The 47,111-nt window shown below is 38.1% G+C and carries 44 protein-coding genes and 1 pseudogene; 26 read left to right on the forward strand and 19 right to left on the reverse strand.

The window, feature by feature from the left end:
- Window positions 1-377 precede the first annotated feature (377 nt).
- Both AC1M89_RS13815 and AC1M89_RS13820 read left to right on the forward strand, forming a co-directional pair.
- Window positions 378-1,295 (forward strand): matrixin family metalloprotease, encoded by a 918-nt coding sequence (locus AC1M89_RS13815; protein WP_481614325.1) that lies wholly within the window; start codon window positions 378-380, stop codon window positions 1,293-1,295.
- Window positions 1,296-1,395: 100 nt separating this feature from the next.
- Window positions 1,396-1,770: a hypothetical protein gene (locus AC1M89_RS13820; RefSeq protein WP_035270344.1), complete on the forward strand. Its 375-nt coding sequence runs from the start codon at window positions 1,396-1,398 to the stop codon at window positions 1,768-1,770.
- 57 nt (window positions 1,771-1,827) lie between these two features.
- On the opposite strand, the gene AC1M89_RS13825 is transcribed toward AC1M89_RS13820, so the two are convergent.
- The 3 genes from AC1M89_RS13825 to purE all read right to left on the reverse strand — a co-directional run bounded on the left by AC1M89_RS13825 (window position 1,828) and on the right by purE (window position 5,387).
- On the reverse strand, window positions 1,828-3,108 hold the full coding sequence (locus AC1M89_RS13825; RefSeq protein ID WP_481614326.1) for a lytic murein transglycosylase: 1,281 nt from the start codon (window positions 3,106-3,108) through the stop codon (window positions 1,828-1,830).
- A 629-nt stretch (window positions 3,109-3,737) separates the two neighbouring features.
- Window positions 3,738-4,859 (reverse strand): 5-(carboxyamino)imidazole ribonucleotide synthase, encoded by a 1,122-nt coding sequence (locus AC1M89_RS13830; protein ID WP_481588067.1) that lies wholly within the window; start codon window positions 4,857-4,859, stop codon window positions 3,738-3,740.
- A gap of 15 nt (window positions 4,860-4,874) precedes the next feature.
- On the reverse strand, window positions 4,875-5,387 hold the full coding sequence (purE, locus tag AC1M89_RS13835; protein ID WP_035270333.1) for a 5-(carboxyamino)imidazole ribonucleotide mutase: 513 nt from the start codon (window positions 5,385-5,387) through the stop codon (window positions 4,875-4,877).
- Between the two features lie 286 nt (window positions 5,388-5,673).
- Between purE and AC1M89_RS13840 the strand changes: the two genes are divergently transcribed.
- Entirely contained in the window at window positions 5,674-6,936 is a 1,263-nt protein-coding gene (locus AC1M89_RS13840; protein WP_481592393.1) for a DUF2254 domain-containing protein, read from the forward strand.
- A 16-nt stretch (window positions 6,937-6,952) separates the two neighbouring features.
- Here the strand turns inward: AC1M89_RS13840 and AC1M89_RS13845 are convergent, their stop codons facing one another.
- Window positions 6,953-7,297: a DMT family protein gene (locus tag AC1M89_RS13845; RefSeq protein WP_035270328.1), complete on the reverse strand. Its 345-nt coding sequence runs from the start codon at window positions 7,295-7,297 to the stop codon at window positions 6,953-6,955.
- Window positions 7,298-7,549: 252 nt separating this feature from the next.
- On the opposite strand from AC1M89_RS13845, the gene mpl reads away from it, so the two are divergent.
- The gene (gene mpl / locus AC1M89_RS13850; RefSeq protein ID WP_481592394.1) at window positions 7,550-8,920 is read left to right on the forward strand and encodes a UDP-N-acetylmuramate:L-alanyl-gamma-D-glutamyl-meso-diaminopimelate ligase; all 1,371 of its coding nucleotides are present in this window, start codon (window positions 7,550-7,552) and stop codon (window positions 8,918-8,920) included.
- A gap of 27 nt (window positions 8,921-8,947) precedes the next feature.
- On the opposite strand, the gene AC1M89_RS13855 is transcribed toward mpl, so the two are convergent.
- Window positions 8,948-9,241, reverse strand: coding sequence for a GNAT family N-acetyltransferase (locus tag AC1M89_RS13855; RefSeq protein WP_481592395.1), 294 nt, complete (start codon window positions 9,239-9,241; stop codon window positions 8,948-8,950).
- A gap of 21 nt (window positions 9,242-9,262) precedes the next feature.
- Window positions 9,263-9,550: a GNAT family N-acetyltransferase gene (locus AC1M89_RS13860; RefSeq protein ID WP_035268578.1), complete on the reverse strand. Its 288-nt coding sequence runs from the start codon at window positions 9,548-9,550 to the stop codon at window positions 9,263-9,265.
- 638 nt (window positions 9,551-10,188) lie between these two features.
- Between AC1M89_RS13860 and AC1M89_RS13865 the strand changes: the two genes are divergently transcribed.
- Window positions 10,189-11,151 (forward strand): TerC family protein, encoded by a 963-nt coding sequence (locus tag AC1M89_RS13865; RefSeq protein ID WP_481588063.1) that lies wholly within the window; start codon window positions 10,189-10,191, stop codon window positions 11,149-11,151.
- A 68-nt stretch (window positions 11,152-11,219) separates the two neighbouring features.
- On the opposite strand, the gene AC1M89_RS13870 is transcribed toward AC1M89_RS13865, so the two are convergent.
- Window positions 11,220-11,783, reverse strand: a complete 564-nt coding sequence (locus tag AC1M89_RS13870) for a nucleotidyltransferase family protein (RefSeq protein ID WP_180028803.1) — start codon at window positions 11,781-11,783, stop codon at window positions 11,220-11,222.
- A 164-nt stretch (window positions 11,784-11,947) separates the two neighbouring features.
- Between AC1M89_RS13870 and AC1M89_RS13875 the strand changes: the two genes are divergently transcribed.
- The 5 genes from AC1M89_RS13875 (at window position 11,948) to AC1M89_RS13895 (ending at window position 15,549) form a co-directional block, all read left to right on the forward strand.
- Entirely contained in the window at window positions 11,948-13,003 is a 1,056-nt protein-coding gene (locus tag AC1M89_RS13875; protein ID WP_481592396.1) for a Rieske 2Fe-2S domain-containing protein, read from the forward strand.
- Between the two features lie 52 nt (window positions 13,004-13,055).
- Complete coding sequence (guaD, locus tag AC1M89_RS13880; RefSeq protein ID WP_481592397.1) at window positions 13,056-14,387, forward strand: guanine deaminase; 1,332 nt, start codon at window positions 13,056-13,058, stop codon at window positions 14,385-14,387.
- Window positions 14,353-14,484, forward strand: a complete 132-nt coding sequence (locus tag AC1M89_RS13885; protein ID WP_257219949.1) for a hypothetical protein — start codon at window positions 14,353-14,355, stop codon at window positions 14,482-14,484. The genes guaD and AC1M89_RS13885 overlap by 35 nt, the downstream gene beginning before the upstream one ends.
- A gap of 136 nt (window positions 14,485-14,620) precedes the next feature.
- Entirely contained in the window at window positions 14,621-15,148 is a 528-nt protein-coding gene (gene hpt, locus AC1M89_RS13890; protein ID WP_035268589.1) for a hypoxanthine phosphoribosyltransferase, read from the forward strand.
- Between the two features lie 149 nt (window positions 15,149-15,297).
- Window positions 15,298-15,549, forward strand: coding sequence for a GlsB/YeaQ/YmgE family stress response membrane protein (locus tag AC1M89_RS13895; protein WP_035268591.1), 252 nt, complete (start codon window positions 15,298-15,300; stop codon window positions 15,547-15,549).
- Between the two features lie 51 nt (window positions 15,550-15,600).
- On the opposite strand, the gene AC1M89_RS13900 is transcribed toward AC1M89_RS13895, so the two are convergent.
- Window positions 15,601-16,302 carry a DsbC family protein gene (locus tag AC1M89_RS13900; RefSeq protein ID WP_481592399.1) on the reverse strand — a complete coding sequence of 234 codons (702 nt, stop codon included), beginning with the start codon at window positions 16,300-16,302 and terminating at the stop codon, window positions 15,601-15,603.
- A gap of 217 nt (window positions 16,303-16,519) precedes the next feature.
- Between AC1M89_RS13900 and AC1M89_RS13905 the strand changes: the two genes are divergently transcribed.
- Complete coding sequence (locus AC1M89_RS13905) at window positions 16,520-17,713, forward strand: MFS transporter (protein WP_092768718.1); 1,194 nt, start codon at window positions 16,520-16,522, stop codon at window positions 17,711-17,713.
- A 47-nt stretch (window positions 17,714-17,760) separates the two neighbouring features.
- Here AC1M89_RS13905 and mnmE read toward each other — a convergent pair whose 3' ends face one another.
- The 5 genes and pseudogenes from mnmE to rpmH form a co-directional block, all read right to left on the reverse strand.
- Entirely contained in the window at window positions 17,761-19,125 is a 1,365-nt protein-coding gene (mnmE, locus tag AC1M89_RS13910; protein WP_092768715.1) for a tRNA uridine-5-carboxymethylaminomethyl(34) synthesis GTPase MnmE, read from the reverse strand.
- 80 nt (window positions 19,126-19,205) lie between these two features.
- Complete coding sequence (gene yidC, locus AC1M89_RS13915; protein ID WP_035268599.1) at window positions 19,206-20,960, reverse strand: membrane protein insertase YidC; 1,755 nt, start codon at window positions 20,958-20,960, stop codon at window positions 19,206-19,208.
- Window positions 20,961-20,965: 5 nt separating this feature from the next.
- Window positions 20,966-21,287, reverse strand: a pseudogene (yidD, locus tag AC1M89_RS13920) (membrane protein insertion efficiency factor YidD).
- A gap of 9 nt (window positions 21,288-21,296) precedes the next feature.
- Window positions 21,297-21,689 carry a ribonuclease P protein component gene (rnpA, locus tag AC1M89_RS13925; RefSeq protein WP_035268604.1) on the reverse strand — a complete coding sequence of 131 codons (393 nt, stop codon included), beginning with the start codon at window positions 21,687-21,689 and terminating at the stop codon, window positions 21,297-21,299.
- A 32-nt stretch (window positions 21,690-21,721) separates the two neighbouring features.
- Entirely contained in the window at window positions 21,722-21,856 is a 135-nt protein-coding gene (gene rpmH / locus AC1M89_RS13930) for a 50S ribosomal protein L34 (protein WP_000831329.1), read from the reverse strand.
- Between the two features lie 644 nt (window positions 21,857-22,500).
- Between rpmH and dnaA the strand changes: the two genes are divergently transcribed.
- The 7 genes from dnaA (at window position 22,501) to erpA (ending at window position 31,863) form a co-directional block, all read left to right on the forward strand.
- Entirely contained in the window at window positions 22,501-23,886 is a 1,386-nt protein-coding gene (dnaA, locus tag AC1M89_RS13935; protein WP_035268607.1) for a chromosomal replication initiator protein DnaA, read from the forward strand.
- 106 nt (window positions 23,887-23,992) lie between these two features.
- The gene (gene dnaN, locus AC1M89_RS13940) at window positions 23,993-25,141 is read left to right on the forward strand and encodes a DNA polymerase III subunit beta (RefSeq protein ID WP_180028822.1); all 1,149 of its coding nucleotides are present in this window, start codon (window positions 23,993-23,995) and stop codon (window positions 25,139-25,141) included.
- Window positions 25,142-25,170: 29 nt separating this feature from the next.
- Window positions 25,171-26,253, forward strand: a complete 1,083-nt coding sequence (recF, locus tag AC1M89_RS13945) for a DNA replication/repair protein RecF (protein ID WP_481589591.1) — start codon at window positions 25,171-25,173, stop codon at window positions 26,251-26,253.
- 55 nt (window positions 26,254-26,308) lie between these two features.
- Window positions 26,309-28,777, forward strand: coding sequence for a DNA topoisomerase (ATP-hydrolyzing) subunit B (gene gyrB, locus AC1M89_RS13950; protein WP_035268615.1), 2,469 nt, complete (start codon window positions 26,309-26,311; stop codon window positions 28,775-28,777).
- A gap of 307 nt (window positions 28,778-29,084) precedes the next feature.
- On the forward strand, window positions 29,085-30,092 hold the full coding sequence (locus tag AC1M89_RS13955; protein WP_481589590.1) for a putative solute-binding protein: 1,008 nt from the start codon (window positions 29,085-29,087) through the stop codon (window positions 30,090-30,092).
- Between the two features lie 287 nt (window positions 30,093-30,379).
- Complete coding sequence (locus AC1M89_RS13960) at window positions 30,380-31,384, forward strand: putative solute-binding protein (RefSeq protein ID WP_035268621.1); 1,005 nt, start codon at window positions 30,380-30,382, stop codon at window positions 31,382-31,384.
- A 143-nt stretch (window positions 31,385-31,527) separates the two neighbouring features.
- Window positions 31,528-31,863, forward strand: coding sequence for an iron-sulfur cluster insertion protein ErpA (gene erpA / locus AC1M89_RS13965; protein ID WP_035268624.1), 336 nt, complete (start codon window positions 31,528-31,530; stop codon window positions 31,861-31,863).
- A 35-nt stretch (window positions 31,864-31,898) separates the two neighbouring features.
- Here erpA and AC1M89_RS13970 read toward each other — a convergent pair whose 3' ends face one another.
- Together AC1M89_RS13970 and AC1M89_RS13975 are read right to left on the reverse strand one after the other, a co-directional pair.
- The gene (locus AC1M89_RS13970) at window positions 31,899-32,744 is read right to left on the reverse strand and encodes an alpha/beta fold hydrolase (protein WP_481592400.1); all 846 of its coding nucleotides are present in this window, start codon (window positions 32,742-32,744) and stop codon (window positions 31,899-31,901) included.
- A gap of 107 nt (window positions 32,745-32,851) precedes the next feature.
- The gene (locus tag AC1M89_RS13975; RefSeq protein ID WP_481592401.1) at window positions 32,852-33,766 is read right to left on the reverse strand and encodes a LysR family transcriptional regulator; all 915 of its coding nucleotides are present in this window, start codon (window positions 33,764-33,766) and stop codon (window positions 32,852-32,854) included.
- A gap of 117 nt (window positions 33,767-33,883) precedes the next feature.
- Between AC1M89_RS13975 and AC1M89_RS13980 the strand changes: the two genes are divergently transcribed.
- A complete protein-coding gene (locus AC1M89_RS13980) occupies window positions 33,884-34,618 on the forward strand; it encodes a DsbA family protein (RefSeq protein ID WP_481614327.1) in 735 nt (244 codons plus the stop codon).
- A gap of 11 nt (window positions 34,619-34,629) precedes the next feature.
- Window positions 34,630-34,932 (forward strand): monooxygenase, encoded by a 303-nt coding sequence (locus AC1M89_RS13985; RefSeq protein WP_481614328.1) that lies wholly within the window; start codon window positions 34,630-34,632, stop codon window positions 34,930-34,932.
- Window positions 34,933-34,979: 47 nt separating this feature from the next.
- On the opposite strand, the gene AC1M89_RS13990 is transcribed toward AC1M89_RS13985, so the two are convergent.
- A complete protein-coding gene (locus AC1M89_RS13990) occupies window positions 34,980-36,107 on the reverse strand; it encodes an anhydro-N-acetylmuramic acid kinase (RefSeq protein ID WP_481614329.1) in 1,128 nt (375 codons plus the stop codon).
- A gap of 63 nt (window positions 36,108-36,170) precedes the next feature.
- On the opposite strand from AC1M89_RS13990, the gene tyrS reads away from it, so the two are divergent.
- The 3 genes from tyrS (at window position 36,171) to AC1M89_RS14005 (ending at window position 40,526) form a co-directional block, all read left to right on the forward strand.
- Entirely contained in the window at window positions 36,171-37,403 is a 1,233-nt protein-coding gene (gene tyrS / locus AC1M89_RS13995; RefSeq protein ID WP_171076798.1) for a tyrosine--tRNA ligase, read from the forward strand.
- 151 nt (window positions 37,404-37,554) lie between these two features.
- On the forward strand, window positions 37,555-39,492 hold the full coding sequence (locus AC1M89_RS14000; protein ID WP_481614330.1) for an ATP-binding cassette domain-containing protein: 1,938 nt from the start codon (window positions 37,555-37,557) through the stop codon (window positions 39,490-39,492).
- A gap of 122 nt (window positions 39,493-39,614) precedes the next feature.
- Complete coding sequence (locus tag AC1M89_RS14005; protein WP_481614331.1) at window positions 39,615-40,526, forward strand: DUF6236 family protein; 912 nt, start codon at window positions 39,615-39,617, stop codon at window positions 40,524-40,526.
- Window positions 40,527-40,567: 41 nt separating this feature from the next.
- On the opposite strand, the gene dnaK is transcribed toward AC1M89_RS14005, so the two are convergent.
- On the reverse strand, window positions 40,568-42,514 hold the full coding sequence (gene dnaK, locus AC1M89_RS14010; RefSeq protein ID WP_092768678.1) for a molecular chaperone DnaK: 1,947 nt from the start codon (window positions 42,512-42,514) through the stop codon (window positions 40,568-40,570).
- 118 nt (window positions 42,515-42,632) lie between these two features.
- Window positions 42,633-43,205 (reverse strand): nucleotide exchange factor GrpE, encoded by a 573-nt coding sequence (gene grpE / locus AC1M89_RS14015; protein ID WP_257219952.1) that lies wholly within the window; start codon window positions 43,203-43,205, stop codon window positions 42,633-42,635.
- Window positions 43,206-43,912: 707 nt separating this feature from the next.
- Here grpE and AC1M89_RS14020 point away from each other — a divergent pair.
- On the forward strand, window positions 43,913-44,173 hold the full coding sequence (locus tag AC1M89_RS14020) for a molybdenum ABC transporter substrate-binding protein (protein WP_481610437.1): 261 nt from the start codon (window positions 43,913-43,915) through the stop codon (window positions 44,171-44,173).
- 194 nt (window positions 44,174-44,367) lie between these two features.
- Here the strand turns inward: AC1M89_RS14020 and AC1M89_RS14025 are convergent, their stop codons facing one another.
- Complete coding sequence (locus AC1M89_RS14025; RefSeq protein WP_092768671.1) at window positions 44,368-44,820, reverse strand: cell envelope integrity TolA family protein; 453 nt, start codon at window positions 44,818-44,820, stop codon at window positions 44,368-44,370.
- Window positions 44,821-45,019: 199 nt separating this feature from the next.
- Between AC1M89_RS14025 and AC1M89_RS14030 the strand changes: the two genes are divergently transcribed.
- Window positions 45,020-46,090, forward strand: a complete 1,071-nt coding sequence (locus AC1M89_RS14030) for an alpha/beta hydrolase (RefSeq protein ID WP_481592406.1) — start codon at window positions 45,020-45,022, stop codon at window positions 46,088-46,090.
- Window positions 46,091-46,255: 165 nt separating this feature from the next.
- Entirely contained in the window at window positions 46,256-46,822 is a 567-nt protein-coding gene (locus tag AC1M89_RS14035; protein WP_481589581.1) for a peptidylprolyl isomerase, read from the forward strand.
- Window positions 46,823-47,111: the final 289 nt, after the last annotated feature.

Consider the following 47,111-nt stretch of genomic DNA (forward strand, 5'->3'; position numbering starts at 1 on the left):
TTCATAATCTCTTAATGATCTTTCTAACATCTCGTCAATGCTAGAAGCTGGACTCGAAACACTTAACAACTCAGCAACCTGCTTCGTTCGTTTCCGTGTATCTCGTCGGTATGGGGTGCATTCTATAGATTTTTTCTTCCCTTGCAACCCCTTATTTCACTTATTTTCAACGGGTGTTGCTTTTTTCGACTAAAAAGATGAAAAACATGAATTTTCACTCGTTTTTTAATCATTATTCATATTTATTTTCATCATTCATTTAAATTTTACGAATAATTTTCATTTTTATACACACTGGAGCTCATATATTTTGATGTTTTATTTTCCAAAATGTTTTTTTAGGCTACATTGAATAAAAATTAAGTTGAATTGCTCGCATGATGCGCTCCATTATTCTGATCTTTTCCTTTTTATGCGTTGCATATTTTGCTGTACAACGTTTTATTCATCCTCAATTAAATCACAATTCAACTTTAGATCGGCTTCAACACCCCATTGATCAACGCCTAAGATATCGTATTGGGTTTATTGACCCAAGATTTCAACTTGATACAGAGGCATTACGCCAAATAACTCAAGAGGCAGCGAATATCTGGGAAAATCAAACTCAACAAAAGTATTTCGTTTACGACCCCAATGCTCGTCTTACAATTAATCTCATTTTTGATGAACGTCAAAATGAATCCAATTATAGAAAGCATACGCTAAAGCAATTTGAAAATAGCAAATCATTAGCCGACCAAATGAGATTACAGCTAGAGCAAGAATCACAACAACTTGAATTTTTAAAACAGCAAATTGAACAGCAGCAACATAACTATAGTAGTGATCTAGATCAACATAATAATTTTGTCCACCATATTAATGGCTTAAACACATCTATTACAGATTCACAATTTCAGCAGATCAATACCTCTAAGACACGACTCACACAACAAAAGCTTGAGATTGAAAGCAATATTGAACGATTTAACATCTTACGAACAGAACTCAACGATAAAGTTGAAAAATTCAATCAATCCCAACACCAACAACGTAAAGCCATTGATGAATTTAACCAAGTTTTTCAAGCCAAAATGTTCCATAAAGGCGAGTTTAATGGTCGTGAAATCAATATTTATGAATTTCAATCTATAGATGAACTTCGAATCACATTGGCTCACGAATTAGGTCATGCATTAGGTCTCCAGCATACTAACGACCCTAATGCCTTAATGTATCCAATTCTAGAAAAGCAGAATTTCTCCAATTTTAAATTGACTGCTGCCGACCTCGAACTGCTAAAAAGTCGATAAAATCAGTACCACAGCTCAATCCCATAATTAAATTAAGGATTTAATTGAATAGTTTTGAATTCGTGTTAAGGTATTTTAAAATTAATCAGAGGAGAGAGACGTGAGTTATTATCATATTATTCTTGAGGTAAATGATCATATCAGCACGATCGAGGAAACTCGTGATATTGAAATATTTGATATTGTCGAGCTTCAACCTTATCTCTACTCAATTTTACTGCCATATTTCAATAAACAACTCATCGAACTGGATGATGAGAACATTAAATTCGAAGATGTCTTACATATTCAAATTAAGCAAACATTATTACCTATTCAAGATTTAATTGAAGAAGAACAACGCCAACTTCCAAGCGATACAGATGTCACCATTACAGCTTATGAAATTTTTAATGATCGAGAATTAAGTCAAGATGTAACCTTAGTCATTTTTGACTTACTCGATGCTGTTAAAATCGATCGTTCTATTATCTAGAAACCTCATCAGAAAAAAGGTCAACCCATGTTGACCTTTTTTAATCCAAGAACCTATTTATTGCATCATCAGCTGAGCCTGCTCATTTCTAAATGCACTCAATATCTGCTGTCCCGCTCGACCTGTAGGATTTAAGCCCAATCGGGTTTGCTCTTGACGAATTGCCTGTCGAGTTTTATCCCCAATTAAACCATCAATCGCACCAATATCGTAACCGCGCTGGATTAAATAGCGTTGAATTTCTCGGCGTTCTACTCTTGATGTACCAGGATCATCAGTCGGCCAAGCTTTTGCAATTTTAGGTTTTCCTTGCAATCGATCTGATAAATGTGCGATTGCCAATGCATAACTTTCTGCTGCGTTATAACTATATATAGCATCAAAATTTTTAAATACTAGAAAGACTGGCCCAGCACTGCCAGCAGGCGCAAGCAACCCAGCTTGAGAAGAGGCAGAAAGATTACCCTGAATTAAAGGGGAGCCATCCACTCTATTCAATCCTTGATTGACCCAATAAGACAATGCTTTCTTATTACGTCGCCCCTCACCTACAACTGACATTCCTGCAGGAATCTGCACTTCAAATCCCCAAGGTTGACCAGTTTGCCATCCTCTTTTCTTCAAAAAATTTGCTGTTGAAGCCAAAGCATCTGGAATACTCGAGACTAGATCACGTCGTCCATCACCATCAAAATCTACAGCAAGCTCATCATAGGTTGAAGGCATAAACTGAGTATGACCAAAAGCCCCTGCCCACGATCCTCTCAATTGTTCTTCCCGAACATCACCACGCTGTAAAAGTTTCATGGTGGTAAAAAATTCACCTCTAAAATACGATTGACGGCGCCCCTCACAGCTTAAAGTTCCCAAAGCTTGAAGCAATGGATAGCGTCCAGAAATATCACCATAATTACTCTCAACTCCCCAAACTGCAACCACCATTTCAGCTGGAATGCCATAAGCCACACTTACACGGTCAAGTGTTTCTCGATGCTGTTGAAGTTTCTGTTGCCCCAATTGAACACGTTCATCATCAACTAAACCTGACAAATAATCCCAAATTGGCGTCGAAAATTCAGGCTGATAATTTAAACGTTCAATCACAGAATAGTCAGGAGTTAAATTCTGCGTGTAACGATCATACGTCGCCGAGCTAACCCCTTTAGTAATCGCTTGTGATTTTAAATTCGAGATGCATTGCTGAAAATTAGGAGCGGATGACACAGTTGCCGTCATGGATGGCGAGGCTGTCACAGACTGACCATTAATAATCAACTCAGCATGAGTTTGAGACATCGCTAAAAAAAATGAACCTATCGTGAGTGCAAGCCGTTGCATAAGACCCTGTAATTCTAAAATGTTGGAATTATGTCTTTACCTTAACAGCTCACTCTAAAAATTAAAGCATCGAATCGTAAATTTAAATTCATACTTTCTACTTTTTAAATTTATTTTGAAAATTTAAATTTAAAAACTTATCCACAACCTAGTTTTAAATTCATTTGTTATTGAATTTAAATTTAAACCGCCACACAACATTTAAATTCAAAAACTTATCCACAGTCATCCAATACTACAAATTAACCTAAATCATTGAAAATTATAAATATTAAAATAATTTAATTTACTCAACAGATAAGAATTTAGATATAAATCTTTAAATACATTTTTGAATTCAAACCTCAATAGTAACTTTGAATTCAAAATATCCTGCAAGCCTATTATTTTGAATTTAAACCCACTTTGAATTCAAAGTTAAGATGGCTCACATAAGCCATAATCAAACTTATACACAGTTCAAGATATGTATTCTAATCAGAACTAATAGTATAATTATTATGCAATTTTTTTAAAATTTCATCCGACCAATGGCAAGTGATTTTTAAAGAGGCGCAATCATGCCTTAAACAAGATAAATAAAAAAGCGACCACTCGTGTGATCGCTTTTTTTATCAGCAACTTAAAGTCTAGATGGTCATATCTTCACTTAATGCTAATGGGTTTGGTAAAATTTTCGACAATTGGCGACAGAGTGTAGTCAATTCTGAGCTATCGATTGGCATTAAGGTAATATGACCAATTTTACGACCTTCACGTTCTGACTTGTTATAAAGGTGCAAATGTGCACCCTCTAAAGCCAACACATCTTCAGTCTTTGGATGCTGACCAATAATGTTCACCAATACCGTTGGACGAATCATCTCAGTTGAACCCAAAGGTAAGCCTGCAACAGCACGGATATGGTTTTCAAACTGAGAGCACACAGCACCTTCAATCGACCAATGACCTGAGTTATGTACACGTGGCGCCATCTCATTAGCATATAAGCCTTTGTCCGTCACAAATAGCTCAAGCGTCAGCACACCGACATAGTTCAAATGGTTAAGCAAGCGAGTGATGTAATCTTGTGCTACAGGTTGTAGATCTACACTGTTCGGTGCAGGGACAATCGAGTGCGATAAGATACCATTGTGATGGTGGTTCTCAGCCAATGGCCATGTTTTCACATCACCATTCTGACCACGTACTGCAATGATTGACACTTCACGCGAGAAAGTCACAAAACTTTCAGCAATCAATTCACCCGCAGGACCAAGTTCCGCCCATGCTTGATCAATTTGATCCGCAGTGCGTAAGACAAACTGACCTTTACCATCATAACCACCACGTGAAGTTTTTAGTACGATTGGAAGACCAAGTTCAGCGACCGCGTTTTGTAAACTTTCTAGTGATGTCACCGCTTTGTAAGGTGCTACTGGAATATCTAACTCATCAAATAACGCTTTTTCAGACAAGCGATGCTGAGCAATCGCTAAAGCCTGACGCGGGGGATGCAGTTGCTTGGTTTCAGTTAATACATCTACATCTGACAATGGCGTATTTTCAAATTCTAAAGAAAAGACTTCTGCACTATTAATGAAATCCTGTAAGCCATTTTTAGCTTGAGTTGAGATCACTGGACCCAAAGCAGCAGAAGGGCAGTCTGTACTTGCTTCAAAAAAAGTACATTGAATATTTAATGGAAGTGCCGCCTGCGCCATCATTCGACCCAATTGACCGCCACCAAAAATACCGATGGTTTTATCCATAAGATTTCTCTCGAATTAAGCTTGACCAGGAATATTTTTACTCGCAACTTTCTCAGTTTGCGCTAAACGAAAATCGGCTACATTCTTTGCAATATCTGGGCGAGTTAAACCTAAAATTTGTGCCGCCATAATCGCAGCATTGGTCGCACCTGCAGGACCAATTGCCAATGTACCGACAGCAATACCTGCTGGCATTTGTACAATGGAAAGCAATGAATCAACACCATTCAAGATCGAAGATTTAACCGGCACACCTAGAACAGGAAGATCAGTCTTCGCTGCGCACATACCCGGTAAATGCGCTGCACCACCAGCACCCGCAATAATCACTTGGATACCACGATCACGAGCTTGCTCAGCATATTCAAACAAACGATCTGGCGTACGGTGTGCTGAAACAACTTCCGCTTCAAAGGGTACACCAAGCTGATTCAACATATTGGCAGTGTGTTCGAGTGTCGCCCAGTCTGACTGAGAGCCCATGATAATTCCAACGAGAGGAGTGTCTTGTGAAGCGGCCGCATTCATTGCAATGTTTCCAGAGATTAAAGTAAGAGAGATAAATCTCGACGAGAGCCAAGCTTTAATAAGAACTCACTATTATAGACTGAAAATGAATAGGTCTAAAGTTAAGCTGATAAAATAAGGATTAAAAATATATACTTGTTAATAGACATAAAAATGAATTTTATGATTGGTCATTGTTCTGCCTCATCCACCTTAAACATCTGGCTCATTTAAGATAAATTGAAATTGAATTTGGATTAAACTGAACTAAGCCATTCAAATTAAAAAATAAAAAGGAGAATATAGCATGTGGTTTAAACTGAAATTATGGTGGAATAACCCTGCAGAAAATTTATGGTTTACACCAGCACTTGGAGCTTTATTAGCGATTTTTTTCTCTTTATTTGCAACTGCAAGTCGTTATTTTATTCCATCACACGCGGTTCCAAATATCAGTATTGAAACACTAAGTAGCCTACTGGATATCATTGCTTCGAGTATGCTGGCGGTCACTACATTTTCACTTTCGATTATGGTCGCCGCATTTGCTTCAGCTTCATCGAGTGGTACGCCACGTGCTTATAAGCTGATGATGAATGATGATAATACTCGTCTCGCAATTACCAGTTTTATTTCCGCATTTATCTATGCCGTCATCGCAAAAATCGCTTTAGGTTTACAATATTATGGAGTTTCGGGTCGATTTGTCTTATTCGTAAGTACCATTTTGGTTCTTATTTATTTGATTGTGACATTAATTCGCTGGGTACAAACATTGTCTCAGCTTGGCACACTAACCAATGCTATTTCTAAAATTGAAACAGCAGCATCTCAAGCTTTAAGTACATTCCGTACACACCCCAACTTTGGCGCTTCAGGACAAAAACCATTTGGCGAAAGCCAACTCAAAATACACCCAAAACAGACAGGTTATTTTACTCATTTTGATATTGAGTCCTTAAATCTTCTTGCTCAAACTCACAATGCACATATTCATCTTGCTTTTCTTCCTGGGAAATTCGTAGACCCATCACTGGTTCTGATTGAAGTCTTTACGGAAAATCCAATAGATGACGAAGAATTAAAAAATTTAGAACATCAAATTCATGAATTCGTGATTATCGAAACGAACCGAAGCTTTTTACAAGACCCAAGATTTGGTTTATTGGTCATGAGCGAGGTTGGACAAAAAGCGATGTCAGCTGCAATTAATGATGTGGGTTCAGCAATTAGTGCGATCAATGCCTTAACGCGGATTATTATTGATAGTCAGCCAGATCCAGAACAGAAAACTTTTAATTTCTCGAATATCAGTGTCGATATGTTTGATATTCGTGAGTTTATTAGCAGTAGCTTTGCACCGATGGCACGGGACTGTATAAGTAATATCGAATTAAATCAAAGAATAATTAAATGCTTATCCATGATTGAAAAAAATGTATCTGAACCGGAACTACGGGAAGCTGCTCATGAAATGGCACATGAAATCTTGGCACGCTGCTTAAAACATTTTGATTTTGAACCTGATCGTCAAAGATTAGTTCGGGAATATGAAAATAACTTTAGTTAATCTTCATCCTTTTGAATCATGGTGTTCTAAATACAAAATAGACACAACCACATAAGCAAAGTGCAGCCCATACATAATCTAATTTGAAAGGCTGTTTAAACATGAAAATCATGAAAGGAACAAATACCAATAGCGTAACGACTTCCTGAGTGATTTTCATTTGTCCCACAGCCCAGCCATTTTGAGCCAGCATCTTGGTTGCAGGAATCATTAAGCTGTATTCGAATAATGCAATGATCCAACTAAATAGAATGGCTTGCCATAAAGGGGCATCATGCGGCAAAAATTTTAAATGACCATACCACGCCAAAGTCATAAAGCAATTTGCTAAAATCAGAAGCAATAAAGGTAAATAAATCATTTAAATCTCAAGTTAAATCGTCCGCGTTATTCTACGATTAAATCATTTCGTTTCATCATACTAGATTAAAAATATTCATATATTTTAGCTCATAAGTTTAAAAATTTATTTCTGCAAAATTTTACGGAATGCCTTCTAATAATCACTATCTTTTCACCAAGACCCTTGTTATCGTTGACATCAAATCAAATAACACATGACAACAGCACCAAAAAGATGTTTGTGTCGAAAAGAGTAGTGGAGTAAATCATCATGCATCTGCATATTTTGGGAATCTGTGGCACCTTTATGGGATCGTTAGCACTGTTAGCTCGAGACCTAGGGCACACAGTGACAGGCTCGGACCAAAATGTGTATCCACCTATGTCGACACAACTTGAAAATGCGGGTATTACCTTAATGCAAGGTTATGACCGTAGTCATTTGCAACCACACCCAGATTTAGTGATCGTTGGTAATGCCATGAAACGTGGAATTGACGCCGTTGAATACATGCTAAATCAGGGTTTACCCTATATCTCTGGACCACAGTTCCTTGCCGACCATGTGCTACAAGGTAAACATGTATTAGGGGTTGCTGGTACACACGGAAAAACAACTACTACCACGATGTTAGCTTGGGTATTAGATCAAGCGGGCTTGGAACCGGGTTTTTTAATTGGTGGTGTACCACTTGGATTTAAAGAAAGTGCTCGTCTAGGCGGAGGTCAATATTTCTGTGTAGAAGCAGATGAATACGACTCTGCCTTCTTTGATAAACGATCTAAATTTGTTCATTACCATCCAAAGACAGCTATTCTGAATAATCTTGAATTTGATCATGCAGATATCTTTGATGATCTCGCTGCCATTCAAAAACAATTTCATCATTTGGTTCGTACTATTCCAAGTGAAGGCCGTATCATCGCACCAATCACTGAAACGAATATTGATGAAGTTTTGGCACAAGGCTGTTGGACACCGATCGTCCGCACATCCCTCGAATCTCATGATCAAGCAACTATCTCTGCAAACCAACTTTCTGCAGATGGTACTCATTTCCAAGTCTTAAAAGACGGCGAAGTAAAAGGTACAGTCCAATGGTCGATGACAGGTCAACACTCCGTTGCAAATGCTTTAGCAACCATTGCAGCTGCAGAGCATGTAGGTGTTTCCATTGAAACTGCATGCGAAGCATTATCGAATTTTGGTGGTGTAAAACGCCGTATGGAGCTCCTCGATACCATTCGAGGTATTGAAGTTTTCGATGATTTTGCTCATCACCCAACAGCAATTGACACAACACTGGATGGTGCTCGTAAACGATTAGGCGAACGTAAACTATGGGCGATTATTGAGCCGCGCTCAAATACGATGCGAATGGGAAGCCACAAAGATGGTTTAGCATATTCTGCTCGATTGGCAGATGAAGTGATTTGGTATCAACCTGAGGGTTTAGATTGGGATCTACAACCTGTTGTTGAAGCTGCTCCGAATAAAGCTGTGGTAGCGCGTACTTTAGAAGAGATCATCCGAAATGTCGTGAATGAAGCAGGCGAGGGGGATGCCGTTGTGATCATGTCAAACGGTGGATTTGGTGGTTTGCATCAAAAACTCATTCAAGCACTCAAAGCAAAAGAATAAATAAAAAAGCCCGCTCTGCGGGCTTTTTTATTTATAAGCGATAACGTCATGATATTCATTATGAAAACGCTTAAACATGACAACCACATAAGAGCAAGTTGGAACAATTTTTAATTTTTCTGTACGAGCAAATTCTACAAGTCGATCTAACAATAACTTTGCAGTTCCTTGTCCACGTAAACGATCATCGACCCAAGTATGATCCGCTATAATGATCTGTGGAGTTTGGTAACGATAGCTGATTTCTGCAATTCTTGATTGATCTGCGTCCGTGAGATAAAACTCACCGCCTTTCACACTATCGATATGTTCAAACTGCATATGACTGCTCACTGTATGATTTTATTTAAACAGAACATCGTGGATTGCTTCATCTTTGTTGAAAACAGATTTAGCAAATGGACAAAGCGGTAAGATTTTAACATTCTTTTGACGTGCTAATTCCACCGCACGGTCAACAAGTTGACGTCCCACGTTTTGCCCTCTTAATGAATCATCAACCCAAGTATGATCAATAATAAATTTATCTTCACCTGCCCATGAATAAGTCATTTCAGCTAAATGATGGCCATCTTCACCAATAAAAAACTCACCTTTTGATCCATTTTCTTGATGTTTAATTTCTAACATTATCATTATCCTATCATTCGTTATTAAATATAGATTAGAACGACATATTTACATAACACTATGAAAAAATGGGACAAACTTGTCTATCAATTACAAATTCAAAACTTTAATTTATTTTAAAAAAAGAAATATTATAAAAAACAAAAATATATATTGTCAGTCATAATCATTAAATGTTATTTTTTTAACATATAAATGTATTATTATTGTTAAAAAATTAATGAGTAAATGAAATGGATATCTATTTAATATCAATTGTAGTATTGATCATCATTGCAATAATCTTATTAATTTCAATTTTTAAAGACAAATTTAATAACCCATTTAAATAATTTGCACACAACTTATAAGTGTGTCATCCTTTGTGCACTCGAAATCAAATGAAACGATTTCAACGTAATTTATTATCAAATTTGAACAAGGGGAGTAGCCTCCTCCAACAGTACTTAAATACTGTGTCAGAATATCGTCATTACACTTTGAAAGAAGTCGGTATCTGAGCATCATTTCGATTATCTAAAAAATGCTTAATCAAAATGGTGTAGGCAAGACCTTGATCATGTTGTTTCAGAATTATTATCTGGCAACTGGTCGAGGTTTTTTTATGCCAAAATCAATTGCCAGTATTGGAGATCACTATGGAAACCATAGGCAATATTTGGCTTTATGTCATTTTTTTTGGCATCGTCACGATTATGCTCTTAATTGACTTTCTAGGTTTTAAACAAAAAGAAGGTCAAGAAGTTAAAGTTAAAACTGCTGCTTATTGGAGTATTGCATGGGTCACTGTCGCAACACTTTTTGGTGGTGGACTATGGCTATATCTAGAAAATACCGCTGGTATAAACGTAGCCAATACGAAAGTTATGGAATATTTTGCCGGCTATTTACTGGAAAAGTCACTCGCAATTGATAACGTCTTTGTGTGGCTAATGATTTTTGCTGCATTCGCTATACCTCCTGCACTTCAACGTCAATTACTCCTTTATGGTGTTTTGGGCGCTATTATTCTCAGAACAATTTTTATTTTTATCGGTGCGTGGTTCGTTCAGGAATTTTCGTGGATCCTCTATATCTTCGGTGCTTTCCTTGTATACACTGGATTTAAATTCCTTAAAGGACAAGAGGATGATCCAAATATTGAAGATATGGCCATTCTGAAATGGCTACGCAAACACATGCGAATTACTCCACAGTTGGAAGGAAATAAGTTTTTCGTAAGGCAAAATGGCGTTCTATGGGCAACCCCATTATTTTTAGTGCTAATTTTAGTCGAGGCATCTGATGTTATTTTTGCAGTCGATTCTATTCCAGCGATTTTTGCGGTCACCACTGATCCTTTTATCGTCCTTACAGCTAACTTGATGGCTATCCTCGGTCTACGGGCTATGTTTTTCTTACTGTCTGGAGCCGCTTCAAAAATGCATTATTTGCCTTATGGACTTGGGGCTATTTTAATTTTTATCGGTTTCAAAATGCTTATGCTTGACGTATTCCATATGCCAATTTGGATCTCATTAAGTTTTATCGTGATTGCCCTTTCAATTACAGCATGGCTTTCAATTCGTTATAGTAAAAAACATCATCAAACGACCTTATAAGGTCAAACTTTGTTGGATTCAATAAAGCCTTCATCTGAAGGCTTTATTTATATCATTAGATGAGCCATCTAATTCACAATGCTTAACTTAGGCCATCGTTCCAAAAAACATTTTGACTTAACCCTATGTTCAAAGACTCCACGTGAAACCAAACGATTATTCCACCTTAATTTTAAAGTAAATAAATCTTCAAGCCCCAAAGGGGCGAGGATTTCAATATGATTATTCTCCATTAATTTGATAGCGATTGCGGTTGCCGTTTCTGGCCAAAAACTCATAGCATGATGTACTGAAGTATATGGATCAATTTGAGCACCTTCATCAGTTCTGTACCAATGATGTACCAGAGCTTGATTTGTAATGTCCCAATGAATATTAGGATATCTATGTTGAAGTGCACCCTTTAAATAATTTCGTCTCTCATCCATTTTTTCTGAAGGATCAAAATAAATGACATCGATTTCAGTTTCAAAAATGGAATAATTTTGATTATGTAAATAAGACCAGATCCAATTTCGAATCAAGCCCGCACTAAAATAGGCCGCACTATCAATCTGCCGTAAACACTGTAAAAGTTCATAGATATCTGCATTAGACCGTATTAAATGGCTTAACTTCTCATATAAGTCCATGGGTAAATTCACTTTATATATTTTGATTAGAATTTAATATTTCCACTCAGCTCTCCAATTTTAAATGTTAAGAGACGGTTGGCAAAGATCTTGCATCATCTCCAAAGAAAAAAGCTCAGTAAATTTAGCGCAGCTCTTCGGAGCTCTTTTTTTAGGAAATGACGATGAATATGATTCCCGCATTAAATCCACTCAGTGCACCTTGCCAATGTAGTTTCGACTTACAAGATTGGGAAATTCTCGCGCAATATTGGTATCCAGTGGCTCGTATTCAAGATGTTTCAACCACACCACATCAGGTCACTTTACTTGATGTAAAAATGGCGATTTACCAAACTGACAATGGGGAAATTCGATTAGTGCGTGATATCTGCCCTCATCGTGGTGTACCTCTAAGTAAAGGATGGGTAGAGGGTGAAGAAATTATTTGCCGATATCACGGTCTAAGATTCGACCTTGCAGGGAAGTGTACAAAAATTCCTGCTCAACCTGATTTAACTAAGATATCTGACCGTTTTAGTTTAACTCAATTTCCAGTAATTTTGAGATATGGACTGGTCTGGACTAGCTTGCATGGACGTGATTTTCAACACAATAATATTCCCCAACTTGACACTTGGGATCATCCTGATCATCAGTCTATTTTACCTCCATATGTTGATATTGCAGGCTCAGCAGGTCGTCAACTCGAAGGATTCATTGATGTAGCTCACTTTGCATGGGTGCATCACGAAGCTTTTGCAGATCGAAACAACCCAGTTGTACCGAAATACCATACTGAGAGAACAGACTATGGTTTAAAAACAATTTATATTAGTGGTGTCAGTAATTACCCGCATGCTTTGAAACACCTAGAGCCAGAAGGTTTTGAGTGGAAAAGAACTTTTGATATTTACCCACCATTTTCAGCGATATTAACTGTAGATTTTCCAGACAATGGGATTTTAAAAATCTTGAATGCGTGTTGTCCTGTATCGGTCAATCAAACCAGATTATTTGTTCCTTTGACGCGTAATTTTGATCAGACTGGAGATTTACAAGCAGTCTATGATTTTAATGCCCAAATTTTTGCCGAAGACCAAGATATCGTAGAATCGCAAAAACCTGAAGAATTACCACTTGATTTAATGATGGAAGCGCATTTTGAGGCTGATCGATCTTCGACTACTTATCGTCGTATTCTCGCAGAGTGGGGGCTCAGCAAACGATATACAGTTTAATTAAGATAGATCAGTTACAATCAATCGAAAAAATTAAAAGTGTAGGTTTTAAATGTCTTCTGTAGTTGCATCGACGGCGATTCGCGGTCGCTTCCTAGATATTCAGAATACGGTTGCCCAAGCGCGTGAAATTCACGACCAAGTGCGTTACGTAGAAGATGGTTTATTGATTACTCAAGCGGGTAAAATTCAATGGTTTGGTCGTTGGGAAGATGGGCAACAACAGCTCCGTCAGCTTGAATCCTCTATCCAAGTTGAGCATTACCCAGATCAACTGATTGTTCCTGGTTTTATCGATACGCATATTCACTTTCCTCAAACTGAAATGGTAGGTGCGTATGGCGAACAATTACTCGAATGGCTGAACACTTATACCTTTCCTACAGAAATCCAATTTCAAGACAAAGCTTATGCAGACCAAATTGCACACTTTTTTGTCAATGAGCTGGTGAAAAATGGCACAACGACTGCATTGGTTTTTTGTACAGTTCATAAAGAATCTGTTGATGCACTATTTGAAGCGGCAGAACAATACCAGATGCGTTTGATTGCAGGCAAAGTATTGATGGATCGTCATGCACCTGAAGCACTGACAGACACCGCTGAAAATGCTTATACAGATAGCAAAGAATTGATTGAGAAATGGCATGGTAAAGGTCGAAACCTTTATGCCATTACGCCTCGCTTTGCGCCTACCTCTACACCAGAACAATTAAAAAGAGCAGGGCAGTTAAAAACTGAATATCCTGATGTATATATTCATACTCATTTGAGTGAAAACACCAATGAAATCGCTTGGGTGAAAGAGCTTTTTCCTGAGCAAAATGGCTATTTAGATGTGTATCACCACTATGGATTAACAGGCAATAAATCTGTTTTCGCTCACTGTGTTCATTTAGAAGAGCATGAATGGGATTGTATGCATCAAACAAACTCTGCAATCGCCTTCTGCCCGACTTCAAACCTCTTTCTAGGAAGTGGATTGTTTCCATTGAAAAAAACCTGGGATAAACAAGTTAAAGTCGGTCTTGGCACAGACATCGGTGCGGGGACTTCATTTAATCAGCTTCAGACGTTGAATGAAGCCTATAAAGTTCAACAACTCCAAGGCGACAAATTATCTGCATTTGAATCGCTTTATCATGCGACCCTAGGTGGAGCAAAAGCATTAGCGCTCGAGGATAAACTTGGTAACTTTAATATTGGAAAAGAAGCGGATTTTGTTGTATTAAATTTGAATGCCACTGCATTACAAACATTAAGACAACAACGCGCTAAAAATATTGAAGATGCACTTTTCGCATTGTTTACCATGGGTGATGATCGAAATATTGAGGCGACTTATATTTATGGACAAAAAGCATATCAACAATCAGCATCCTAATGCTCAGACTCAACCACAACACCCAATTAAAAAATATGTGTTAATTGGTGCTGTATTCTTAGTTTGTGCTGTCGTACTAAAACGCGATGCGCATTAATAAACCATTAGTTTACATTTCGTTTTTTTAAAAAGGGTGCAACATTCTGGGATATGTTTTAAAATCGAAGCATATTTCAGGTGTTGCAGGTCAACACCTTTTTTAATTTTAGAATTGTTGTTTTAGGTATCTACCCATGACCATTGACATGAAAGTGTTGATTTCCGCTGAAGAAATTCAAGCGAAAGTTAATGAACTTGGTAATCAAATTAATGCTCACTATGCAAATAGTGATCGAGAATTGGTTCTTGTAGGCTTACTTCGCGGTTCAGTGATTTTCATGGCAGACCTATGCCGCACCATTGAAAAACCACACGAACTCGACTTTATGACAGTTTCAAGTTACGGCAGTGGAACGACTTCTAGTCGTGATGTTAAAATTCTAAAAGACCTTGATGGTGAAATTCGTGGTAAAGATGTTCTTGTCGTAGAGGACATCATCGATTCAGGCAATACGCTGAGTAAAGTGGTAGAAATCCTTGAAACTCGTGAGCCAAACTCTATCAAACTTTGCACGCTGATCAGTAAGCCTTCTCGAAGAGAAATCGACTTGGAAGTAGAGTTTCTAGGATTTGAAGTTGAAGATAAATTTATCGTAGGTTATGGACTAGATTACGATCAAAAATACCGTCATATTCCATTCATTGGTGAAATCGGTCTGTAATGTTTTTCAAGAAAGTGGCATATGCCACTTTCTTTATAAACAACAAAATAACAACAACATGTAGCGTGATTCTTCTTTTCAAACATCAATACATAATCAACTATATTTGAGCGACACAATAAAAATGCATGATAAAAAGGAGAACAAGTATGTTTTCACTTATTGGAGCTATTCTTATCGGTTTTATAGCAGGTTTAATTGCTCGCGCAATTCATCCTGGTGACGATAAAGCAGGTTTCATTGTCACGACGTTATTAGGTATTGCTGGTTCATTACTTGCTACATATGGTGGACGCCTTCTTAATATTTATCCCGAAGGTTCATCGGCAGGTTTTATTGCTTCAGTCATAGGCGCAATTATCGTTCTGTTTATTTATAACCTCGTTACCAAAAAATCTTAATCAAAAAAGCACCTTGTTAAGGTGCTTTTTTTCATTTCTATGAACTAGATTTTATAAGTTCAGCTCTTTCCAAATTTTTTCAATTTCTGAAGCTGGATAAGCGCCTGTTACCTTAAATCCATTTTCAAAAATAATTGCTGGCGTTCCTTGAACACCTAGACGACGTCCAAGTTCCAAATTTCGTTCAATAGGGTTTGAACAATCAGCTTGGGCTGTTGGTTGTTGATTCTTTTGTAAAAGAGCATTCCATGCAAACTCACGGTTTGCGGAGCACCAAACTTGTTTAGAGGGCTGGATCGATTGAGATTTAATTGGATACATAAACGTATAAATTGTCACATCTTTTAACTGGCTTAAATTATTTTCAAGCGTCTTACAATATGGACAATTTGGGTCAGAAAAGATCGCGAGCTGACGCTTACCATTCCCCCTTACAGTCTTAATGGCATCTTGAAGTGGAAGTTGTTTAAAGTCGACTGAATTATGTTTCAGCACCAAATCACGTGTTAGATTTTTTTGATCTTCGATACGAATCATTGATCCAAAGAATAAATGCTTAGCTTCTTCATCAATATAAATAATCTGATTGTCTAAAGATCCGCTATAGAGACCTTTCATCTCAGTTTTTTGTAAATTTTGAATATTCAATTTTGGGTGCTGCGTTTTAATTTTTTGCTGAAGCAATTCAATATTCGCAAAACTAGAACTTGTAGACAGTGCAAGTAAAGCACTGATTAAAATTTTTTTATACATAAGTTGAGCATATGTTTGATGGATATTATTGCTTATTCTAATCTTCTACTTTCTACAAAGATCAGTTTTTATGTAATTTTAAACCTCATAAATTGTTTCACGTGAAACCAAATATGACAGTTGAATTTTAACTGATTGAAGATAATTGACTCATGCTTAACAGTCGACATAGACTAATGAATCTTCGTATCAGCACTGCTGTTCTATAAGACAAATAATGAATGAAAACCAATCGTGGCGAGATTTTATTCTCGTAAGTATCGCACTCTGTATCGGCACCATTGGAACAGCGCTTGCTAGCCCACTTTATCCAATTTACCAAGAATTATGGGGGTTAAACCCGAGCGATATCACCTTTATTTTCGTTTCCTACATGCTAGGGTGCCTGACCACCTTACTGTTTTTGGGCAGAACCAGTAATACCATTGGTTATGTAAAAACTATGCAACTTGGGCTCATTTTTATCACCATTGGCTTGTTAATGTCTATCTTTGCGAGCGATGTCATGTCTCTCTCATGGGGAAGATTTATCATTGGTATCGCATCTGGATTGATGACAACATCTGCTCTTATTGGGCTTATTCAAACTGTTCCAACTTCCCATAAACAAATTGCACCACAATTAAGCTCAATCATTACTGCTGTTGGATTTGGGTTAGGTCCTTTATTTGGGGGATTTTTTGCTGAATTCTTTGCATATCCTTTGGTAATACCTTATGTACCCATTGTGATAGGTTCAATATTTTGCTTCTTTAGTCTATTTACACTCAAACCTATACCTTTTGATGTGCAAAAATTTAATTTTGCTCCCAAATTATTAACACCACAATCACATGATCGCACTCAATTTTTTATACTGAGCTTGACTGCATTTGCTGTTTTTGCAGGATTTAGTTTATACGCCTCACTATCTCCTTCATTTGTTAAAGACATTTTGCCTTGGCACGGTCCACTGATTAGTGGTTCTGCCATTACTGTCATTTTACTGATTTCAGCTGCGACACAATTTTTTTCAAGATCAATCAAACCGCAATCCAGCCTATTACTCGGTATCATGACTTGCTTCATGAGCGTGATCGCTTTATTCCTCTGTATGGAGTTTAAAATTAGCTGGTTATTTTTCCTAAGCGATGGTCTGTTTGGGATTGGACATGGCTTAGCTTTACTTGGGGCTTTCGGACTTATTCATCACATGACCACACCTCACAATCGAGCCGCCGTCATGTCTACTTATCTCTTTATCGGCTATCTCGGAACGATTCTACCCATCCTAGCAGTAGGATATTTAGCTGACCATTTTGGGCTTACAAATGCAGTGATTTGGTTCTGTATTGCAATTTCAATCTTACTGATTGTTTTATTCATAAAGCAGATGATGGTTAAGCCAAGCAAGTTACCTTTAGCCAATTAACCAAAAAGCCCCTTACTGGGCTTTTTAAACCACAGATAAAAACTCGTTTACTTCCCAATACAGAAAGAGCCAAAGATTTTTCCGAGTAAATCATCCGCACTAAAATCACCAGTAATTTCACCTAATGCATTCTGTGCGAGACGTAACGATTCTGCGACAAGCTCTCCTGCATGGTAAACAACAAGTTGTTCACGAGCTTCCGCAAGATAAGATTGAGTGCGCTTCATTGCGTCTAGGTGGCGTGTTCTTGCAATAAAGGTATCTTCTTCAGGCTGAAAGCCTGCATGTGCTGTAATCGCATCTACAAGCGATTGAACACCCATTTCTTGCTTGGCTGAGACCGTAATGTGTCTAAAGCCTTGGAGATCAGCAACTTTAGCTTCACTATCTACTAAATCACATTTGTTAGCGATTAAAATTAAGCGTTTAGGATCGATATAATTAGCAAAGTAAGTATCTGCCAAATGCATCGGATCTTCACCTTGACTCAAATCGTAAACCAAGAGTAGGAGATCAGCATTTTCTATTTCTTTAATCGCTCGACGAATACCTTCCTTCTCAACAATATCTCCCGTTTCACGCAGACCTGCTGTATCCGTCAGGGTAATTGGCAAACCATTTAGGCTTATTTTCTCATGTAGTACATCACGCGTTGTACCTGCAATGTCCGTTACAATCGCGCGCTCAACACCAGCCAATGCATTCAATAAACTCGATTTACCTGCATTGGGTTTCCCTGCAATCACCACTTGTAAACCTTCACGCAGAAGTTGACCTTGGCGTGCTGATTGTTGTACTGCACCCACTGATGCCTGCACATCTTCCAATAACGCTAAAATTTTTCCATCTGCAAGAAAATCAATTTCCTCTTCAGGAAAATCAATCGCCGCCTCAACATGTAATCGTAAGTGAATGAGTTTTTCTAATACTGTATTTACTTTAGAAGAAAATGCGCCTTGCAATGAACGTACTGCAGAACGAGCTGCTGCTTGTGAAGTAGCATCAATTAAATCAGCGATTGCTTCTGCTTGGACTAAATCCATTTTTCCATTTTCAAAAGCGCGCATTGAAAACTCACCCGCTTTTGCTGCAATTGCGCCTAACTCTAACAGTCGACCCAATAATGTGTTTTGAATCACCGGTCCACCATGACCTTGTAACTCAACTACATCTTCACCCGTAAAAGAATTCGGATTTGGAAAACAAATCACCAAACCCTCATCCATGACTTGCCCATTCGCATCAAGAAATTGACGAAATGCAGCATAACGAGCAGGACCGAGTGCCTTACCAGTTAAAGCCTCTGCTATGGCATATGCCTTAGGACCAGACAGTCGAATTACACCTACACCTCCACGACCTGGCGGTGTTGCAATCGCAGCAATAGTGGTTTGATGTTGTAGGTTCGTCATTGAAATGATCTCAAAGCAAGGCAAAAAAAATCCGCCTAAGGATATCACCTTAAGCGGATCGATTCAGCTACTAACAAAACTTAGTTCGTAGATGCTGTATCTTCTTTTGCTAAGCGAGCTTTCTCAACACTCTTATTGATCAGACCTTGCTGAAGAATCGTGATCAAGTTGTTGACAATCCAGTAAAGCACAAGTCCAGCAGGGAAGAACAATAAGAATACCGTGAAAATAATCGGCATAAACTTAAAGACTTTTGCTTGCATTGGATCTGTCGGCTGTGGGTTCAACATTTGTTGAACATACATCGTTACACCCATCAACAATGGTAGGATAAACCATGGGTCCATTGCAGATAAATCTTGAATCCAACCTAACCAAGGAGCGTGGCGTAACTCAACAGACTCCATGAGCACCCAATACAAAGCCAAGAAAATTGGCATTTGAAGAAGTAAAGGTAAACAACCAGATAATGGATTGACTTGTTCACGCTTATAAAGTGCCATCATTTCTTGTGAGAAACGCATACGGTCTTCGCCGAACTCTTCTTTCATGCGTTGCATTTCTGGTGCAATCACACGCATTTTTGCCATAGAGCGATAGCTCTTAGATGAAAGAGGCCAAAGAATAAGTTTCACAAGAATTGTCAATAGAATAATTGACCAACCCCAGTTTCCAACAATGCCATGGAAGAATTGCAAACCTAAAAATAGCAATTTCGCAATTGGCCATAACCAACCATAATCAACCGTTTGATTTAAACCAGTTGCCAAGTCTTTTAATTCAGATTGAATTTTTGGACCTGAGTAGAATGTTGCATCAACAGTCATTGTTTTGCCAGCTGGCACATTAATGGTAGGCGAAGTAAAGCCAATGATATTCATACCATCAGCAGATTTACGTGACTCCATTTTTGCAGAATACGGCTGGTTACCGAAGTTACCAGGTACCCAAGCACTTACAAAGTAATGCTGAACCATTGCAACCCAACCACCTTGAGCCTCAACACTTAACTTTTCTTCATTAAAATTATCAAATTTTAATTTGTTATAGTGTTCATCAGGTGTACCCCAAGCACCACCTAAATAAGTGCCCAGCGTAAAGATTCCTTGATCAGTTTTACCTGGATCTTCAGAGTTGTCACGTTTGATCTGACCAAACATTTGACCTTGCCAGTTTTGCTGACTACGGTTAATCACTTGATAACTTACGTTAACTGGATATGCACCTTCTTGGAAAGTGAACGTTTTGATGATTTCAACACCATCAGCCGTTTTTAATACCATTGGTACTTTTAACACTTTCTCAGCTTCACCATCTTTATTGGTGGTTGCTTGAGCATCAGCTAAAGTATAAGTCGACTTTTCAAACTCAAATGTTGGACGTCCACTACGGCTACTGTCAGGTCCATTTAAACCAATTAAACCTGATTGAGCGACATAAGTACGTTTCTCATCATTTTCAAGCATAACGAACGGTTGTTCACTATTTTTACTTTTATCATGATTGAGTAGTTCAACACGGACAATGTCACCACCTTTAGGGTTAATCCAAAGATGATATAAATCAGTTTGAACAGCAACTAATTGTTGATTTGCTGTTGCAGGTGTAGTTGTGTCTTGTTGTTCAGCTGCAATATTTGCTTGCGGTATATCAGTTAAACCCGCTGTCGTTTGGCTCGTTGGCAGATCAGCAGAAACATCTTGGGCAACGACGGCAGCAGGTGCTGTCGCAGCAGTTGTTTCAGTTTGACCATAGTCTTTTTGCCAAGCAAGAATAAGCAAATATGCGGTGACAAACATGGCCCCGAGAATTGCAAACCTGGCCCATTGTTGCATATCGATTACCCCAATTGGTTAGAGTGATTTTTGGTTCAATAAACGCTCACGCAAGGGTACAGTAACGTGAGTCATTTGAGAATCTATTTGCTGAAATGAAATAAAACGAATTGCTTTTTTGGGAACAGGATCATATCCACTTCCACCCCACGGATGGCAACGACAAATCCGTCGCGTTGCATACCAGACACCTTTAATCGGGCCATGTATATGAATAGCTTCTAACGAGTATTGAGAACAAGTTGGGAAATAACGGCAACGAGGTCCAAGGAGCGGACTAATCGCAATTTGATAGAAACGAATCAACCAATGCAATATACGGACCATTGGCCACCTCTAACTTTGAGGAGAGGGAACTGATATTTTATGATGTTTTTTTACAAGACGCTGTAGCTTCTGCCATGCAAATTGTAATTGCTTATGCAATTCAGCATTCGGAATCGACTCAATACCTACCTTAGGCATGACCACAATATCCAATAAATCTATATCTTGCTGATTTAAGCGAAAACTTTCGCGAGCAATACGTTTTATTCGATTTCTTTCATGTGCACGGCGCACTTTCTTTTTAGCAACAACAATACCTAAACGGCTTTTAGGCTGTTTAGTCGGTGTAGCTAAAAATAAGAAATGGGGTTGATGCACTTTAAAAAGCGCACCATCAAATACACCTTTGTAATCTGCAGCACAGCGGATTCTCACCTCTGGACTGAAACTATAAAGTGTCATAACACCCAAATCGTCGATAAACTAAACTGGTATTAAACAGTTAAGCTGTGACGACCTTTTGCACGACGACGAGCTAATACTTGACGGCCAGCTTTAGTCGCCATACGAGCACGGAAACCATGAACGCGTTTACGCTTTAATTCAGATGGTTGGAAAGTACGTTTCATATCGAAACTCCAAAGTTGGTGTTCTATAAAGGTTCGCGATTGTATTGTGCATTGTTTGTTCTGTCAATATTAAACAGTATTGTGTAACACTTTTGATGAAAGTTGCTTGAGTCTGAGAAAGATACAAATTTGTTAAATAATCTATTTATACACAAAATAAATATATGTTTTTATTATAGTATTTAAGTTAACCACAGAAATATCCATAAACTTATACACAAGATGAATTTTAATTATGACTGATTTTTAAATTTGAATTTAAATTTAAACACAAGGAATGATTATCCACAGAAAACCGAATCTTATTAAATAAATTCAAATTTATAAATTTAAATTTATTACTATTAGGGTTGTAATTTTCTATGGATAAGGCATTATTTTTTTTTAAATATATATACTTAGGTTGTTGATAACTATGTTTTCATATTTTTTATAGATTGTGGATAAGTTATTACTTTTATTTATCCACAGTTTGTGGAAAACCTTATCCACACCCTATTTTAAATTTAAATTTAGACTTTTAAATTTGATTATTTGTGTTTAAAGTTCAAAATTACTCATGACATATGTGGATAACTTGGGTATGATTGCCTCCCCAATCTCATGGGGTTGTTTTTAAATTTAAATGGAATGAGGGGTTTCACATGCTGTGGACAGACTGCTTAAATCGCTTGCGACAAGAGCTCTCAGATAATGTCTTTGCAATGTGGATACGTCCATTGGTTGCCGAAGAGGTAGATGGTGTTTTAAAGCTTTATGCACCTAATCCTTACTGGACACGCTATATTCAAGAACATCATTTAGAATTAATTAGCATTCTTGCAGAACAAATGTCTGAAGGACGTGTTTGTAAAGTTGAAATTTTAGTCGACTCACGACCAGGCGCGATTTTATCTGCTTCAGAGCAACCTGCGACAACAACTGCAGCGCTTGAGTCTTCAGCAGCAGCACCTGTAGTCAGAGCAAAAAAAGAAAGTAATGAGCAGCAAAATACAAAAACATCAAAAAAACGATTATTAAATCCGCTGTTTAATTTTGCATTGTTCGTCGAAGGGCGTTCAAATCAGATGGCGGCAGAAACCTGCCGTAAAGTGTTAACTCAGTTAGGCGAACCTCAACATAACCCGTTATTTTTATACGGTCCGACTGGTTTAGGTAAGACCCACTTGATGCAAGCAGTGGGTAATGCTTTATTACAAGCTAAACCAAATGCTCGTGTGATGTACATGACTGCTGAAAGTTTTGTTCAGGACTTTGTGAGTTCACTTCAACAAGGTAAAGTCGAAGAATTTAAAAAAAATTGCCGTTCACTGGACTTACTTTTAGTGGATGATATCCATTTACTTGCAGGTAAAGAAGCCAGCTTAGTTGAGTTTTTTTACACGTTTAATGCCTTATTAGATGAATCTAAACAAATTATTTTGACCTCAGATCGCTATCCTAAAGAGTTGACCGAGTTAGATCCTCGTTTGGTATCTCGCTTTTCATGGGGATTATCGGTAGGGGTAGAACCGCCTGATATTGAAACTCGAATTGAGATTTTACTTAAAAAAGCTGAAAGTAATGGTATCGATTTGCCTCGTAACTGTGCGCTCTTTATTGCACAGCAAGTTGTGGCAAACGTACGTGAACTTGAGGGTGCATTAAATAAAGTCGTCGCGATTTCTCGTTTTAAAGGGACACCAATCGACTTAGATGTGGTGCGAGAATCACTGAAAGATGTTCTTGCGATTCGTGCTCGTACTATTAGCACCGAAAATATTCAGCGTGTAGTCAGTGAATATTTTCGTATCCCATTGAAAGAGTTGGTTGGACCTAAACGAACTCGTATATATGCTCGACCACGTCAATTAGCAATGGGGCTTGCGAGAGAATTAACGGGCGACAGTTTTCCTGAAATTGGCATGGCATTTGGTGGTCGTGATCACAGTACAGTCATGCATGCCTGTGAAAAAGTGCAGAGTTTGTGTGCTGAAGATCCCATCTTTAATGAAGATTACAAAAATTTAATGCGCTTATTACAAAGCTAAATCTGTTTAAATTCTATTCTTGCAATGCGGCATATTCTGCCGCATAGTACATGATTAAAAGTGTTTTAGTCTGTCGTCGATATACTGTTTTTAGAGGAAATCCATCGTGCGTTTGAAGATCGCGAAAGAAAGCTTACTCAATGTTTTGTCTCATGTTGTAGGTGCTGTAGAACGTCGCCATACGTTAAATATTCTTTCAAACGTCAAAGTTCAGGTTACTCAAGATGCACTGACGATTACAGGTTCCGATCTTGAAGTTGAACTTGTTGCGAGTACAACGCTTTTAGAGGGAGCATGTTTACAAGCAGGTCAAACCACAGTACCCGCACGTAAATTGATGGATATCTGTAAATCTTTACCGACAGCAGCACTGATTGATTTACAAATCACAGAAGACCAGCGTTGTATTTTGAAATCTGGTAATAGCCGCTTTGTATTAGGAACATTATCTGCTGAGGATTACCCTTTATTAACGACTGAAAATAGTCAAGGGACTCAAGTTCAGGTCACTGAACGTGAACTAAAACGTTTATTTGAAAAAACCTCTTTTGCGATGGCTGTTCAGGATGTCCGTTTTTATCTTACAGGTACTTTACTTGAAATTGATGAAAATCAGCTTCGTGCAGTGACGACAGATGGACATCGTCTTGCTCTTTGTGAAACATTGGCCAGTTCAAATGCTTCGCAGTTAGTGCAAGCAATTGTGCCTCGTAAAGCGGTCGGTGAATTACAGCGTCTATTGAGTATCGAAGATAATCAACTCTCGCTGTTAATTGGTCGTGAGCTCCTGAATGTTACTTTGACAATTCCAAGCCGTGATAAAGAGCAGGGTGATATTACTGTTCGTATTACTACAAAATTAATTGATGGTAAATTCCCTGATTATCGACGTGTTATTCCTCGTGGCGGTGATAAAACAGTTACGATTGCACATGATATTTTCAAACAATCATTACAGCGAGTTGCTATCCTGAGTAATGAAAAATTACGTGGAGTATTTTTAAACTTCAATCCAGATTCACTGCAACTTCGTGCCAATAATCCAGAGCAAGATGAGGCAGTTGAAGATCTTGCGATTCAATACAATAATGCACCTATGGAAATGTCATTCAACGCACAATACATTTTGGATGTATTGAATGTGCTGGATGGTGATGATGTATTAATGACGATGACTGAGGCAAACCAATCTGTATTGGTTCAAGATCCAGCACATCAAGATCAAACCTATGTCGTCATGCCGATGCGTGTTTAATGTTGTTTTTGATTTAGTTTAATCTGGTCATGTTCATTACGCGTTTAAATATCCAGCGTGTGAGAAATTTAAAAGCGGTTGCACTCCAAGAGTTGCAACCGTTTAATGTTTTTTATGGACAAAATGGTTCAGGAAAAACGTCTATATTAGAAGCAATTCACTTATTGGCCACTGGTCGATCTTTTCGTACACATATTCCTAAACATTACATTCAAAATCAAATGCAGGATGCGATTGTATTTGCACAGTCTGCTACTGAAAAGATTGGTATGCAAAAGCTCATTACAGGTGAGCAAAATATTAAAGTGAATGGGGATAGTATTGCCACGCAAGGACAGCTAGCCAAAATTTTACCATTACAGCTTATTGACCCTCTGAGTACAGATATTATTGATCACGGAGCTAAACCAAGACGACAATTGCTAGATTGGTTAATGTTTCACGTGGAACCAGATTTTTATTATGCATGGCAATTTTATTCTAGAGCTTTAAAACAACGAAACAGCTTATTAAAATCAAAACGTAATCTGACGCTGCAAGATTTAGAAGCATGGAACAAAATGCTTAGTGAGTACGGTGAAATATTACATTTACAACGTCAGTCCATTGTTGAACAGTGGCAGATATTTTTTCAGCAAGATCTTAAAACACTATTACCAGATATCGAGATCCATATGGAGTATGCAGCAGGCTTTCATGTGGAACATGGCTTGGCTGAAGACTTGATTTTGTATCATCAAAAAGACTGCGAAAGACGCTATACAGAATATGGTCCACACCGTGCAGATTTAAAGTTAAAAACCCCAACAGGAGATGCAGATGCCGTACTGTCACGGGGGCAAAAAAAATTATTAATCATGGCTTTAAAATTGTCACAGATCGCAATGTTGCATGCGTCTAATAAGGAAACTGTGGTATTATTAGATGATGTGACAGCAGAATTAGATATAACCGCACAACAACGTTTAATTGAGCGATTGAGCCAACTTGGTAGTCAAGTTTTCATTACCACTTTAGACCATGAATCTGTACAAAAGCATTTACATGATTTGTCTATTTCCTATCAATTATTCAATGTTGAAAACGGTTCTGTTCAAGTTGTTGTGCAATAATTTTTTGAAGTTTTCTCCATCTTTGGATAGACCTTTTTTTCACTAGGGAGTAACCATGAGTTCAGAAGATCAAGCTGCTTCTCAAACAGAACAAACCATTGAAAAGGCTTATGATTCCTCTAGCATCAAGGTATTACGTGGTTTAGACGCAGTACGTAAGCGTCCAGGCATGTATATTGGTGATACGGATGATGGTACTGGTTTACACCATATGGTGTTTGAAGTGGTGGACAACTCGATTGATGAAGCCCTTGCTGGTCACTGTGATGAAATTCTGGTTACCATTCACGAAGACGAATCTGTTTCTGTCGCAGATAACGGTCGTGGTATTCCCACAGATATTCACCCTGAAGAAGGTGTATCTGCTGCTGAAGTCATCTTAACGATTCTTCATGCGGGTGGTAAGTTTGATGACAACAGCTATAAGGTTTCTGGTGGCTTACACGGTGTAGGTGTTTCAGTTGTAAACGCTTTGTCTAGTAAACTGGAACTCACAATTCATCGTGCTGGTAAAATTCATGAACAAGAATACCGCCATGGTGACCCTCAATACCCTTTAAAGGTGGTGGGCGATACAGATCGTTCAGGTACTCGTGTACGTTTTTATCCAAGTGCTGAAACATTCAGTCAGACCATTTTCAATGTCGATATTTTAGCTCGTCGTTTACGTGAACTGTCATTTCTAAATGCGGGCGTCCGAATTGTTCTACGTGACGAACGTGTTGGTTTAGAACATGTATTTGATTATGAGGGTGGTTTATCAGAATTCGTTAAATACATTAACGAAGGAAAAACGCATCTTAACGATATTTTTCACTTTACCACGCAAGCTGATAATGGCATTGGTGTTGAAGTTGCATTGCAATGGAATGATACGTACCAAGAAAACGTACGTTGCTTTACCAATAACATTCCTCAAAAAGATGGTGGTACTCACTTAGCTGGTTTCCGAGCTGCTTTAACTCGTGGCCTTAATAACTACATGGAAAACGAAAACTTACTCAAAAAAGAGAAGGTTGCAGTTTCTGGTGATGATGCACGTGAAGGTTTAACAGCAATTGTTTCAGTGAAGGTTCCTGATCCAAAATTCTCTTCTCAAACCAAAGAAAAATTGGTATCGAGTGAAGTAAAACCTGCTGTTGAACAAGCAATGAATAAAGCTTTTTCAGAGTATCTTCTTGAAAATCCAGCTGCAGCTAAATCAATTGCGGGTAAAATTATTGATGCCGCACGTGCACGCGATGCGGCGCGTAAAGCACGTGAAATGACTCGCCGTAAGAGTGCGCTTGATATAGCAGGTCTTCCAGGTAAATTGGCGGACTGCCAAGAAAAAGATCCAGCTTTATCTGAACTATATCTTGTCGAGGGTGATTCAGCAGGTGGTTCAGCGAAACAAGGTCGTAACCGTAAAATGCAAGCGATTTTACCGCTCAAAGGTAAAATCTTAAACGTGGAACGTGCTCGTTTTGACAAGATGATTTCTTCTGCTGAAGTCGGAACACTGATTACAGCATTAGGTTGTGGTATCGGTCGTGAAGAATATAATCCAGACAAATTACGTTACCACAAAATTATTATTATGACCGATGCGGACGTGGATGGTTCACATATTCGTACGCTGTTATTAACGTTCTTCTTCCGTCAAATGCCGGAATTAGTGGAACGTGGTCATATTTATATTGCTCAGCCACCACTTTATAAATTAAAGAAAGGTAAGCAAGAGCAGTATATTAAAGATAATGATGCGCTTGAAACATATTTAATTTCGAATGCAATTGATGAGTTGGCATTACATATCAGTGCTGACGCACCTGCGATTCGTGGTGAAGCGCTTGCAAAAGTCATTGCTGATTATCAGACATCACAAAAAAGCTTACAGCGATTAACGATTCGTTATCCTGCAACTTTGTTAGATGCTTTACTTGGTTTAGATGCATTTAAATTAGATCAAAATCAAGATGAAGCTTATGTGACGTCTTGGGCTGAGCAATTGCGTCAAGCAATTGAAACACAACAGCCAAGCTTAAGACCTGAATTCACGCTCGAAGCATTCGAAAAAGAACTCGCAGATGGTTCACGTGAAACACATTATTGGCCACGTTTAACAGTGTATGTACACAACCTTCCTCATCACTATTTATTAGATGCTGGTTTGTTGGGTTCAGGTGAATATAAACGTTTACTTCAAAACTCAAAGAGTTGGTTTACGTTACTTGAAGACGGGGCTTATTTGCAAAAAGGTGAGCGTAAAGTCAATGTTGCTAACTTCCATCAAGTATGGCAACAAGTATTGGCAGATTCACGCCGTGGCATGATGATCCAACGCTATAAAGGCTTGGGCGAGATGAATGCAGAGCAGCTTTGGGAAACCACGATGGATCCTGAAAATCGTAATATGCTTCAAGTGACGATTGATGATGCAATTGAAGCAGATCGCATGTTCTCTTGCCTCATGGGTGATGATGTTGAACCACGTCGTGCATTTATTGAAGAGAATGCATTGAATGCAGATATTGATGCTTAATGCTATAAGTTAAAAAAAGCACTCTTAGGAGTGCTTTTTTTGTATCAATCTAAAATCTTAAGTCATTTTTTTGGAATTAATTTCAATAAAATGATGTGCTTGAAGTCACATATTTTATTTATTATATGAAATATAAAGATAATTAAATAAGCATTTACGAAATTAATAAATAATTAAAACTATAAAATTCAATAATTTATAATTAGATAATAAAAAATAGAGCAATAGCTCTATTTTTTTAAATAGAGAGTGATTAAAATTTTTGTCATGGAAAAGAATCCATTTAAATGCTTAAAAGGAACTAAGAATGAAAAAAACAACTCTGGCTTTATTGGCGGCTTCAACCATGGGTATGGTTTCAACTGCTCAAGCAAAGGTTGATGTGTGTGTATTTGATTTACTCGGTAAGTCTGGTGAATCGTTTCAAATGGCTCAAGAATGGGCATTGGCAGCAAAGGGCTGGGGTGCAGATATCAATCTGATTCCACGTCAAGATGAGGCTGTAGCCGATAATGATTTTAAAGCAGGTAAGTGTGATGCTGTTTTCTTAACAGCGATGCGTGCTCGTCAATATAACAAGTTTGTGGGTTCGATTGACTCTTTAGGTGGCGCACCATCAAATGCAATTGCACAACGTGCGATTACTTTTGCTTTAGACAAACGTAATGCTGCAAAGATGGTCACAAATCTCGGTGGGAAAAAATATGAAGTGGCTGGTATTGCACCACTAGGGGCAGCATATATTTTCGTGCGTGATAAAAAAATTGATTCAATCGAAAAAGCTGCAGGTAAGAAATTCGCAGTATTAAGCTATGACCCCGCACAAAAAATTATGGTGCAACGTGTCGGTGCTCAAGCAGTCGGATCTGATGTTTCAAACTTTGTTGCGAAGTTCAATAATGGTCAGGTGGATATGGTGGGTGCACCAGCATATGCCTATAAGCCTCTTGAAATTTATAAAGGTTTAGGTAGTACAGGGGCAATGTTTGATTTCCCTGTGGTACACATTACAGCAAACTTTGTGATGAAGCCTGAAAAATTCCCTGAAGGGTTTGGTCAAAAATCACGTGATTGGTTTGTTAAAAACTTGCCGAAAAGCTACGCAATGATCAAGCGTTTAGAGGGTGAAATTCCTGCTAAGTACAAAATGCAATTCTCAGCTGAAGAAAAGCTGAAATATCAAAAACTACTTCGTGATGGTCGTATGGATCTCACTAAACAAGGTATTTATGACAAAGAGATGATGTCTGTTCTTAAGAAAGCACGTTGCTCTGTCGATAAATCCAACTTCGAATGTTCACTTGGTGGTGAATAATTCTGATTTCTAAAGAAAAAATCCTAGACCTGGTCTAGGATTTTTTTTATTCATTTTATGTCATTTTCGCCAATGCACATTTATAAGAAAAAAGTATGCTTTAATCACAATAAGTAGTATTTAAATGATCTGTATCTAAAAACCATATACATACAGCATCTCAGGATCAGTATCTACACAATTGGATCGTGTAATCTCATTTTAGTTCAACACACTGACACTGAAGTTTAAGGTGTTCGATATGGGATATTCGAGACTATAAGAAAGAAGGAATAGGAAACAATAAAATGAATTTAACCAAAACATTATTATTATCAGCAGGTTTAATGACTGCTGCAACGGCTTCACAAGCAAAGCAAGTCGTCTGCGTGTTTGATCTCGTCGGGAAAAACGGCGATGTCTATGCGTTAATGAAAGATTATCAACTTGCTGCTAAGCAGTGGGGAGCTGATATTGAGCTTAAAGTCGGACAAAATGAAGGCGTAATTGCTGAAGATTTCAAAGCAGGTAAATGTGACGGTGTAAGTATCACAGGGATGCGTGGTCGTCAGTTTAATAATTTCACTGGCTCTTTAGATGCCATTGGTGCGATTACTAATCTCAATTTAGCTGTCAAAGTTATGCAAGGTTTAGCAAGTCCAACCTTTGCAAAGCATATGAAAAATGGCAACTATGAAGTTGCAGGTGTGATTCCTGTTGGCGATGCTTATTTAATGGTGCGTGATCGTAGTATTAATACGGTTGCTAAAGCTGCGGGTAAAAAGATCGCCGTACTTGATTATGATCAGGCACAAAAAATTATGGTACAGCAAATTGGTGCGCAAGCAGTGAGTTCTGATGTCACTAATTTTGGTAGTAAATTCAATAATGGCCAAGTTGATATTATTGGTGCACCAGCAGCGGTATTCCGTCCTTTAGAACTTCATAAAGGGCTAGGAACGAAAGGTGCAATTGTGAATTATCCAATTCTTCAAGTGACCGGTAATATCATCATTCGTCATGATAAATTCCCTGAAGGTTTCGGACAGAAATCGCGTGATTGGGTGAAAACACAATTACCACGTGCGAATCAAATTTTAGGCAAAATGAAAGCGGATATTCCGGCTAAATATTGGATGAATGTTCCAGCTGGAGATAAACCTGGTTATCAAAAATTAATGCGTGAATCTCGTATTGCACTTACTAAACAAGGTGTTTACAACAAACAAATGATGAAACTACTTTGGCAGTTCCGTTGTAAGAATGAACCGACAAACTTCGAATGTAGCTTGCAGGATGAGAACTACAAATAAGTTCATAGGACGTTACATTTAAATCCGATAAATTTACTCTGAATAAACTTTAAAGTTCGAGTTATGACCATATATTGAGTATGTTATACTTGATATATGGTCTTTTAATTTCAAAGCCTATTTAATTTTTTGAGGAATCCATCATGACTGCCCAAGCACTTGAGCTGACTGACAATGCTGCGAATAAAGTTCGTCAACTTCGTGAGAGCGAAGGAAATCAAGATTTGATGTTACGTGTATATGTGACAGGTGGTGGTTGCTCTGGTTTTTCTTACGGATTCAATTTTGCTGAATCTCAAAATGAAGACGATGCTGAATTTGTGAATGGTGATGTGAAGATGCTTGTTGACTCACTGAGTTATCAATATCTCGTTGGTTCAGTTGTTGATTATGTCGAAGGTTTGGAAGGATCTCGCTTTATCGTGCAAAATCCTAATGCGACAACGACATGTGGTTGTGGATCTTCATTCTCAATTTAATATGCAGCAAAAAAAGCCCGCTAAGCGGGCTTTTTTTATGATAATTTTTGCTGTTCTTTCAGAATTAAATCAGTCAGCTCATGATAATTTTGAACTGGAATCCAATGATTCGCCTCTAAATGAATTTCCGTATATGGACCTTCAACATAATTTTGATTGAACTGAACACCTTTCGCATCAATTGCAACGTCATCTTTGCCCCAAATAAATAAAGTGGGAACTTTGACTTTATTGAATAGCGTTTTATTAGAGCTAAAAGGTAAACCTCGATACCAGTTGAGTGATGGGCTGAGCCGTTTTTCTATGATCATTTCTTGTTTAAAGTTATTTAATTGTTCAACTGTCATCCCAGAATTTTTTAATAAAGCCTCGCCAATTTGAGGTGTTTTATTAAAGAGCAACTCAGGTATCCATGGAAGCTGAAATAGTCCCATATAATAGGATTTAAAAAGTTGTGTACTGCTGTAAAAAGCCCGCATAAATGCTGCTTTGTGAGGGACGGAGATCGCGGTCAAATGTTTAATTTTATTAGGATAACGTAGAGCAACTTCCCAAGCAACGACTGCGCCCCAGTCGTGTCCTACGATATATGAAGGCTCTCCAATTAAGTCGAGTAGAACATTTACATCATCTGCTAAATGTTGAATGGCATAATCTGCGCGTTTTTTCGGTTGAGCCCTTAAGCTATATCCACGTTGGTTTAACGCATAGGTGCGAAAACCATGTTGGTTTAGTATTTCGGCACTATGCTGCCAAATTTTTGATGTTTCAGGAAAACCATGTAATAGCACAATTGGACTGCCATCGATTGGACCGCTGTCTATTACATCAAAAATAAGATTACCTTTTTGAAACTCAGTGATTCGTTGTTGTTTTTCCATAATCAATACCCTCTTTCCTTTACATATCTTTATCAAATTTGGATGATAGAACTAGGGCTGAACGGGTCAGTTCTAGGTGAAAGAAGGTCGTTCATTGTCTGACAATATTATGGGTTGATTAAACGGTGTATTTGTATTGGGATTTGTTTTTGTAAGAACGTTAAGCAAAGTCTCAAAGCTAAGGTCCGATAGCTTAAGCTCGGAGTAACCAAGTGGACATCTTCAGGGATTAGAGACCATTCAGGTAAAATATGAATTAACGTTGAGTTGACTAATTGATGGGCCACTTGGATTTCTGCAACGGCGGCAATACCTAAATGTGCTTCTACAGCAGCAAGTGCATGTTCGGATGGTGTCACCATCAAATGGGTATAAATTTTAAATTTTTTTATCGTACCGTTTTTGAAAAGTGTGATTTTGGACAGCTCGCGGTTATGCGAGATAAAATGATGATCACACAGTTGCTCTGGGTGTTCAGGAATGCCACAATGCATTTGATAGGTCGGACTGGCACATAAAATTCTTCGAACTTGTCCAACCTTTTGAGCATGGAGTGTAGAGTCTGCTAAATCACCAAGTCTGATGGCTAAGTCATATCCTCCAGAAATTAAATCAACTTTGCTGTCATTCAAATCAATTTCAATATCAATGTGTGGGTATTCAATTAAAAATTGAGAGATTAAAGGCAATACCACCAATTTTCCAAAAGTTCCCGAAGCAGCTATTCGAATTCGACCTTTGGGTTGTATTTCTAATTGTGTGAGATCGTTCGTCAGCGATTCAATTTGATGAAATAGGGGGGAGATTTCTTTTAAGAAAATCTTACCAGCATCAGTTACTGAGCTTGAATTAGTATTTCGATTTAATAATCTAATATTTAAGGATTTTTCAAGTCTTGAAAGTCGATTGGATAACGTGGATTTAGCAATATCATAACGTCTTGCTGCCGCGGATAAACTTCCAGCATCTGCAATCAGTACGAACCAATATAGGTCATCGATTGAGTAGGGTAAGCTGTTCATAAAATCGAACACCACCTTTCATTTTTATTGTCTATTCACATCATTATAGAACCGCTAAGTTAAGTCAATCGATCAGATGTAGCAAATGATCTGATTTAGCAAATTGAGGACATAGCAATGACAATGAATTGTGATTTAGAAACCGGTACTTGTTCAGTAGCCGAATTGGAAAAAGGCCAAAATGCAGTGGTCAATGTAGCATCTGACCTCAGCCTGATTTATGTGGGTGACCCAATGTGCTCATGGTGTTGGGGAAGTTCAAATGTCATTAAACAAGCGCGTGAATATGCAATCCAGCATGGTGTTGGCTTTCAAGTGATTAGCGGTGGTTTAAGACCTGGTGGAGGTGATGCTTGGACCGATACTTTCAAGAATTTTTTACGCACCGAATGGAAAAATATTCAGAGACTGACTAAACAACCTTTCACTGAAAAATTGTTAGAAAGAGCACATTTTAACTATGATACCGAGCCTTCAGCACGTGCTGTTTACGTTGCTCGACAACTTTGGCAAGACCATGATCATCACGATGAAAAACTTTTGGCATTTTTTTCAGCAATCCAATATAAATTTTATGTGGATGGTGAAGATCCGAACGAGCTTGAATATTATCGAAGTATATGTGAAACGTTTGAGCTGGATTTCGACGTATTCTCAAATTTGTTTGAGTTACCTGAGACCCAAACAGCGACCTATGAAGAGTTCAAGCTTAACCGAAGTTGGGGCATAAAAGGGTTCCCAAGTTTTGTGATACGTCATGGAGACAATATCAAAATCATAGGCTCTGGTCATGTGGCATTGGAAAAATTAACACAAGCTATTGATGACTTAATCAAAGATGCGCGTATATAAGGAAAAGTTGAATGGCAATTATTCTACAAATTGATTTTCCCTATGATGGACCTTGGGGTCATGAAATGTTTGAAAGTTTCAAAACACTCGCGGATTCAATAGCAAATGAGAAAGGCTTGATTTGGAAAATTTGGACTGAAAATGAAGTATCCAAAGAAGCAGGTGGAATTTACTTATTTGAAAGCCAAGCAGATGCAGAGGACTATCTAAATATGCATCTTCAGCGTTTAAGGGAAAATGGCTTTACTGAATGTAGACATCGGATCTTTGCTGTTAACTCGGCACTTTCAAAATTGAATTTTGCACCTGTTTAAGTTAATCGATGTATCAACTCAGGATAGTGGATACATCGATTCTTCATTTAAACCGCAGTGATCGTTCCTAAAACTCGATCTCCTTGAGCTCCTGTCACTTCAGGTAAATTACCAGCAAGTTGGTTTACAAATCGCATAGCCAACCACGCAAAAGCGGTCGCCTCCACCCAAGTCGGTGCTAATCCCAAATCTGCTGTGGTTTGAACACTCCACTCATGTTTACGTAAACGCCAACGTAATTGTTCTAATAATTGTGAGTTGTATGCACCACCCCCACAGACATAAACTTCACCTGTGTCCATAGGGGAGCGATAAATGGCTTTCTTAATGGCACGTGTCGTGAGTTTCATCAGCGTTGCTTGAATATTTTCAGGCGTATCTTCAAGTTCATCGTATTCAACATCGCTACGCCAATCCGCAATTTGTTCATCCAACCATTCCAAATTAAAGTCTTCACGACCAGTACTTTTTGGCGGTTCTTTGGAGAAAAAGTCATGTGATTGCAAACGATCAAGCAAAGCACGAATAGGCGTACCATAAGCAGCCCAATTGCCATTTTCATCATAAGGCTGCCCTGTGTAACGTTCACACCAAGCATCCATCAAAATATTGGCTGGTCCAGTATCAAAACCATATACGCCTTTAGGATCACCCGCAGGTAACATACTGACATTGGCAATTCCACCGAGATTTAAGATCACACGGTGTATCGTCGGATGCTGAAATAAGGCTTGATGGAATGCTGGCACTAGAGGTGCACCTTGACCACCAGCAGCCATATCACGGCGTCTAAAATCTGATACCACAGGAATTTGAGTGATTTCAGTAATAATGTTGGGATCACCAATTTGAAGGGTAAATCCATGTTCGGGACGATGACGAATCGTTTGACCATGAGATCCAATAGCTTTTATTTGAGTTCTATCGAGACTATTTTCTTGTATAAGTTGATTGATTCCATGACCGATCATCTGTGCTAAAGCGACATCAGCTTTACCCATGCGGTCAATTTCATTATCGTCTGGCAAAGTAAGTGCCATCAGTTCATCACGTAAATCTGGATCAAAGGCTAATGTCAGCGTTGCATGGATCTGTAATGGATCAAAAGAAGCGGCTACAAAATCGACGCCGTCCATACTCGTGCCAGTCATTACACCAATGTAGATTGTGGTCATGATTATTCTTAAGCCTGCATTGTGCTGAAAAAGTGTTAGTATATCGCACAAATTGAACAACAGATGTATTTGGGTTTTGTGATGTCAAATTTCCTGCCTGCTGAAGAACAACTTGCCCTCATTCAACGAGGCACACATGAAATTATTTCAGAAGAAGATCTTCTGAAGAAATTAAAATTGAATCGTCCTTTGAAAATTAAGGCGGGTTTTGATCCTACAGCACCAGACTTACACTTAGGTCATACGGTATTAATTAACAAGCTTAAAGTGTTCCAAGACTTAGGTCATGAAGTATTCTTCTTGATTGGTGATTACACTGCGATGATTGGTGACCCAACAGGTAAAAGTGCAACTCGTCCACCATTGTCACGTGAGCAAGTCTTAGAAAACGCGAAAACCTATCAGGAACAAGTGTTCAAAATTCTTGATCCAAATAAAACTAAGGTGGTGTTTAACTCAGAATGGTTTGCTCAAAAAACTGCTGCTGATCTGATTCAATTGGCTTCACAGCAAACGGTTGCACGTATGCTTGAACGTGATGACTTTACTAAACGCTATAACAACCAACAGCCGATTGCGATTCACGAGTTTTTATATCCATTGGTGCAAGGCTATGACTCTATCGCGCTCGAGGCAGATGTTGAGTTAGGTGGTACTGATCAGACCTTTAACTTACTGATGGGGCGCACTTTACAAGGTCGTTATAATCAAGAGCCACAAGTGTGTATCACTGTACCAATTCTTGAAGGTTTAGATGGCGTCAACAAAATGTCTAAATCTTTAGGTAACTACATTGGTGTATTTGATGCACCTGGTGCGATGTACCAAAAAGTACTTTCAATGCCAGACAGCTTAATTGAGCGATATTTCGAACTGCTGAGCTTCAAGTCAATGGAAGAGATCGAAGGCTTATTGAAAGAAATGGCCGAAGGTCGTAACCCTCAAGAAATTAAACGTATCTTAGCGCTCGAGTTAGTGGAGCGTTTCCATGGAAGCGAAGCTGCTGCGAATGCACATAAAGGTGCAGGGAATATCATCACAGAAGGTGAGCTTCCTGAAGGAACGCCAGAAGTGACGATTTCACGTGGTGAATTCGGTGGTGAAATGTTTATTGCTTCTATTGTTCGTGCAGCGGGCTTAACCAAAAATGCAGCGCAAGCCAAAGATGCTGTTTCACGTGGAGCCGTTAAAGTCGATTGGGAGGTGGTGGATGCATCATTCTCAATTAACGAAAATAAAACAGTGATTGTTCAAGCAGGTAAAAAGGCCATTGCTAAAGTAACTTTTACTGACTAAATCATAAAGTTTTGAATGATTCAAAAGCCATCCTAAGTGATGGCTTTTTTATGTCAAGAATGAAATGAAGATGAAAGATGGATTAATTTTTGGTTGTTCTGGTTGAAATCCATTAAAATGCGCCATCCAATACTTATTTGTTTGAATATCTATGATTCAGTTAGACCAACTTACCATTCGCCGCGGCGGTCGCATTTTATTTGAAAAAGCGTCTATGCAACTTCACCCTGGTTGGAAGATTGGTTTAACAGGTGTCAATGGTGCAGGAAAATCGACGTTGTTTTCAGCATTACTTGGAGGCATGGAATCAGATGGTGGCTCATTAACACGACCATCGGTTTGGACAGTGGCGCATATGGCGCAAGAGATTAAAGCGCTGGATATGAAAGCGATTGATTTCGTTCTATCCGGTGATGAAGAGTATTGGGATATCCAACACAAACTTGAGCATCCTGAGGGATTATCTGATCAAGATTTGGCAAATCTATATGGTCGTTTTGATGAAATTAGTGGCTACTCAGCGCCGTCTAAAGCATCACAACTGATGGCTGGGCTAGGCTTCTTTGAACATCAGTCAGAACTTAGTGTAAAAAGTTTCTCTGGTGGATGGCGTATGCGTTTAAATCTTGCACGTACTTTGATGAGTCGTTCAGATTTACTCTTACTTGATGAACCGACGAACCATTTAGATTTAGACGCTATTTTATGGTTAGAAGATTGGTTAAAAGCATATGAAGGCACATTGGTACTGATTTCGCATGACCGTGATTTCTTGGATGCCATTACCGACCATATTTTGCATATCGAAAACCAAGAATTAACGCTTTATACCGGCAACTATTCAACATTTGAACGTACCCGAAGTGAACGTTTAGCTCAGCAACAACAAGCCTATGAGAAACAGCTCGAGCTACGTGCACATCTGCAAAAATATATTGATCGTTTTAAAGCTAAGGCAACCAAAGCGAAACAGGCACAAAGTCGTATTAAACAGCTCGAACGAATGCAAGAACTTTCTGCTGCGCATGTCGATACGCCTTTTACCTTTAGCTTCCGTGAACCCACCAAAATGAGTTCCCCGTTGTTACAACTGGATAGTGCTGATATTGGTTATGGTGACAAACTGATTGTGACCAATGTGAAGCTACAAATCACGCCAACCAGCCGTATCGGTTTACTGGGAATGAATGGTGCAGGTAAGTCCACATTAATTAAATCATTGGTGGGTGATTTACCTTTAATTCAAGGTCAACGCAAAGCATCCGAATTACTTAATATTGGTTATTTCGCCCAACATCAAATGGATGCATTAGATGGTAATGCGAGTCCAATGTTGCAGTTATCTCGTATTGCAGATAAAAAGATTAGTGAAGCGACTTTACGCGCCTTCTTAGGGAGTTTTGGTTTCTCTGGTGAGCGTATGGATACGCCGTGTGAAAGCTTCTCTGGGGGTGAGCGTGCACGTTTAGCATTGGCTTTGATTGTCTGGCAGCGTCCAAATGTTTTAATTTTAGATGAACCGACCAACCATTTAGACTTGGATATGCGTCACGCATTAACTATGGCACTACAAGATTTTGAAGGGGCAGTGGTACTGGTGTCACATGAACGTCAATTGATTGCAAGTGTCTGTGATGAATTACTCCTAGTGCATAACGGTAAATGTCGTGAGTTTGAAGGTGATCTGGTCGCTTATGCAGACTGGTTACGTCAAGCACGTGCAGAGTTGATGAAGCAAGGGCAGCAAGCACCTGAGCCAGTGAAATCTCAAGTGATCGATAAGCCTGTAGTTTCTAAAGTAGATAAAGAAGCACAGCGTAAGGAAGCTGCGCGTCGCCGTGAAATGAGCCGCCCAATTCGTAAAAATATCGAAAAATTGGAAGCTGAGATTGCAAAGATGCAACCACGTTTAGTTCAAATTGAGGATGCTTTAGGGGATGCATCACTTTATGATGCATCTCGGAAAGATGATCTTTTAAAATTGATGAATGAACAAACTGAGCTTAAAGGAAAATTAGCACAAGCAGAAGAAAAAATGCTTGAACTGATGATGGAACTTGAAGAGTTAGAAAGTTCATTCGAAGATTAATGAATAATTTCTAAATAAAAAAAGCCCAATGAAAATTGGGCTTTTTTTATAAAATATTGAGTTATATAATTTTATTTATGTGATTAAATATTGAAAATATTAATAATTTTTTGAGTTTTATAATGGGTGACATAATTCAATTTAAAAAGAAAAGAATTACTAAAGGTTTAATAATTTCAGGAATGGGTGGTGTTTCGAATGAAAATGGACTTGTTGCTAAAGATTTAACACATGCAGATTTAATGTTTTATGGGCTTTATTGGGATAATATAATAGTCACACAAACTCCAATGTTTCATTTTACTAATGATGTAATTGAAGAGTTTAGAAGTAATGATGTCATTGAGTTTTATTCTAATGCACCCCCACAGTCAATGCATTCATCAGAAATGCAAAGAATGGCATTAGAATCATTATTAGCATGTCAAAGTGTAAGAAGACAAAATAAAGATGCAGATTGGATAATTTATAATAATGTTGCTGAGGGATTTAATAGTATTGAATCTGAAAGTTTAATTGAACAGGATTCTATTCGAGTTGAAATTTCAAAATGTTTACCTTATCCAAGTACGTATGTTCCGATTGATACATTAAGAAAATTTAGAGAAGATTATTTGGATGAATTAGATAGATTACATTTTGCTAAATATAAATTATTTGAAAAGATTAGTTCTCATGAGAATTTAGCACGTAGAGATTTAGCAAAATGTTATGAGCTGGAAGAATTTGAAAGAGCGATTCGAGATTATGAGCACGCCTTTTCATGTAGGTTTAGATATTACTCTATGAAATCTTTAATTAGTGATATTCGGCATAATAAGTCAGAACTTTTAGAAGTTGGTTTAGCTGCAGGTGATTTAGTTCTTGGTGGATTTAATCTTTCAGGAACATATAATTTTGGAAAAACATTTTTTAATTTATTTAGTTCTAAACAAAAAATTCATGAAGCAAAGCAGAATTCCCCTGAATTTCAATTCATATCCTCAGCAATAAGTAATGGAATAATTCTGCAAAAGTTTAATAACCAAAATTAAAAAACCGCGCTTTCGCGCGGTCTTTTATTTAAAGTGACAAATTATTTTTTGTCATCTTTAACTTCAGTGAACTCAGCATCTACAACACCGTCGTCCGCTTTTTGTTGTTGACCAGCAGCATCACCTTGGAATGCATTTGGATCAAAACCTTGCGCACCACCTTGAGCACCCTGCGCAGCTTCATAAGCACGTTGAGTGATCGGCATGATGATGTTTTGAAGTGCTTCAGTTTTCGCTTTGATCGCGTCAACATCATTTTCTTTTGTTGCAGCTTCAAGTTCTGAAACAGCAGTTTCAACCGCAGTTTTTTCATCAGCAGTCACTTGTTCACCAAGGTCTTTTACTGCTTTTTGAGCAGAAGAAACTAATGCATCAGCTTCGTTACGTGCTTTAGCAAGTTCTTCAAACTTACGATCTTCTTCAGCATTCGCTTCAGCATCTTTGATCATCGCTTCAATTTCAGCATCGCTCAAACCTGAGTTTGCTTTAATTTGAATTGATTGCTCTTTACCAGTGCTCTTATCTTTAGCAGATACTTTCAAGATACCATCAGCGTTGATGTCGAACGATACTTCAATTTGCGGCACGCCACGTGGAGCAGGTGGGATATCGCCCAATTGGAAGTTACCCAACAATTTGTTTTGTTGAGCCATTTTACGTTCACCTTGGTAAACCGAAATGTCTACTGCAGGCTGGTTATCAGCAGCTGTAGAGAACACTTGTGATTTTTTTGCAGGGATTGTTGTGTTTTTCTCGATGATTGGAGTTAACACGCCACCCATTGTTTCAATACCAAGTGTCAACGGTGTTACGTCAAGTAATAGAACGTCGTTCTTATCACCTGAAAGTACAGCACCTTGGATCGCAGCACCCATTGCCACAGCTTCGTCAGGGTTCACGTCTTTACGTGGCTCTTTACCGAAGAACTCTTGTACTTTTTGTTGTACAAGTGGCATACGAGACTGACCACCAACCAAGATCACGTCAGAGATATCAGAAGTTGATAGACCTGCATCTTTAAGTGCAATCTTACATGGCTCGATTGTACGAGCAACTAAGTCAGCAACAAGACCTTCTAATTTCGCACGTGTTACGTTGATCACTAAGTGTTTAGGACCAGTCGCATCAGCCGTGATATATGGAAGGTTAATTTCAGTTGCATTAGAAGAAGACAATTCAATCTTCGCTTTCTCAGCAGCTTCTTTTAAACGTTGAAGTGCAAGAGGATCGTTCTTCAAGTTTACGTTTTGTTCTTTCTTGAACTCTTCAACCAAGAAGTCGATTAACGCGTTATCAAAGTCTTCACCACCAAGGAATGTGTCACCATTAGTAGACAACACTTCGATTTGTTGGTCGCCATCAAGGTCAGCGATTTCAATGATTGATACGTCGAAAGTACCACCACCTAAGTCGTAAACCGCGATTTTACGGTCGCCTTCTTTCTTGTCCATACCGAACGCAAGCGCTGCAGCTGTTGGTTCGTTGATGATACGTTTAACATCTAAACCAGCAATTTTACCAGCATCTTTCGTTGCTTGACGTTGAGCATCGTTGAAGTATGCAGGAACAGTAACTACCGCTTCAGTAACTGTTTCACCTAAGTAATCTTCCGCAGTTTTCTTCATTTTCTTAAGAACTTCTGCAGAGATTTGTTGTGGTGCTAGTTTCTTGTCGTTTACATCAACCCAAGCATCGCCATTGTCAGCTTTGATGATTTTGTAAGGTACAAGACCAATATCTTTTTGAACTGCTTGATCTTCGTAACGACGACCGATCAAACGTTTGATCGCAAATAATGTATTTTTCGGGTTTGTTACCGCTTGACGTTTAGCTGATTGACCAACAAGGATCTCGCCATCTTTATACGCAATAATAGACGGAGTTGTACGAGCGCCTTCAGCGTTGTCGATTACTTTAACTTTATCGCCTTCAAGTACTGCAACACATGAGTTTGTAGTACCTAAGTCAATACCAATAATTTTAGCCATTGATGTGTTCCTCGAAAATTTTGTTGTGATCTTTCACTTGTTATCCGATATGAGAGCCATTCATTATTTTTCAAGTTAAAAACTTAAAAAATTTTTACAAACTCCCGTATTTCTTGACTTATTGGCCTACCATGACCATTGCAGGACGAAGTAAACGGCCAGAAAGGGTGTAACCTTTTTGAAGTACCGTACCAATCTCACCCGCTTTTGCATCTGGAGCAATACCTACTGCTTGATGCAAATCAGCATTAAAACCATTTTCAGTGTCAACTGCCACAACACCAAATTTTTCTAATGTTGCTAATAATGACTTCAGTGTGAGTTCTACACCTTCTGATAAAGGAGTTTTTTCATCACCTGCAGCAGCAATTGCACGTTCAAGGTTGTCAACTGAATCCAATAATTCTTTTGCAAATTTCTCTAAAGCAAATTTTTTCGCAGTATCCGCTTCACGCTCTAAACGTTCTTTGGTTTTTTCTGCTTCATACTTCGCATTTGCAGCAACTGCTTTTTCATATTTTAAGTTTTCAGTCAGCGTTGCGATTTGCGCTTGAAGGTCTTCTACAGAAACTTCAACTTCAGCTTGTTGATTTTCAACTTGCTGTTCAGTTTGTTCCGTTTGAACGTCCTGAGTTTGTTCGTTTTGCTCATTTGCCATGGAAGATCTCCGCTTAAATGGGTTTTTAAACATGTACAGTCCTTTGGCATCAGTGTTAACTGCGTTAATCTGAACTGCCATGCGTGTGTAATTCATCAATACAAAGGTAATGTGGGCGACTATAAATAATTCAAGCTTAAACGATGTTTATTTCTACTAAATTCATCTTTACAACAAGGAATGAAAATTTTTCGATCCATTTAAAGAAATCTAAAGTCTAGAATAAGAAGAGGAGATGAGCTGAAGAAAGATTATAAAAATATGATTTAGTGTATATTTTATATATAAAAAATATAGATTCAGATAAAACAAGTCTTTCCTTTTAAAGAATCAAAACTGTATTATCTTTAACCAGATACTAACGCTGTAGTTTCTATTTATTTTGTTTTTGCTTTTTAATAGCTCATCCAACCTCCTTGGATGAGTTTTTTTTTGCTTGTCGAGATCTGAGTAACAATGTTAAGCAACCGATATACCGTGTAGCCACACTGTGATTCAGTCACCTTCAAAAAGGGTTTATATCGCACCACATATTCACTAAAAAATAAATTAAATAAATGGCTTAGGACATATATTCAACTATAAAAGTTGAATTGCATTTTCTTTACACTTTTTTCATAAGTTCAACCTGAAGTCATCGAAACTTGAACCAAGAACTGACGCATGAAATAAAAAAGTCAGGAATGATAAGCCTTCAAAGTTAACTCTGACTTTGAATGTTTCAAGTAAGGAATTAAACAATGAAAAAATTAGGTCTCATTTCCCTGGCATTTGCAGCTATTGGTTTTGCTACTGTAGGTTGTACTTCAAACCAATCTGCTGAAACTGCTCAAGCGACTCAACCGACCACACAAACAGATGCTTCAATAGCGCAAGCGGCAACTACTGAAATGGATACCCAAAATGGTGTGGCTGTACAAGCTGACCCAAGTGTAGAGTCTGTTGAACCGATTCAAGCTGTCCCAGCTGAAGGTGCAGAAGCCCCTCAAGTTGTTGAGTAAAATGCAATGAAATTTAATTCATTTAAACTGCTTATAATGGATTAAATTTTATGAAAAAGCAGAGAATAGAGAGTAAATAGGATGCCTTTACTGTCTATTTTTAGAATCACAGCACTTAAAAAAACCTAACATTCAAATGTGAATGTTAGGTTTGTGAGGTAACTTTAAATCAATTGTCTTGAGTCCACGAAAGCTTAACGATCTCGGCGATCGTGTTGACGTTCCTGTTCTCGCTTCTTGCGATCCTGTTCTAAGCGCTTACGTTGTTCTTCAATCGCTTTTTTACGATTATCTTGATTCCAACGATTACGTTCAGCTTGACGTTGTTTTAGAATTTCCTTTTGACGTTGTTCAATCTGTTTACGACGATCATGCTCAGCACGTTCTTTATTACGTCGATCTGCTAATTCACGTTGTTGGCGTTGACGTTCATATTCACGTTTGCGCTTTTCTTGTTCAAGGCGCTGTTGATGTAAACGTTGTGCGCGTTCTCTCTCCCAACGTTGACGGTCATAGTTGCGATCATAATCACGATCATAACGATGGTCATAATTACCATTATAATAAGGGCCATCGTCCGGGAAGGCCACACAACCGACTGCAAGAACTGCTGTGGCCAATGACATTATCATTACTTTTATTGCCATAGCTTTCACCTTTATATGTTGAATCAGGACAACCAAAAAATTCCTGATGTTGGATTAAATAGTCAATGACAAGACTGCTATAGTCAGATTAGCGTAAATGGAATTGAAGTTTGTATATTGATCAGTAGACTTAGTTAACAAAATAGTCATGAAATGGCTGATCGTGTAGAAATTATGAAGAATACGGATTTTTAAAAGGATCGGAATCGTGAATCAAAAAATACAACAATTACTTGAAAATGGTCAGGGTTCTGCAGGACGTGCATTAGATCGACTCCCGAAGATCGTTCAAGAATCTCTAGTGAAGTTACTTGGCTATCCCTATGACTATCCTCAACTCGATAGCTTTACAAAATGCTTGATGGCTGCACAGTTGAAACAAGGAAAATCAGGCTTTATTGGCGCTGATATTGATAAATCAAGAAAAGAATTTGAAAATCAAATCCAATCCATCACACATAAATCATCTCATGTTCAATATGTAGAAGATATTCGTCTTCCTTTACAAAGTGGTACTGTATTTGCCAGACATTATCATCCTGCTCCGAATAAAAAACTACCAATGATTGTATTTTATCATGGTGGTGGGTTTGTTGTCGGAAGTGTGAATACACATGATGAAGCGTGCCGAATCATTGCGAATTATGCAAAAGCACAAGTAATCAGTATTGATTATCCTTTAGCACCAGAAGTTTCTCCACAATCATTGATTCAATCATGTGAAGATGCATTGGCATGGGTATATCAAAATCGCCGTCACTTTAAAATCTTAAAAAACCGTATTGCTATAGCAGGAGATAGTGCTGGCGGTAATATTAGTGCTGTCGTTGCTCAACGTGCATTAAATGCCAGTTATGCGCCTCAAGCTCAATTTTTAATATATCCTGCGGTAGATTTCAAAAGTCGTCATCCATCATTCTTTGCGTATAAAGATGGTTTAGTATTAACCAACAGCGATATTGACTATGTGACAGAATACTACGCGACAAGACATAAAGTTGCTTTGGATAATCCACTAATCTCTCCAACATACGGTAATCTAAAAAAATTGGCACCAGCCTATGTTGTTACAGCGGGACATGATGTATTGCATGATGAAGGCAAAATTTACGCCCACAAATTACGTCAAAATGGCACTAAAGTGTTGTATCAAGATTTTGAAGACCAAACACACGGATTTATTAATCTAACGCTAGTCTCAGGGCGTTCTAAAAAATTGTTGATTGAAATGAGTAAAGAGTTTAGAAGATTTTGGGATAAAAATAGTTAATAGATGCTTACTTTCAAATCCTGAGATTCAAACGAAACTCAGGATTTTTTCTTTATATACAGTAATCGAATAAAAATACTTTGATGCTTAACAAAAAATTGAATCTTTTCTGGCGATTGATTCGTGAATAATAGATAAGATAAAACATCAATAAGAGGATAGCGTATGTTAAAAAAAATGATGTTAGGTGCTTCTGTTGCGGCAATGAGTACTTTGTCTTTGGCAGCAAATACGCATATGCAAATCAAAACATCAGCAGGAGATATCGAAATCGAGTTGTTTAATGATAAAGCTCCGATTTCAGTAAAGAACTTTGAAACTTATGCGAAAGCTAATTTTTATAACGGCACAATCTTCCATCGGGTTATTCCAGGGTTCATGATCCAAGGTGGAGGATTAGATGTATCGATGAAAGAAAAAGCGAATCGACCTCCAATCAAGAACGAGTCTTATAATGGCTTAAAGAATAACCGTGGCACTTTAGCCATGGCACGTACAAACCAGCCTGATTCAGCAACAAGCCAATTTTTTATCAATATTGCGGATAATGATTTTCTAAATAAAGCGCCAATGAATCCTGGTTATGCTGTGTTTGGTCAGGTAACTAAAGGCATGGATGTTGTCGATAAAATTGCAAAAGTGCCTACTGGTAGATTTGGTATGCATCAAGATGTGCCAAAAAATCCTATTAAAATTTTAAGTGTGAATATAAAACCTTCAAAAGCGAAATAGTGATTAAAAAAAGAAGCAGAAATATTAAATTAATATTTTTGCTTCAATATTATAGGGTTAAGTGTAAATGTGATTATTAATGAATCATAATGGTGCATAAAAATAGAACACTCAATAAAACATGAGGTTAAAAGCACTTGCAATGATTTCGAAATGCTCTAGAATGCACCCCATACCGACGAGATACACGGAAACGAGCGAAGCAGGTTGCTGAGTTGTTAAGTGTTTCGAGTCCAGCTTCTAGCATTGACGAGATGTTAGAAAGATCATTAAGAGATTATGAAGAACA

Source organism: Acinetobacter sp. ANC_7635 (assembly GCF_056779945.1).

What these genes read in the sequence shown, in the direction of transcription:
- AC1M89_RS14025 (WP_092768671.1), bottom strand. Translation starts at nt 44,820, where the DNA reads ATGGCAATAAAAGTAATGATAATGTCATTGGCCACAGCAGTTCTTGCA.
- AC1M89_RS13875 (WP_481592396.1), top strand. Translation starts at nt 11,948, where the DNA reads ATGAATATGATTCCCGCATTAAATCCACTCAGTGCACCTTGCCAATGT.
- AC1M89_RS13990 (WP_481614329.1), bottom strand. Translation starts at nt 36,107, where the DNA reads ATGACCACAATCTACATTGGTGTAATGACTGGCACGAGTATGGACGGC.
- AC1M89_RS13980 (WP_481614327.1), top strand. Translation starts at nt 33,884, where the DNA reads ATGACAATGAATTGTGATTTAGAAACCGGTACTTGTTCAGTAGCCGAA.
- erpA (WP_035268624.1), top strand. Translation starts at nt 31,528, where the DNA reads ATGACTGCCCAAGCACTTGAGCTGACTGACAATGCTGCGAATAAAGTT.
- rnpA (WP_035268604.1), bottom strand. Translation starts at nt 21,689, where the DNA reads ATGACACTTTATAGTTTCAGTCCAGAGGTGAGAATCCGCTGTGCTGCA.
- mnmE (WP_092768715.1), bottom strand. Translation starts at nt 19,125, where the DNA reads ATGACGAACCTACAACATCAAACCACTATTGCTGCGATTGCAACACCG.
- AC1M89_RS14020 (WP_481610437.1), top strand. Translation starts at nt 43,913, where the DNA reads ATGAAAAAATTAGGTCTCATTTCCCTGGCATTTGCAGCTATTGGTTTT.
- grpE (WP_257219952.1), bottom strand. Translation starts at nt 43,205, where the DNA reads ATGTTTAAAAACCCATTTAAGCGGAGATCTTCCATGGCAAATGAGCAA.
- AC1M89_RS13975 (WP_481592401.1), bottom strand. Translation starts at nt 33,766, where the DNA reads ATGAACAGCTTACCCTACTCAATCGATGACCTATATTGGTTCGTACTG.
- AC1M89_RS13865 (WP_481588063.1), top strand. Translation starts at nt 10,189, where the DNA reads ATGGAAACCATAGGCAATATTTGGCTTTATGTCATTTTTTTTGGCATC.
- AC1M89_RS14000 (WP_481614330.1), top strand. Translation starts at nt 37,555, where the DNA reads ATGATTCAGTTAGACCAACTTACCATTCGCCGCGGCGGTCGCATTTTA.
- AC1M89_RS13845 (WP_035270328.1), bottom strand. Translation starts at nt 7,297, where the DNA reads ATGATTTATTTACCTTTATTGCTTCTGATTTTAGCAAATTGCTTTATG.
- tyrS (WP_171076798.1), top strand. Translation starts at nt 36,171, where the DNA reads ATGTATTTGGGTTTTGTGATGTCAAATTTCCTGCCTGCTGAAGAACAA.
- mpl (WP_481592394.1), top strand. Translation starts at nt 7,550, where the DNA reads ATGCATCTGCATATTTTGGGAATCTGTGGCACCTTTATGGGATCGTTA.
- AC1M89_RS13900 (WP_481592399.1), bottom strand. Translation starts at nt 16,302, where the DNA reads ATGTATAAAAAAATTTTAATCAGTGCTTTACTTGCACTGTCTACAAGT.
- dnaA (WP_035268607.1), top strand. Translation starts at nt 22,501, where the DNA reads ATGCTGTGGACAGACTGCTTAAATCGCTTGCGACAAGAGCTCTCAGAT.
- AC1M89_RS13830 (WP_481588067.1), bottom strand. Translation starts at nt 4,859, where the DNA reads ATGGATAAAACCATCGGTATTTTTGGTGGCGGTCAATTGGGTCGAATG.
- AC1M89_RS13905 (WP_092768718.1), top strand. Translation starts at nt 16,520, where the DNA reads ATGAATGAAAACCAATCGTGGCGAGATTTTATTCTCGTAAGTATCGCA.
- AC1M89_RS13860 (WP_035268578.1), bottom strand. Translation starts at nt 9,550, where the DNA reads ATGTTAGAAATTAAACATCAAGAAAATGGATCAAAAGGTGAGTTTTTT.
- AC1M89_RS13960 (WP_035268621.1), top strand. Translation starts at nt 30,380, where the DNA reads ATGAATTTAACCAAAACATTATTATTATCAGCAGGTTTAATGACTGCT.
- AC1M89_RS13840 (WP_481592393.1), top strand. Translation starts at nt 5,674, where the DNA reads ATGTGGTTTAAACTGAAATTATGGTGGAATAACCCTGCAGAAAATTTA.
- dnaK (WP_092768678.1), bottom strand. Translation starts at nt 42,514, where the DNA reads ATGGCTAAAATTATTGGTATTGACTTAGGTACTACAAACTCATGTGTT.
- AC1M89_RS13955 (WP_481589590.1), top strand. Translation starts at nt 29,085, where the DNA reads ATGAAAAAAACAACTCTGGCTTTATTGGCGGCTTCAACCATGGGTATG.
- AC1M89_RS13895 (WP_035268591.1), top strand. Translation starts at nt 15,298, where the DNA reads ATGTTTTCACTTATTGGAGCTATTCTTATCGGTTTTATAGCAGGTTTA.
- AC1M89_RS14005 (WP_481614331.1), top strand. Translation starts at nt 39,615, where the DNA reads ATGGGTGACATAATTCAATTTAAAAAGAAAAGAATTACTAAAGGTTTA.
- AC1M89_RS13870 (WP_180028803.1), bottom strand. Translation starts at nt 11,783, where the DNA reads ATGGACTTATATGAGAAGTTAAGCCATTTAATACGGTCTAATGCAGAT.
- AC1M89_RS13970 (WP_481592400.1), bottom strand. Translation starts at nt 32,744, where the DNA reads ATGGAAAAACAACAACGAATCACTGAGTTTCAAAAAGGTAATCTTATT.
- rpmH (WP_000831329.1), bottom strand. Translation starts at nt 21,856, where the DNA reads ATGAAACGTACTTTCCAACCATCTGAATTAAAGCGTAAACGCGTTCAT.
- AC1M89_RS14035 (WP_481589581.1), top strand. Translation starts at nt 46,256, where the DNA reads ATGTTAAAAAAAATGATGTTAGGTGCTTCTGTTGCGGCAATGAGTACT.
- AC1M89_RS13815 (WP_481614325.1), top strand. Translation starts at nt 378, where the DNA reads ATGATGCGCTCCATTATTCTGATCTTTTCCTTTTTATGCGTTGCATAT.
- guaD (WP_481592397.1), top strand. Translation starts at nt 13,056, where the DNA reads ATGTCTTCTGTAGTTGCATCGACGGCGATTCGCGGTCGCTTCCTAGAT.
- AC1M89_RS13885 (WP_257219949.1), top strand. Translation starts at nt 14,353, where the DNA reads ATGGACAAAAAGCATATCAACAATCAGCATCCTAATGCTCAGACTCAA.
- hpt (WP_035268589.1), top strand. Translation starts at nt 14,621, where the DNA reads ATGACCATTGACATGAAAGTGTTGATTTCCGCTGAAGAAATTCAAGCG.
- AC1M89_RS13855 (WP_481592395.1), bottom strand. Translation starts at nt 9,241, where the DNA reads ATGCAGTTTGAACATATCGATAGTGTGAAAGGCGGTGAGTTTTATCTC.
- yidC (WP_035268599.1), bottom strand. Translation starts at nt 20,960, where the DNA reads ATGCAACAATGGGCCAGGTTTGCAATTCTCGGGGCCATGTTTGTCACC.
- recF (WP_481589591.1), top strand. Translation starts at nt 25,171, where the DNA reads ATGTTCATTACGCGTTTAAATATCCAGCGTGTGAGAAATTTAAAAGCG.
- purE (WP_035270333.1), bottom strand. Translation starts at nt 5,387, where the DNA reads ATGAATGCGGCCGCTTCACAAGACACTCCTCTCGTTGGAATTATCATG.
- AC1M89_RS13985 (WP_481614328.1), top strand. Translation starts at nt 34,630, where the DNA reads ATGGCAATTATTCTACAAATTGATTTTCCCTATGATGGACCTTGGGGT.
- gyrB (WP_035268615.1), top strand. Translation starts at nt 26,309, where the DNA reads ATGAGTTCAGAAGATCAAGCTGCTTCTCAAACAGAACAAACCATTGAA.
- AC1M89_RS13825 (WP_481614326.1), bottom strand. Translation starts at nt 3,108, where the DNA reads ATGCAACGGCTTGCACTCACGATAGGTTCATTTTTTTTAGCGATGTCT.